We start from the raw sequence: 56,145 nt of genomic DNA, 5'->3' as shown, positions 1-56,145 counted from the left end.
CCGGCGAGAGCTGTGTTGGTTTGGAATTGCGTCGCGTAAGGGTGTCAGACACTATCCCAAAAAAAATCAGCAAAACAAGGCAAAGCGAAGCGAGCCGAAAGGACAAGCGAAGCAACGTCCTCTCCCCTCCCCCTTGGGGGGAGGGTCAGGGAGGGGGCCCACATACCGCCCCTCGGGGCCCGCCACTTGAGGTTCGAGCAAGCAAGCGAAGCGCAGCTCTGCTAGAATCTCAAGTGGCGGGCCCCTTCGCATGGTTCGACGGTGAACCTGGTCAGGTCGGGAACGAAGCAGCCATAGTCGTTTAGGGTCAGTGCCGGAGTAAGGCTCGCCAACCGGATTCTTCAAAACAAAGGGTCATGTCCATCATCATGGCCCTTTGTTTTTCTGAGGGGACGGGGTTATTTTCCAAGGATACGCTCCACGAAAATAAGCCCGTCCCCTTTGCATTTCAGGCCCCGCGAGGCGTGGGCGCCGAGGCCTTCGCGCCGAACCCCAGGAGCTGGACCTGCCTTTTCGAGCCAGCTCCCGAAACAGGCTCTACAATCCACCCATGACTTATCTGGTACTGGCCCGCAAGTGGCGGCCGCGATCGTTCGATACCCTCGTGGGACAGGATCACGTGGTGCGCGCGCTGACGCATGCGCTCGACACGCAACGCCTGCACCACGCCTGGCTGTTCACCGGAACCCGGGGCGTGGGCAAGACCACGCTTTCGCGCATCCTGGCCAAATCTCTCAACTGCGAAACAGGCATCACGTCCAAGCCTTGCGGCGTGTGCCAGGCGTGCACGGAAATCGACGCGGGGCGCTTCGTCGACTACCTCGAACTCGACGCGGCCTCGAACCGCGGCGTCGAGGAGATGACCCAGCTTCTGGAGCAGGCGGTGTACGCGCCGGGCGCTGGGCGCTTCAAGGTCTACATGATCGACGAAGTCCACATGCTGACCGGGCACGCGTTCAACGCCATGCTCAAGACGCTGGAAGAGCCGCCGCCCCACGTCAAGTTCATCCTGGCCACGACCGACCCGCAGAAGATCCCGGTGACGGTGCTGTCGCGCTGCCTCCAGTTCAATCTCAAGCAGATGCCGGCCGATTCCATCGTCGGTCACCTGCAGGCGGTGCTGGGGCAGGAAGACGTGGGCTTCGAAGTGCCGGCCTTGCGGCTGATCGGGCAGGCGGCCTCGGGGTCCATGCGCGACGCCCTGTCGCTGACCGACCAGGCCATCGCCTATAGCGCGGGCAACCTTACCGAAGAGGCCGTGCGCGGCATGCTCGGCACCATCGATCAGCGGCACCTCGTGCGCCTGCTGGACGCGCTGTCCACGGGCGATGCCAAGGGCGTGCTGGCGGTGGCGGACGAGCTCGCGATTCGCGGCCTGTCCTATGCGGGCGCGCTGGCCGACCTGGCCGTGCTGCTGTCGCGCGTGGCCATCGAGCAGCGCGTGATCGGCGTTACGCCGGCCGAGGATCCGCTGGCGGCCGACATCTCCCGCCTGGCGCAGTCCCTGCATCCCGACGCGGTGCAGCTGTTCTATTCCGTGGCGGTGCACAGCCGCGGCGAACTGACGCTGGCTCCCGACGAATATGCCGGCTTCATCATGGCCTGCCTGCGCATGCTGGCGCTCAACGGCGAGGCCGGCCCGCAGACCGCGCTGGAAGCTCCCGCCGCGCCGGCCCGCCAGGTTGCCGATCCGGCGCCCGCCGCCGCATCTGCTCCTGCTCCTCAGGCCGCGCCCGCGTCCGCCGCCGTGCAGGCCGCGCCGGAACCCGAAGCCGCGCCTGTCGTGGCGGCCGAAGCTCCGCAGGCGCCAGCCGTGCCCGAACCAGCCGCCGAACCCGAATCCGCATCCGAGCCGCAAGCCGCCGTGGCGGCAGTCGAAGCCGAAGCCCCCCCTCCCCAGGCAGCCCCGCAGGGCAGCGTGCCGCCCTGGGAAGAACTGCCGGCCGAGCAGGCCGCTCCCGAGGCGCCCAGGGCAGCCGGCTCCGCGGCGCTGGCGGTCACGCCGGCCGCTGCTGCGGTTGCTGCCGCGCCGGCGGCCGCTGCTGCTGCGCTCGATGCCGCCGCGGCCGATGCCTCGGCGGTCGATGCCGGCGGCCCGCCGTCCTGGGTCGACGAGGAAATCCCCTTCGACGCAGAAGGCGGTTTCGCGCCGGACAACGGATTCACCGCGGATCCGGATGACGACGATTTCGAAACCCTGGCGTCCGCGCCGAGCGCCGCTCCGGCTCAGGCCGCGCCCGCCCGCCGCGAAGGCCCGGCGCCTGCCCGCAAGCGTTCGTCGCGCGCGCGCATGGCGGACATGACTCCCGCGGGCTGGCCCGAGCTGGCCGCGCGCCTGCCCGTCACCGGCCTGGCCGCGGAACTGGCGCGCCAGAGCGAATGGGCCGGCGTGCAGGGCGATGCCATCGTCCTGCGCGTGGCCGTCAAGACTCTGGCCGAAAGCGAAAGCCGGGTCCGTCTCCAGACCGTGCTGTGCGAGCATTTCGGCCAGGGCATACGGTTGGACGTGGAGGTCGGCGTCACGGGCGATGCCACGGCGCATGCCGTGGCGCAGGCCGAACGGGCCGCCCGCCAGCAAGCCGCCGAAGACGCGGTTGCCGTCGATCCCTTCGTGCAGGCCCTGGTGGCCGATTTCGGCGGACAGGTCGTTCCCGGCTCCATCCGCCACGTAGACTCCCCGGCCGCCGCCTGAGGCGGCGGCAATCTCTCATTCCCCTCGTTCAAGGAAGCACCGATCATGATGAAAGGACAACTGGCCGGCCTGATGCGCCAGGCGCAGCAAATGCAGGAAAACATGAAGAAGGCGCAGGATGCGCTGGCCGAAATCCAGGTCGAAGGCGCCTCCGGCGGCGGCCTGGTCAAGGTCACCATGACCTGCCGCCACGACGTCAAGCGCGTCGCGATCGACCCGTCTCTGCTGGGCGACGACAAGGACATGCTGGAAGACCTGGTCGCCGCGGCGTTCAACGACGCGCTGCGCAAGGCCGAGGCGACCTCCCAGGAAAAGATGGCGTCCGTCACCGCCGGCATGCCGCTGCCCCCGGGCATGAAGCTGCCGTTCTGAGCGTGGCCTTTTTGCCGCCGGGTCGCTCCAAGGCAAAAAGCGTCCCCTCGGGGGCTGCAAGCCGAAGGCGCAGCGCGCGGGCTTTGATTTTTTAGGCTGCAATGGATCCCTTACTTCCTGAACCCGAACCGCTGGTGTCGCTGATCGAGGCGCTGCGGCGCCTGCCCGGCGTGGGCGTGCGTTCCGCGAGGCGCATGGCCTATCACCTGCTGCAGCATGATCCGCAAGGCGCGGACCTGCTGGGCCGGGCACTGGCGGGCGCGGTGCGGGACCTGAAGCATTGCGCGCGCTGCAACAGCTTTTCGGAAGAAGAGGTCTGCGGCACCTGCAGCAATCCCAAGCGCGACCGCTCGCTGCTGTGCATCGTCGAAACCCCGGCCGATCAGAACATGATCGAGTCCAGCCACGGCTACCGCGGCCTGTACTACGTGCTGATGGGGCGCGTTGCGCCGCTCGAGGGCATCGGCCCCCGCGAGCTGGATTTCGACCGCGTGATCAAGCGCGCCACCGACGGCGAGGTCCAGGAAGTCATCCTGGCGACCAACTTCACTGCCGAAGGCGAGACCACCGCGCACTTCCTGGGCGAGGCCCTGGGCGAGCGCGGCCTGCGCGTCACCCGGCTGGCGCGGGGCGTGCCGGCCGGCAGCGAACTTGAATACGTGGACGCGGGCACGATCGCCTGGGCGTTGATGGAGCGCAAGACCACCTGATTCCGGGCAACGAGCCTTCGGCAACGCATCGAAGGCCGCCAAGAAAAAACCGCGAGGAGACAAACGATGTCAGCGCTGACCGGACTGAAAGTCCTGGAACTCGGCACGCTCATAGCCGGCCCGTTCGCCGCGCGCATCTTCGGAGAATTCGGGGCCGACGTCATCAAGGTGGAAACGCCCCACGGGCCCGACGGCTCGGGCGGCGGCGATCCCATCCGCAGTTGGCGCCACCTGCACGAAGGCAATTCCCTGTGGTGGACCGTGCAGGCCCGCAACAAGCGGTCCATCGCCCTCAACCTGAAAGACCCGCGCGCGCGTGAAATCGCCCGCCAGCTGGCGCTGGACGCCGACGTGGTGGTCGAGAACTACCGGCCGGGCGTGCTCGAGAAGTGGGGGCTGGGCTACGAACAGCTGCGGGCGGTCAATCCGGCGCTCATCATGGTGCGCCTGTCCGGCTACGGACAGACGGGGCCCATGAAGGACCAGCCGGGCTTCGGCGCGATCGGTGAATCCATGGGCGGCCTGCGCTACGTGTCGGGCCATCCGGACCGGCCGCCGCTGCGGGTCGGCATTTCGATCGGGGATTCGATCGCCGCGCTGCACGGCGTGATCGGCGCCATGATGGCGCTGCGCCACCGCGACGCCACGGGCGGGCGCTGGAACGGCAGGCAGGGCGCCGAATGCCAGGCAGGGCAGGGGCAGATGGTGGACGTGGCCCTGTACGAGGCCGTGTTCAACATGATGGAAAGCCTGGTGCCCGAATACGACGTGGCCGGCGTCGTGCGCGAACGCACGGGCGGCGCGCTGCCCGGCATCGTGCCTTCGAACACCTACACCACCCGAGACGGCCAGAACATCGTCATCGCCGGCAACGGCGACGCGATCTTCCACCGCTTGATGCTTGCGATCGGCCGGGACGACCTGGCGTCGGATCCCGCACTGGTGCGCAACGACGGCCGCGCCAGGCGCGTGGAGGAGATCGACGGCGCGATCCAGCAATGGTGCGATGGCCGCGGCATCGAAGAGGCGCTGGACATCCTGAAGAGGGCCGACGTGCCGGTCGGCAAGATCTACAGCGTGGCCGACATGTTCAGCGATCCGCAATTCCTGGCGCGCCGCATGATAGAGCAGCACCGCTTCGCCGACGGCAGTCCGGTGAAGCTGCCAGCGGTCGTGCCGAAGCTGTCGGAAACCCCGGGAGAGACGCGCTGGGTGGGCCCCCGATTAGGGGAACATACCGAGGAAGTCCTGAAATCGCTGGGGTATGATTCAGCGGCTATCGACGAACTGGCGAAGACCGGCGCTATCGGTAGACCCGACAACTAGGAGACAACCACATGTCAGTCACTCGCCGTGATCTGCTCAAGATGGCCGGTGCCGCCGGCGTCATGGGCATGGCGCCCGCCATCGTGCGCGCCCAGAAGCTGGAAAAGACCAAGGTCCAGATCGCAGTCGGCGGCAAGCCGCTGATCTACTATCTCCCCCTGTCCATCGCGGAAGCCCGCGGCTACTTCAAGGACGAAGGGCTGGATGTCAGCATCGCCGACTTCGCGGGCGGCTCCAAGGCCCTGCAGGCCGTGGTGGGCGGCAGCGCCGACATCGTCTCCGGCGCGTTCGAGCACACGCTGTCCATGCAGTCCAAGGGGCAGGCCTACCGCGCTTTCGTGCTGCAGGGCCGCGCTCCGATGATCGGCGTGGGCGTCTCCAAGAAGAACCTTCCCAACTACAAGGGCGCGGCCGACCTGAAGGGCAAGAAGATCGGCGTGACCGCCCCGGGCTCGTCCACCAACATGGTGGTCAGTTTCTTCCTGGCCAAGCACGGCTTGAAGGCTTCCGACGTGTCCATCATCGGCGTGGGCGCGGGCGCCGGCGCGGTGACCGCCTTGCGCAGCGGCCAGATCGACGCCATCTCCAACACCGATCCCGTGGTGTCGATGCTGGAGATGCCTGGTGAAATCCAGATCATCGTGGATACGCGCACGCTCAAGGACACGAAGGAGATCTTTGGCGGCAACATGCCGGCGGGCTGCCTCTACGCGCCCCAGGCCTTCCTCGACGCCAACCCCAACACCGCCCAGGCGCTCGCCAACGCGATGGTGCGCGCCGACAAATGGATCCAGAAGGCCGGTCCGGACGAAATCGCCAAGGTCGTGCCCGAGACCTACCTGCTGGGCGATCCGGCCGTCTACAAGGCCGCCATCGGCAAGAGCCTGGAAGGCCTGTCGCCCGACGGCCTGATCCCCGAGGACGGCGCCGCCACCGCGCTCAAGGCGCTGGCCGCCTACCAGGCCGACTTCGACGGCTCGAAGATCGATCCGTCCAAGGTCTGGACCAATGATTTCGCGCGCCGCGCCAACGAGAAGTACCCCAATGGCTGAAGCCGCGCTTTCGCTGGAGAACATCAGTTGCACCTTCGTCTCGCGTGACGATCGCAGCCAGCGCTACACCGCCGTGGCCGACACTTCCCTGGCCATCGCGCCGGGGGAGTTCGTGTCGGTGGTGGGCCCCACAGGCTGCGGCAAGTCCACCCTGCTCAACGTCAGCGCCGGCCTGCTGGCGCCGTCGTCGGGCCAGGTGAAAGTGTTCGGGCAGCCTCTGTCCGGCATCAACTCGCGGGCGGGCTACATGTTCCAGGGCGAGGCCCTGCTGCCTTGGCGCAGCGCGCTGGACAACGTGGTGGCCGGGCTGGACTTCGCCGGCGTGCCGCGCCCCGAAGCGCTGGAGCGCGGCCGCGAATGGATGCGCCGGGTCGGCCTGGGCGGCTTCGAAGGCCGCTATCCCCACCAGATGTCCGGCGGCATGCGCAAGCGCGCCATGCTCGCCCAGACCCTGATCCGCGATCCCGACATCATCCTGATGGACGAACCGTTTTCCGCGCTGGACATCCAGACGCGGCAGCTCATGGAGAACGAGGTCCTGGACCTGTGGATGGCCAAGCGCAAGGCCGTGCTCTTCATTACGCACGACCTGGACGAAGCCATCGCCATGAGCGACCGCGTGGTGGTGCTGGCGGCCGGCCCCGGCACCCATCCCATCGGCGAATTCGCGATCGACCTGCCGCGCCCGCGCGACGTGGCCGAGGTCCGCACGGATCCGCGGTTCGTTGAACTGCATGCCGCCATCTGGGGCGTGCTGCGCGAAGAAGTGCTGAAGGGCTATGCCCAACAGAAGCGCGTCTAGAGCCCTGGAGGGGTGAGATGTCGAAGTCGTTTATCAAACCCGGTTCGGCCAGCCTGCGCTTCTGGCAATTGCTGCTGCTCATTGCGATCATCCTGGTCTGGCACGCCGCCTCGCGCGATCCGAAGGTTGCCTTCTTCTTCGGCGAGCCGCTGAAGGTCTGGGGCCGCATCTGGGCCTGGTTCGTCACCAATGCGGACATCTACACCCACCTCGGCGTGACGCTGACCGAAACCGTGCTGGCCTTTTTCATCGGCACCATCGCCGGCCTGGGCTTCGGCCTGTGGCTGGGCTTGTCGCCGGGCGCCAGCGCCATCCTGGATCCCTACATCAAGGCCGCCAATTCGATGCCCCGCGTCATCCTGGCTCCCATCTTCGGCATGTGGTTCGGGCTGGGCATCTGGTCCAAGGTGGCGCTGGCGGTGACGCTGGTGTTCTTCATCGTTTTCTTCAACGTCTACCAGGGGGTGCGCGAAGTCAGCCCGACGCTGCTGGACAACGCGAGAATGCTGGGCGCGCGCAAGCGCCAGCTGCTGCGCCACGTGTACCTGCCATCGGCCACGAGCTGGGTGTTCTCCAGCCTCCATACTTCCGTGGGCCTGGCCTTCGTGGGCGCCGTGGTGGGGGAATACCTGGGTTCGGCGAGCGGAGTGGGGTACCTGATCCTGCAGGCCGAAGGCACGTTCGACGTGAATACCGTGTTCGCGGGCATCATCGTTCTGACGGCGTTCGCGCTGGTCCTGGACGGTATCGTCGGCGTGGGCGAAAAGCGCCTGATGAAATGGCAGCCCCGGTCAGGCGAAACTGAAAAAATCTAGGGCCCGGGCAAGGCATCGCATGATGCGAGCCGGCCCTGGTCGTCCCACCTTTCCCACGGAGTTCACATGGCCCGTCTGCCCTATGCCGACCTGACCCATCCTGAAGCGCAACCCTTGGTCGACCGCATCGTCGCCGAGCGCGGCAGCGTGCTGCATCTGTACCAGATGCTGCTGCACAGCCCCGCGGTGGCGGGCGGCTGGCTCAACTACCTGACGTCGATCCGCCAGCTCAGCACCCTGCCTGGCGACCTGCGGGAGCTGGTGATCATGCGGGTGGCGGCCATCAACGGCGCGCCCTACGAGGCCGACCAGCACGCCCCGATCGCCCTCAAGGAGGGCGTGTCGCAGGCGCAGCTGGATGCGCTTGCCTCCTGGGAAGGCTCGAACCTCTTCGGCGAGCGCGAAAAGGCGGTGCTGGCCTACACCGATGCCATGACGCGCCACGTGCAGGTGCCGGAACCGGTGTTCCAGGCGGCCAGGGCTGCGATGGGTTCCGACAAGCTGATGGTCGAGCTGACCGCGACCGTCGCGGCCTACAACATGGTGTCGCGCTTCCTGGAAGCGCTGCAGGTGCATTCGCACGACCACCGGTAGGCCGCGAGCGGCTTCCGGTGGCCCCGGCGCCGGCCGGTTTGTCCCATCAAGCGCGCTGCGCCTCGATCAGCGCGTCCAGCTTGACCGCGTCCGCCACGAACAGGCGGATGCCCTCGGACAGCTTTTCGCTGGCCATCGCGTCTTCATTGAGCAGGGTGCGGAACGTCACTTCGTCCGCGCCGACGCGGGCGATGCCGGCGGGAGCGTCGCCGGCCCGCAATTGCGCCGGAGCGTCGCCCGGGGTGCCGGCCAGCTTGGTCAGCAGGTCGGGGCTGATCGTCAGCAGGTCGCAGCCCGACAGGGCCAGGATCTGCCCCACGTTGCGGAAGCTCGCGCCCATGATTTCGGTGGGAATGCCGAAGTGCTTGTAATAGTGGTAGATCCGGGTGACGGACAACACGCCGGGGTCGCGCGAGCCCGCGTTGTCGGCTTCCACCCAGGAGGCGCCGGCGGATTTCTTGTGCCAGTCGTAGATGCGGCCGACGAAGGGCGAAATGAGCTGCACGTGCGCGTCGGCGCAGGCCACGGCCTGGGGCAGCGAGAACAGCAGGGTCAGGTTGCAGCGCACCCCTTCGGACTGCAGTGCGCGCGCGGCCTGGATGCCTTCCCAGGTCGAGGCGATCTTTATCAGCACGCGCTCGCGCGGCACGCCGGCGGCTTCGTACAGGGCGATCAGGCTGCGGGCGCGCTCGATGGTGGCGCGAGTGTCGAACGACAGGCGGGCGTCCACCTCGGTGGAAACCCGTCCGGGGACGATGTCAAGGATGGCGCGGCCGAAGGCGACCAGCAGGCGGTCCATGAGTTCGGCCGTGGGCGCGCCGCGGTGGTCGCGCGCGGTTTTTTCCAGGAGGGGGCGGTAGGCGTCCTGCTGGACGGCCTTGAGAATAAGGGACGGATTGGTGGTGGCGTCGGTGGGACGCAACGCCTTCATGGCTTCGAAATCACCCGTGTCGGCGACGACGGTGGTGTGGTTGCGCAGGGCGTCAAGTTGGCTGGACATGGACGGTACGGCTCGCAGCTGGCTAGGGTTGAAGGTGTCCTAGCGTATCACTGAGCCCGCAAGGGCGCTGTCGGCCAGACGCGGGAGGGGGGTGGCGGGACGCCCGAAAACAGCCCAAAACCCCGTTTCCGGCCTTATTTGGCGCGGTTCCCCGGGAAAAACGGCCGCTCAAGGTATAATCCGAAGGTTTGATTATCGATTCTAAAACCGGGGTTTACTGTGCTGCCGCAACTTTTTCCCGAGGGGATCAACCGCTTCCCTCCTGCAATTCTGGCTCTGGCGGACGGTACCATTTTTCGAGGCGTGTCGATCGGTGCGCCTGGGCATACCGTTGCCGAAGTGGTGTTCAACACCGCGATGACCGGGTACCAGGAAATTCTCACCGATCCCAGCTACAGCGGCCAGATCGTCACGTTGACCTATCCGCACATCGGCAATACCGGCGTCAACGCCGAGGACGTGGAAGCGAACCGCGTCTATGCCGCTGGCCTGGTGGTCCGCGACTGTCCCGCCCGCGTGTCGAACTTCCGTTCCACGCAATCGTTGCCTGAGTACCTCTCCGAGCAGGGCATCGTCGCCATTTCCGGCGTGGACACCCGCAAGCTCACCCGCATCCTGCGCGAGAAGGGCGCGCAAGGCGCCTGCATTTTCGTCGGCACCGATGCTGACCGCGCCGTCGAACTGGCCCGCGGCTTCGCCGGCATGGCCGGCATGGACCTGGCCCGCGTCGTCTCCATCAAAGACCGCACCGACTGGACCCAGGGCACCTGGCAGCTGGGCTCGGGCTTCTCCACGCCGGAGCAGTCCAAGTTCCACGTCGTCGCCTATGACTTCGGCATCAAGTCCAACATCCTGCGCCTGCTGGCCGACCGCGGCTGCCGCATCACGCTGGTGCCCGCCCAGACCAGCGCCGAGGAAGTCTTCAAGCTCGATCCGGATGGCGTGTTCCTGTCCAACGGCCCCGGCGACCCCGAGCCCTGCGACTACGCCATCGAGGCCACGCGCGCCTTCTTCGACAAGAAGCTGCCGGTGTTCGGCATCTGCCTGGGCCACCAAATCATGGGCCTGGCGCTGGGCGGCAAGACGCTCAAGATGAAGACGGGCCACCACGGCGCGAACCACCCCGTGCAGGACCTCCAGTCCAAGCGCGTGTTCATCACCAGCCAGAACCACGGCTTCGCCGTCGACGCGGCCAGCCTGCCGGCCAATACGCGCGTGACGCACGTCTCGCTGTTCGACGGCACGCTGCAGGGCTTCGAGCTCACCGACCGTCCGGCCTTCTGCTTCCAGGGCCACCCCGAAGCCAGCCCCGGTCCGCACGACATCCTGGAGCTGTTCGACAAGTTCATCAGCCTGATGTCCGGCCAAAAGTAAAGATTGCATCATGCCCAAGCGTACAGACCTAAAAAGCATACTCATCATCGGCGCCGGCCCCATCATCATCGGGCAGGCCTGCGAATTCGACTACTCCGGCGCACAGGCGTGCAAGGCGCTCAAGGCCGAGGGCTACCGCACCATTCTGGTGAACAGCAATCCGGCGACGATCATGACGGACCCGGAAACGGCCGACGTCACCTATATCGAGCCCATCACCTGGCAAGCCGTCGAAAAGATCATCGAGCGTGAAAAGCCCGATGCGCTGCTGCCCACCATGGGCGGCCAGACCGCGCTGAACTGCGCGCTGGACCTCGCCCACCACGGCGTGCTGAAGAAGCACAACGTGGAGCTGATCGGCGCCAACGAGCACGCCATCGAAAAGGCCGAAGACCGCCAGAAGTTCAAGCAGGCCATGACCGACATCGGCCTGGAATCGGCCAAGTCGGGCGTCGCCCACAGCATGGACGAAGCCTGGGAAGTGCAGCGCCGCATCGCGGCCGAAGTCGGCACCTCCGGCTTCCCGGCGGTCATCCGCCCCAGCTTCACGATGGGCGGCTCGGGCGGCGGCATCGCCTACAACGCCGAAGAATTCGAAACCATCTGCCGACGCGGCCTGGAAGCCTCGCCCACCAGCGAGCTGCTGATCGAAGAGTCGCTCCTGGGCTGGAAGGAATTCGAGATGGAAGTGGTCCGCGACAAGGCGGACAACTGCATCATCGTCTGCTCCATCGAGAACCTGGACCCGATGGGCGTGCACACCGGCGACTCGATCACGGTGGCCCCTGCCCAGACGCTGACCGACAAGGAATACCAGATCATGCGTAATGCATCGATCGCGGTGTTGCGCGAGATCGGCGTGGATACGGGCGGCTCGAACGTGCAGTTCGCCGTCAATCCCAAGAACGGCCGCATGATCGTCATCGAGATGAACCCGCGCGTGTCGCGTTCGTCGGCGCTGGCGTCCAAGGCCACCGGCTTCCCCATCGCCAAGGTCGCCGCGCGCCTGGCCGTGGGCTACACGCTGGACGAGCTCAAGAACGAAATCACCGGCGGCGCCACGCCCGCCTCGTTCGAACCCTCGATCGACTACGTCGTCACCAAGGTGCCGCGTTTCGCCTTCGAGAAATTCCCCACCGCCGACGCGCGCCTCACCACCCAGATGAAGTCGGTCGGCGAAGTCATGGCCATCGGCCGCACCTTCCAGGAATCGTTCCAGAAGGCGCTGCGCGGCCTGGAAGTGGGCGTGGACGGCCTGAACCAGAAGACCACCGACCGCGAAAAACTGCAGGTCGAGCTGGGCGAGCCGGGTCCGGAACGCATCTGGTACGTGGGCGACGCCTTCGCGCAGGGCTTCACGCTGGACGAAGTGCACAACATCACGCACATCGACCCGTGGTTCCTGTCGCAGATCAAGGAAATCGTCGACATCGAGCTGGCGCTGGAACAGAAGACGCTGGCCGACCTGGACTACGCCACGCTGTGGGAACTGAAGCGCCGCGGTTTCTCCGACCGCCGCCTGGCTTTCCTGCTGGACACCGTGGAGTCGGAAGTGCGCAAGCTGCGCCACCAACTGAACGTGCGTCCGGTATACAAGCGCGTCGATACCTGCGCCGCCGAATTCGCCACCCGCACCGCCTACATGTACTCCACGTACGAGGAAGAGTGCGAGGCCGCTCCCACCGACCGCAAGAAGATCGTGGTGCTGGGCGGCGGTCCGAACCGCATCGGCCAGGGCATCGAGTTCGACTACTGCTGCGTGCACGCGGCTCTGGCGCTGCGCGATGACGGGTACGAGACCATCATGGTCAACTGCAACCCCGAAACCGTGTCCACCGACTACGACACGTCGGACCGCCTGTACTTCGAACCGCTCACGCTCGAAGACGTGCTGGAAATCGTCCACAAGGAAAATCCCGTAGGCATGATCGTCCAGTACGGCGGCCAGACGCCGCTGAAGCTGGCGCGCGCCCTGGAAGCCAACGGCGTGCCCATCATCGGCACCAGCCCCGAATCCATCGACGTGGCCGAAGACCGCGAGCGCTTCCAGAAGCTGCTCAACAAGCTCGGCCTGCGCCAGCCGCCCAACCGCACCGCGCGCACGGAAGGCGAGGCCCTGGCCCACGCCGCCGAGATCGGCTACCCGCTGGTCGTGCGTCCCAGCTACGTGCTTGGCGGCCGCGCCATGGAAATCGTGCACGAGCAGCAGGACCTCGAACGCTACATGCGCGAGGCCGTGAAGGTCAGCAATGACTCGCCCGTGCTGCTGGACCGCTTCCTGAACAACGCCACCGAAGTGGACGTGGACTGCCTGGCCGACGGGGAAACCGTCTTCATCGGCGGCGTCATGGAACACATCGAACAGGCCGGCGTGCACTCGGGCGACTCGGCTTGCAGCCTGCCCCCGTACTCGCTGTCCGCCGACGTGATCGCCGAGATCAAGCGCCAGACCACGATGATGGCCAAGGCCCTGAACGTCAGCGGCCTGATGAACGTGCAGTTCGCCATCCAGGGCGGCGACGTCTACGTGCTGGAAGTGAACCCGCGCGCCTCGCGCACGGTGCCCTACGTGTCCAAGGCCACCGGCCTGCAGCTGGCCAAGATCGCCGCGCGCGCCATGGCCGGCCAGACGCTGGCGGCCCAGGGCATCACCAAGGAAGTCGTGCCGTCCTACTTCTCGGTCAAGGAAGCCGTGTTCCCGTTCGTGAAGTTCCCGGGCGTGGACACCATCCTGGGCCCCGAAATGAAGTCGACCGGCGAAGTGATGGGCGTGGGCACGAGCTTCGGCGAAGCCTTCGTGAAGTCGCAGCTGGCCGCTGGCGTGCGCCTGCCGGATTCCGGCACGGTGTTCATCAGCGTGAAGAACCAGGACAAGCCCCTCGCCGTGGAAGTGGCGCGCGGCCTGCACAATCTGGGCTTCAAGCTGGTCGCCACGCGTGGTACGGCGGCCGAGATCGAGGCTGCAGGCATTCCCGTGCAGGTGGTGAACAAGGTCACCGAGGGCCGTCCGCACATCGTCGACATGGTGAAGAACGGCGAGATCTCGCTGGTCATCAACACCGTGGAAGAACGCCGCAACGCCATCGCCGACTCGCGCACCATCCGCACCCAGGCGCTGGCCGCGCGCGTGACCTTCTTCACGACGATCGCCGGCGCCCGCGCCGCGGTTGAAGGCATGCAGTATCTGCGCCAGGGGCTGGGCTTGCAGGTCTATCCGCTGCAGGAGCTCCACTCCTCCTTGCACGGTTAAACCGGCAGCCGGGACCAGGGTAGGGCACGCGAGAGCGTGCCCTAATTCTTTGCAACGCGATAAGGGCTACAGGCACATGGACAGAGTCTTCATTACCGGCGCGAGCAGCGGGCTCGGGCGCGCCCTGGCGCAGCAATATGCCGCCACGGGCGCCACGCTGGGCTTGTTGGGCCGGCGCGAGGAGGCGTTGCGCGAACTGGCCGACAGCCTGCCCGGGCAGCACCGCTGCTACGCGGCGGACGTGCGCGACCGCGAGGCCCTGCATGCCGCGGCCCGCGATTTCATCGCGTTCTGCCAGGGCCGGGTCGATGTGGTCGTGGCCAGCGCTGGCATCAGCGCGGGCACGCTGACCGATCATGGCGAGGATTTCGAGGTATTCAAGGCCATCGTCGACACCAATCTGCTGGCGACCGTCTCCACGTTCGAGCCATTCATCGAGCCGATGCGGGCCGCGGGTTCGGGACGCCTGGTGGGCATCGCGAGCGTGGCGGGGGTGAGGGGGCTGCCGGGAGCGGGCGCGTACAGCGCGTCCAAGTCGGCGGTGGTGACCTATTGCGAGAGCCTGCGGCTGGAACTGGCGGCCGAAGGCATCCGCGTGGTGACGATCGCGCCCGGCTACATCAAGACCGCCATGACGGCCCACAACCCGTATTCCATGCCTTTCCTGATGGAAGCGGACGCTTTTGCGCAGAGCGCGCGCACCGCCATCGATCGCGGCGCGTCCTATGTGGTGATTCCGTGGCAGATGGGCGTGGTGGCCAAGCTGATGCGGCTGCTGCCCAACGCCGTCTACGACCGCCTCGCGCGCAACGCCCCGCGCAAACCGCGCAAGCCGCAGTAAAGGCCGGTTGTTCGTGGCACCCCTGCGAGCTGCCCGTGTTCGTGTCTGACACCCCTACGCGCTGCCGGTGTTCGTGTCTGACACCCCTACGCGCCGCCCGCCAGGCTGAAGGGGTGTTCCCGGGTGTCAGACACCTACATCGCTCCCGGGTGTCAGACACCCGCGCCACACCACAGCGCAGCCAAGGCTATCTCCTCGGGTGTCAGACACTCACATCGGCGCCGGGTGTCAGACACCAAGAAGAATCCCTCTTGTGTCCGGCACCAAGAGCGATCTCCCCAGTGTCCTATACCAAGAAGGCTTCCAGTGCCAGCCGCCTTGCAGAATCACGGCACTACGTCATCCCCGACTTCGTCGCTCACGTGGCCGACGTCGCCCCAGTTCAGTACCTGCCATTTGCGGCCTTCCACGCTGACCCGGTTGATGCTGACGTTCAGTAGCGCCGCGTCGCGCGGGGCGTTCAGGGGCACGCCCGAGGCGTGGCGCCAGATGATGTCCAGCACGCCGCCGTGCGTGAACATGAGGATGCGTTCGTCGTCGTGGCGGCTGGCGACGTCGTCCACGGTGGAAATCACGCGGGACTGGAACTGCCCCAGCGTTTCGCCGCTGTCCAGCGGACGCAGCGGATCGCGGCTTTTCCAGGCGGCCGCGGCTTCGGGCGCCTGCACGTCGATATTGTCGTGGTCCAGGCCTTCCAGCACGCCGAAACCGCGTTCACGGATGCCGGGTTCCACGCGGACGCGCAGGCCGAGCTGTTCGGACACGGGCACGGCGGTTGCGTGGGCGCGTTGCAGGTCGCTGCTGTAGATGGCGTGGATGGGCGTGTGCCGGGCTTCTTCGCGCATGCGCGCGGCCAGCAGGCTGGCCTGGTTGACGCCGAATTCGTTCAGGGGGATGTCTTGCCAGCCTTGCAGGCGCCGCTGGCGGTTCCAGTCGGTTTCGCCATGGCGGATGAACCAGATTTCAGTCATTACGATATTGATGCGGGGGAATAAGGCCTATATCTGGCCGGACGCGATGGGCGCGCGCGGCTTCCAGATGGTTTGAATGATCGAGCTTAACGCGACCAGCGCGGGTTCGCTAGCGCGCTCGTGCGGCAGGATGAACGCCAGCACAGCATCGACGCGCGCCTGGCCCCAGACGATGAAATCGTTGGAGGCCGCGCCCGCCAGCGCATTTTCCTCGCGCAGCAGCGCGCAGCCCGCGCCGGCGCGCACCAGCGCGTCCAGGTTGGCCTGGTCGTCGTTCTGCATCACGACGCGCGGCGACAGGCCGTGGCGTTCGAACATGTCGCGCAACAGCAGGTGGGTGTGGCTGCCGGAAGGGCCGTCCAGCCATGGCAACTGCGCCACTTCCTTCCAGCCGCCGCGCTTGAGCACGGCGGCGTGTTCCTTGGGCAGGGCGATACGGTAGCGCACGCTGCGCAGCGGCTGCCACAGCACACCTCGCGGCGGGTTGGAGGCGATGGTCAGCGCGGCCTGCAAGCGGCCCGTGCTGACCTGCTCCGCCAGGGTGGCGGCGGGCAGCGTCTGGGTCTTCAGTTCGACCAGGGGCAGGCGTTGCGTGACGGCCGACGCCAGTTCGCCCAGCCGCAGGAAGTCGGGCTTTTCGCTGGGCACGCCCAGCTCCACCGCGCCGTGCAGGCTGCCCTGCAATTGCTGCGCCTCCGACTTGAATTGTGCGCCCAGTACCAGCAGCGATTCAGCGGTGGGCAGCAGTACTTCGCCGGCCTTGGTCAGCGCCAGCCTGCCGCCGCTGCGGTCGAACAACGCCACGCCCAGGCTTTGCTCCAGCGCCTTGATCTGCGCGGTCACGGCAGGCTGGGTCAGGGACAGGGCCTCGGCCGCCTTCGTCAGATTGCCCAGCCGGGCGACCGTGACGAAGGCTCGGATCTGATAGATTTCCATGGCGCGGCGGGTTCAGGCCGCCAGCAAACGCACCTGGGTGGGCTCCAGCCCTATCGACACGGGCGCGCCCACCGGGAAGGCGGACAGCCCGGCCAGGTGCGACTGGTCGGCCGTCAGGCGCTGTTCGCCGATCTGCACCTGGTAGCGCGTGAACTCGCCCAGGAATTCGCTGCTTTCCACGGTGCCCGGCAGCCAGACGTAGCGCGCGTCGCCCAGTCCGTCCGCCATTTCGATCTGCACCGTGTGCGGACGGAAGCTGGCCGCCAGCCGGGACGCCGCCGGCGCTTCGCCGGAGAGAGGCAGATGCAGATCGCCCACGCCTTCCACCGCCAGCACCACGCTGCCGCTGGTGCGCTCCCGCACCTCGCCTTCCAGCACGTTCATGGTCCCCACGAAGTTGGCCACGAATCGGTTCACCGGGTAGTCGAACAACGTGCTGGGCGCGCCGATCTGCTGCACCACGCCGTGGTCCAGCACCGCCATGCGGTCGGCGGTGGTCATGGCTTCTTCCTGGTCGTGCGTGACGAAAATGGTCGTGATGCCGAGCCGGCGCTGCAGGCTGAGCAGGTCCTGACGCATCTGCACGCGCAGTTTCTTGTCCAGGTTGGAGAGAGGCTCGTCCAGCAGCAGCACCTGAGGTTCGATGACGATGGTACGGGCCAGCGCCACGCGCTGCTGCTGGCCGCCCGAAAGCTGGTTGGGGCGGCGCTTGGCATACTGGGACAGGCCCACCAGGTCCAGCGCCGCCTCCACTTTGGATCGGATCTCGGCGCGCGGCAGCTTGCGCTCCACCAGGCCGAAAGCCACGTTGTCCCAGACCGTCATGTGAGGCCACAGCGCATAATTCTGGAACACCATGCCGATGTTGCGGTTCCAGGGCGGCGTGCCGCTGATGTCCTTGCCATCGACCAGAAGCTGCCCCGCGCTATGGCGGTTGAAGCCGGCGATGAGGCGCAGCAGGGTGGATTTCCCGGATCCCGACGGGCCCAGCAGGGCGAAGAACTCGCCCGGCTCGATGCTGATGTTCACGTCCTTCAGCACTTCCGTCTTGCCATAGGACAGCCGGATATTGCGGCATTCGACGCTGACCTTCTTCATTCCGTTTCCCCTTCGTGGCGCGCCGGCCGCTGGCGCGTCTGTGCGCGCTCCACCAGCAGGTGCGATATATACGTGCCGACGGCGACCGCCGCCACCGCCAGGACGCCGAGCGCGGCGCCGGGACCGCGGCCCGCGGCGCTTTGCATGTACAGGTAGATGCCGTAGCTCATGGGCGCCTGGCTGTCCTTCGTGACGAGCATGATAGTGGCGGACAGTTCGACGGCGGCGGTCACGAAGCTGGTGACGAAGCCCGCCAGCATGCCTCCCGCCATCAATGGCACCACCACGCGGCGTATCGTGCTCATGCGCGTCGCGCCCAGCGATTGCGCGGCTTCTTCCAGCGATATGTTTATCTGCTGCAGCGACGCTACGCAAGAGCGCAGGGCGTATGGCAGCCGGCGGACCGAATACGCGATCATGATGATGATCCACGACGAGGTCAGCAGCGTGCCGGTTCCGGGCAGTTCGATGCCGCGGAACGTGCGCAGAAAGCCGATGGCCAGCACGATGCCCGGTATCGCGAGCGCGGCCGACGCCAGGAAGTCCAGCCACTGGCGGGCCGGCAGCCGGGTCCGCAGCATCAGGTAGGCGATGGCCGTCCCCAGGATCACGTCCACGCCCGCGGCCAGGCCACAATAGAGTAGGGTGTTGGCGATCATGCCCTGGGATTCGGAGAACACGGCGGAATAGTGCGCCAGAGTATATCCATCAGGCAGCGGCGCGAAGCTCCACACGCTGGCCAGGGACAGCAGCAGCACGCCCATGTGCGGCGACAGCACCAGCAGCAGCACCAGGATGATCCAGCCATAGGCCAGCACGCTTTCCATCGGATTCAGCTTGCGCTTGTGGATGGAGCTGCCGCCCTTCTGCAGCGTGGAATAGTCCCTGCCCTTGAGCACGCGCGCCGACAGCCACAGCGCCAGGATCGAGAACGCGACCATGATGACGCTGATGACGTATCCTAGCGGATCCTCAAGCCCCACCTGGGTGATGCGCAGGTAGGCCTGCGGCGCCAGCATGTTGGTAGTGCCCAGGACCAGCGGCGTGCCCAGGTCGTCGAAGACCTTTACGAACACCAGCGACGCGCCCGCCACATAGCCGGGCAGCGCCAGGGGAAAGATGACGCGCCGGAACAGGCGGAACCCGCGCGAGCCCAGGTTGAATGCCGCCTCTTCCATAGCGCCGTCGATGTTGCGCAGCGCCACGACAAGGTTCATCAGAATGAACGGGAAGTAGTGCAGCGCTTCCACGAAAATCACGCCGTTCAGCCCCTCCATGAAGGGCAGCGTGAAGCCGAACCAGTCCTGCAGCAGCAGGTTGACGCTGCCGGAGCGGCCGAAGATCAGCTGCATGGCGACCGCGCCGACGAAGGGCGGCATGATGAGCGGCAGCACGCCCAGCGTCTGGATCAGCAGCGCGCCGCGGAAGTCGAAGCGCACGGTGAAGTAGGCCAGCGGCACCGCGATGAGCGAGGCCAGCAGCGCCGACCAGCCCGCCACGTACAGGCTGTTGAAGAACGCCTCCTGCATCAAGGGCTGGCTGAAGAAAGCCCCGAAATGGCCCATCGTGAGGCTGCCGTCGGCATTCACGAAGGCGGAATAGAACACGGTGCCGACCGGAATGGCCAGGAACAGCAGCAGAAAACCGAAAACCAGGAGCGCCGTCAGCACAGGGCCGGCGTGCAGGCGCGAATGGCCCGAATAATTCATCGAGAATCCCAAGTCGTTGCGAGCGAGCCGTCCCGCTGCCGAGCCCGCGTGCGTTCACGCGGCCGCGTCTGCGGGAGGGAACATCGGAGAGCTGCAGGCGGCAGGCGGATCCCGTCCGTCCGCCGCCCGCGCGGCTTGCCGTTCAGAGCGCCGCTGCCTGCCTGGCCAGCTTCACGGCCTCTTCGTAGTTGGCGCGCGCGCGTCCGTTCCACTCGCCTTCCAGCTGGGTGATCTGCTGGTTCACGGCGGCGTCCTTCTTGTTGCCGGCGAAGATGGCCAGGAAGGCCGGGTCCGCCGCCTTCTTGCCGTCGACCAGGGGCGCCCAGGTCAGCTTGCGGGCCTGTTCCAGGAGTTCCGCCGGCTTGCCGCTCCTGGCCTTGTCGCCCAGCTTGGCTTCGGCGTCGTAGATGGCCTTGGTGGCCGCCTGGAGCTCCTTCAGGCGGAAGGTGACGGTCTGGTCGTACAGGGACTGCACGACGTAGTAGCGCGTCTGCGAGAGGTCTGCGTTGAACTGCACCTTGCTGCGCTTGGCGATTTCGGCCGGATCCGGGTAGCCGGGCGGAATCTTGCCGGCGAGCGCCGAGTAGGGCAGCACCGGCAGGCGCGAGATCTTCGGCTCGAGCAGCAGTTCCTGGCCGGCCTTGCTGAGCGTGAAGGCGATGAACTTCTTGCCTTCCTCGGTATTCTTCGCGCCCTCGATCAACGCGATGTTGGCGGGCACGATGGCGGTTTCCGACGGATAGACGAAGTCGACCGGGAACTTGGAATACTTGCTGGACAGGCCGAAGAAATCGATGACCGGGCCGGCGCCGAACTGGCCGTTGTTCACGCCGTCCGGCACGCCGAAGGAGCGCTCGGTGACCGCGCTGCTGTTGCCCGACATGCGCAGCAGCGTGCGCCAGCCTTCGTCCCAGCCTTCGCCTTGCAGAATGGTCTCGACGGTCAGGTGCATGGTGCCCGAGCGCGACGGCGACGTGATGCCGATGTGGCCGAACCACTGCGGCGCCAGCAGATCCTTCCATTCCACCGGCGCGGGCAGCTTGTGGGCGGCGATGTAGCGCGTGTTGTAGATGATGCCGTAGCCGGCCAGCGCCTGCCCGAGGTACATGCCGCTGGGGTCGTTGATGGGGTAGTTGCCGATCTTGTCCGGCACGTCCTTGTTCGCTACGTCGGACGACTTGGCCAGCAGCTTGTCGCGGCCCAGCACCTCGAACGCATCCGGCGCGCTGGCCCAGAACACCTCGGGACGCTGGCCGGCGGGCGTTTCGCGCACATAGGCGATGCCCGACACGGTGTTCTTGTTCAGGATTTCCAGCGTGATGCCGGGATTGGCCTTTTCGAACGCGGCCTTGTAGGCCTGGGTCAGGTCCTTGGGGAACGACGTGATCACCGTGACCGTGCCGGCCAGGGCCGGCGCGGCGCAAACGGCCAGCAGCGCCCCTGCGAGGGCTGTGCGCATTGCGTGCATGGTTTGTCTCCGTGGTTTTAGATTTGTCCGGAGACAGTAATGTCTGGTCCGCAAAGCGTCCAATCAGAAATTTTGATGCGCGCCATCAATGCGGGCGCCCTGGCCGCGCGGGGGCCAGGCCTTGCGCACTAGGCCCTGGCGGATACGCCGCCTCCCATGGCACGGGCCTGCTGGTCCATCACTTCAGTGATCTGCCTCTGGATCTGCATCGCCTGAGCATTGAGCGCCATCAGTTGCTGCGCCTTCATTTCGGCCGGCATGGCGCTGGCCTGGGCCTTGGCGATCTGGTCCATCACGCGCTTGAGCTGCTTCTGCAGTTCCTTGATCTGGCGCGTGTATGCGTCGTCGTTGCTGGAGTCCTCGGTCTCCTTGGCTGCCTGCGTGTTGCCCACTTTCAGGCCGCCGGGGTTGTCGACGCGGATCTTGCCGTCCGCGGACACCGTGCTTGCTTCCATACCCGAAGCGCTTCTGGCTTCCTTGTTGGCCTGGATCTTCTGGGCCCACAGGTCCGCGAGGCTGTTGACGCGGGAATTGCCGCTGATGGGGTCGATCGCCATGATTGCTCCTGCCGCCTGTGAGGATTTCGGGGTTTTCACTAGTACGGCATTCAGGTGGCGAACTTAAGCATTGCCCCCCGTTTGCGGCCCCCTTTACACTGGCGCCCGCTCACACCCAACACCTACTTTGGGATATCCATGTCCAATTCCTACTTTCCGCGCTGGCGCCTGGCGGACGATTCCGAGCCCGGCGTCATCATCGCGCCCGACGAAAGGCTGTCCTGGCCCAAGAACGTGGCCATGGGCGCCCAGCACGTCGTCGCCATGTTCGGCTCCACCGTGCTGGCCCCGCTGCTCATGGGCTTCGATCCCAACGTCGCCATCCTGATGTCGGGGATCGGCACCCTGATCTTCTTCTTGTTCGTGGGGGGGCGGGTTCCGAGCTATCTGGGCTCCAGCTTCGCTTTCATCGGCGGCGTGATCGCGGTAACCGGCTATGCGGGCGCGGGCCCGAACGCCAATATCGGCGTGGCGCTGGGCGCCATCATCGCCTGCGGCCTGGCCTATACGCTGATCGGCCTGGTGGTCTGGTTCGTCAATGCCCGGGCAGGCGGGGGCGCCAACTGGATCGACACGCTGATGCCGCCCGTCGTCACGGGTGCGGTGGGGGCCGTGATCGGCCTTAACCTGGCGCCCATCGCCGCCAAAGGCGCCATGGGGGCGTCGGGCTTCGACAGCGTGATGGCGATGGTGACGATTCTTTGCGTGGGCGGCATCGCCGTGTTCACCAAGGGCATGGTTCAGCGCCTGCTGATCCTGGTGGGGATGATCCTGGCCTGCGTGGTGTATGGCATCTTCGCCAATGGCCTGGGCCTGGGCAAGCCCATCGACTTCTCCGCGGTCTCGGCGGCCGCGTGGTTCGGCCTGCCACATTTCGCCGCTCCGGTGTTCAAGGCCGAAGCCATGGGCCTGATCGTGCCCGTCGCGATCATCCTGGTGGCCGAGAACCTGGGCCACGTGAAGGCCGTCAGCGCCATGACCGGGCAGGACCTGGACCGCTACCTGGGCCGCGCCTTCGTGGGCGACGGGGTCGCCACCATGGTGTCCGGCGCAGTGGGCGGCACGGGCGTCACCACCTATGCCGAGAACATCGGCGTGATGGCCGTGACGCGCATCTATTCCACGCTGGTGTTCGTCGTGGCCGCCGTGATCGCCATTGTCCTGGGCTTCTCGCCCAAGTTCGGCGCCCTGATCCAGACGATACCCGCGCCCGTGCTGGGGGGCATGTCGGTCGTCGTGTTCGGCTTGATAGCCATTGCCGGGGCGCGCATCTGGGTGGTCAACCAGGTGGATTTCAGCGACAACCGCAACCTGATCGTGGCTGCCGTCACGCTGGTGCTCGGGGCGGGCGACTTCACCGTCAAGCTGGGCACGTTCACCCTGGGGGGCATCGGCACCGCCACCTTCGGCGCCATCATCCTGTACGCCTTGCTGCGCCGCAGGAAATAAACCGCGCGCCCGAGGGGGCGCCGATGCGTTCCCCCGGGCGGCTGGCCTACGAGTGGGTCAGCCGGGTCGCCTGGGCAACGTGGCCCAACGGGGCGGGCGCCGCCTCGATGACCTGCCCCGACTGGGTCTTGAACACCGCGGTGGCCTCCGCCAGGCGCCGCGCCTGTTCCTCCATCGCCGACGCGGCGGCGGACGCTTCCTCCACCAGCGCCGCGTTCTGCTGCGTGACCTCGTCCATCTGCGTGATCGCCAGGCTGACCTGGTCGATGCCGCCGGCCTGCTGGGCCGACGCCGCCGAAATCTCGCCCATGATGTCGGCCACGCGCTGCACCGAAGTCACGATCTCCTGCATGGTCTGGCCGGCGGCCGCGACCTGCGCCGAGCCGGCCGCGACGGTATCCACCGAGACCTCGATCAGCGCCTTGATCTCCTTGGCCGCCTGCGCGGCCCGTTGGGCCAGGGTGCGGACCTCGCCTGCGACCACCGCGAAGCCCTTGCCCTGTTCGCCCGCCCTGGCAGCCTCCACGGCGGCGTTCAGCGCCAGGATGTTGGTCTGGAAGGCGATGCCGTCGATCACCGACACGATGTCCGCGATCCGCCGCGAACTGTCCGAGATGCCATGCATGGTGGCCACCACCTGGTCTACGTTCTGGCCGCCGCGCTGCGCCACGTCCATGCTGACGGCCGCGAGCTGATTGGCCTGGGCGGCGTTCTCCGCATTCTGCTTGACGGTGACGGCAAGCTCTTCCATGGTCGAGGCGGTCTCTTCCAGCGCCGCGGCCTGCTCCTCGGTGCGCACCGACAGGTTTGCATTGCCTGCCGCGATCTCCGCCGCGCCGACGTTGATTTCCTCGACGCCGTGGCGCACGGACGTCACCGTTCGGGTCAGCCCTTCCTGCATGCGCTTGAGCGCGGCGAAGAGCGTGCCGATCTCATTGTCCGAACGGCTTTCCACCCGCGCGGTCAGGTCGCCCGCCGCGATGCGGTCGAAATGCCTGCCTGCTTCCTGCAGCGGCTGCAGCACTCCGCGCCGGATGAACGTCCAGCACAACACAGTCAACAGCAGCGCGGCCGATACCAGGGCGACGGCGGAGATCCGCGCGGTGGAATAGGTCTGTTCGGAACTGGCCAGTACGCCGTTGCTGCGTTCCTCCACCCGGGCCAGGAAGGCCTGCATGTCCTTGATGAAGTTTGCGTCCGCCTGGCGCACACGGCCTTCGTCCTGCTGGTACTGGGCGGGCGAGCGCTCCTTCACGGCCGAGGCCAGCGCTTCAAGAATCGCGCCGTACTCCGTGAAGCGCCCATGCAGCGCCTGGGCCAGGACCTGGCCCCGCTCGGTCTTGGGCACGGCCATGTAGCGGGCAAACCGCTCGCGGGCCAGCGTCAGCTGGCTGGCGGCTTCCTGCCCGGCCTGCGCGGCCTGGTCCATGGCGCCCGCCTGCACGGCCGCCATGCCGGCGCCCAGCGCCAGCCGTGTCCGCAATAAGGCGGCGTTGGCTTCATACAAGGGATCGACTTGATGGACCGCGACGTTATTCAGGTCCTTGATCTCGGTGACGCTTCGTTCGGCATTCATCCAGCCCAATCCGCTTGCCAGGGCCAGGGCTATTACGAAGCAGCCCAGGACCAGCAGCATTCCCGTACGGACTTTCAATTTTTCCAGCATGAGCATTTCTCCTTCCTCAACGCTCTCCGCCGCGCGTGGGGCCACGCCCGCCGCGCGCTGGAGCGGCGGGCGTCGCGCCGGATGGTTGTGCGATGCACCCGCCAAAACTGCCAACCATCAGTGCCCCGTCCCGCGGCGCAAGCCCGGATTGGGCCGCTAGCCTGGGCCGGGAAGTCATTTGCATTAATTATTTGTATTAAATTGTCATTAAATGACTATTTTGTTTTTATACTGGTTTTGGCGGTTTTCTCCAGCGCTTTCCAGCCCGTCCGCGCGCCTGCTGGGATAAAGGTTATCCCCGAGTAGTTTTGACGCAACAAAAGGCGGAGCCGCGACCGCCTGGACGTAGGAAATGCCGCCGCATCTTGCGTGAAAGCAAGGACAGTTGAGGAAAATGACTGGTTTTAGCGTGTTACAGCGGCGAAATCCGCCGAAAACGACGTTTTCTCCAGCGGCTTGCAATTCCCGTGGACTTTGCCCACAATATGACTTTGATTGCCCCGGTTCCGACCCGAGCCGGGGTTTTGTTTTGGTCGTCCGCGCCGCATCGTCATTATTGAAGTACCGGCGGCATGCGCGCGCGAGCTCACGACCTTCACCGAGAACGCTCCGTCTGGGGGCGTTTTCTACTTTTGTTTGGGAAACGACATGTCTGCCATTCCTTTGACCGTGCGCGGGGCCGAGCGCTTGCAAGAAGAGCTCCAGCGGCTGAAAACCGTGGAACGTCCCGCCGTGATTAACGCCATCGCTGAGGCGCGCGCGCAGGGCGATCTGTCGGAAAACGCCGAGTACGATGCTGCTCGCGAGCGCCAAGGCTTTATCGAGGGCCGGATTGCTGAGCTTGAAGGCACGCTTTCCAATGCCCACCTGATCGACCCAGCCGCCCTCGAGGCCGAAGGTCGCGCCGTATTCGGCGCAACCGTCGAAATCGAAGACCTGGATTCGGGCGATCGCGTGACGTACCAGATCGTCGGCGACGTTGAAGCCGACATCAAGTCGAACCTGATTTCCGTGTCGAGCCCGGTGGCCCGCGCGCTGATCGGCAAGAGTGAAGGCGACGTCGTCGAGGTCATGGCCCCGGCGGGTGTTCGCGAGTATGAAGTGTTGGGCGTGCGTTACATCTGACGCCGTAGTAGTTAGCTGGAAACTGTCAAAACACCATAGTCCGAGCCGTGCGTTCGCATGGATTCCGCGGTTTAATGCGGACAGCTATGGTGGGCCGGGCGCGTAAAGCGCCCGTTTTTGTGCCTAGCGTTTACCGTTTACTTTACTATTGCCGCCGGGCCGCCCCAAGGCAATAGCGGCCCCCTTTGGGGGCAGCAAGCCGAAGGCGCAGCGTGGGGGCTTTATTGCCGCCGGGCCGCCCCAAGGCAATAGCGGCCCCCTTGGGGGGCAGCAAGCGCGCGGAGCGCGCAGCAGCGTGGGGGCCTGATTTTTATTTCGACCGGCGGCTGGTGCCGCTGCGGGCTCCGGCCCGCAGGCTGAGCGCGCTGCCGGCGCGGCGAGGGATGCCGTGGCCGCTGGCGGACGCCTTCTTGGTGCTGGGGCGCATGGGCTTGCCGTTCTTGTTGAGCTGGTCCGCGGGAACGTAGCGCGTCTTGGGCTTCGGCTCTTCGGTTTCGCTGCGGCGCGGGCGCTTGGCGAGCGTCTTGCCTTCGGCGGCCAGCTTCTTGGGCGTATGGGGCTCGGAGGCGCGGCGCTTGGCAGGACGGTCGGGGTCCTGGGCGGCCAGCGGGGCAGGTTTGATGTTGCCGGCCAGCGGGCGGAACAGGATCAGGATCTTGCCCAAGTGGTGGACCGGGGCGCACGAGAGCGTGTCGCAGATGGTCGACAGCATGGCCTCGCGGGCCTCACGGTCGTCGCCGCCGGCGCGCACCTTGATGAGGCCGTGCGACGTCAGTGCAAGATCGATTTCCTTGAGCACGGCGTCGGTCAGGCCATTGTCGCCGATCAGGACGACGGGGCGCAGAGGGTGAGCGGCGGACCGAAGGTCGCTACGCTCACGAGAGGTAAGTTCTAATATAGGCATGCGTGGAATTGTACGGTAATGGCCAAAAATAAATTCTCCAAAGACTGGATTCACCAGCACATCAATGACCCCTATGTGAAGCTGGCGCAACAGAAGGGCTATCGGGCCCGCGCCGCCTTCAAGCTCATCGAGATCCTGGAAACCGAGAAGCTGATGCGCCGGGGCGACCTGGTCGTGGACCTGGGCTCGGCCCCGGGAAGCTGGTCCCAGGTGGCGCGCGAGCGGCTGGCGGGGCCGGGCGGCGTCGTGGACGGCCGCATCATCGCCCTGGACCTGTTGCCCATGGAGCCGGTGGCGGGCGTCGAATTCATCCAGGGCGACTTCCGCGAAGATGAAGTTTTGAAACAATTGGAAGACATGGTCGGATCCCGCGCGGTCGACCTTGTTATTTCAGACATGGCCCCCAACTTGTCAGGCGTGGGTAGCGCCGATTCGGCGCGTATCCAGCACGTGTGCGAACTGGCGATGGAATTCGCCTGCGCGCACTTGAAGCCCAATGGGGCGCTGATCGTCAAGGCTTTCCACGGCAGCGGCTTTTCGCAGATCGTGCAGTCCTACAAGCAGCGCTTCAAGCGGGTGGTCGAACGCAAGCCGAAGGCGTCTCGGGACAAATCCTCCGAAACCTTTTTGGTTGCGCGCGATCTGAAATAGCCCGGGTCCTCCGGGCCGAGAAAAACCTATCGCCTGCCGAGATAACGACCAGAAAACTTACGTATCAGACGAAACTTAGAGGGGCCCAGGGATCCCAGGACGCAATCTGGCCTGACAGGGTAGAATGGGCTATTGACATACTTGTGACTGTGCCATATGCGGGTGCGCAGTCGCCGGTCGGAATCGAAAGCAGGAGATCGACCTTGAATAATTCATTTTCGAAAGTCGCTGTCTGGATGGTGATAGCCCTCGTGCTGTTCACCGTCTTCAAACAGTTCGACGGACGCGCCCAGACACAGGATGGCGTGACCTATACCCAGTTCATGGACGACGCCAAGGCGGGACGCATCCGCAAGGTCGACGTCCAGGGCGACGTGCTGTATGTCACGCCCGACGCGGGCCGTGCCTACACGCTGACTTCCCCGGGCGACCTCTGGATGGTTTCCGACCTGCTGAAGTACGGCGTCCAGGTGTCGGGCAAGCCGCGCGAAGAGCAGTCGCTGCTGATGAGCATCTTCGTGTCGTGGTTCCCGATGCTGCTCCTGATCGGCGTCTGGGTGTTCTTCATGCGGCAGATGCAGGGCGGCGGCAGGGGCGGAGCGTTCAGCTTCGGCAAGTCGCGCGCCCGCATGCTCGATGAAAACACCAACCAGATCACCTTCGCCGACGTCGCCGGTTGCGATGAGGCCAAGGAAGACGTCCAGGAGCTGGTCGATTTCCTGCGTGACCCCAGCAAGTTCCAGAAGCTGGGCGGACGCATCCCGCGCGGCGTGCTGATGGTCGGTTCCCCCGGTACCGGCAAGACGCTGCTGGCCAAGGCCATCGCGGGCGAAGCCAAGGTTCCTTTCTTCAGCATCTCCGGTTCGGATTTCGTTGAAATGTTCGTCGGCGTGGGCGCGGCCCGCGTGCGCGACATGTTCGAAAACGCCAAGAAGCACGCTCCCTGCATCATCTTCATCGATGAAATCGACGCGGTGGGCCGCCAGCGCGGCGCCGGCCTGGGCGGCGGCAACGATGAACGCGAACAGACGCTGAACCAGATGCTGGTGGAAATGGACGGTTTCGAATCCGGCCAGGGCGTGATCGTGATCGCCGCCACCAACCGTCCCGACGTGCTGGATCCGGCGCTGCTGCGCCCGGGCCGCTTCGACCGCCAGGTCGTGGTGCCTCTGCCCGATATCCGCGGCCGCGAGCAGATCCTGAAGGTCCACATGCGCAAGGTCCCGCTGTCGCCCAACGTCGACGCGACCGTCCTCGCGCGCGGCACTCCGGGCTTCTCGGGCGCCGACCTGGCCAACCTGGTCAACGAAGCCGCGCTGTTCGCCGCCCGTCGCAACGGCCGCACCGTGGATATGTCCGACTTCGAAAAGGCCAAGGACAAGATCATCATGGGCGCCGAGCGCCGCTCCATCGTCATGCCTGAAGAGGAGCGCAAGAACACGGCCTACCACGAGTCCGGCCACGCGATCGTCGCGCGCATGCTGCCCAAGACCGACCCTGTCCACAAGGTCACCATCATCCCGCGCGGCCGTGCGCTGGGCGTGACGATGCAGTTGCCCGAGACCGACCGCTACAGCATGGACAAGGGCCGCCTGCTGTCCACCATCGCCGTGCTGTTCGGCGGCCGCATCGCCGAAGAACTGTTCATGGACCAGATGACGACGGGCGCCTCGAACGACTTCGAACGCGCCACCGCCATCGCCCGCGACATCGTCACGCGCTACGGCATGACCGACGAGCTGGGCCCCATGGTCTATGCCGAGAACGAAGGCGAAGTGTTCCTGGGCCGCAGCGTCACCAAGACGACCCACATGTCCGAAGCCACCATGCAGAAGGTGGACACCGAGATCCGCCGCATCATCGACGAGCAGTACGGCGTTGCGCGCAAGATCCTGGAAGACAACCGCGACAAGGTCGAAGCAATGACCGCCGCGCTGCTGGAATGGGAAACCATCGACGCCGACCAGATCAACGACATCATCGAGGGCCGCCCGCCGCGGCCCCCGAAGACCCCCTCGGGGCCGTCGGACACTTCCGACACGCCCCCGACCGGCCTGGCCGCGGGCGGCAATACGGCTGCCGCAGTCTGAGGGCTCTCGTCCTGAGTTATGGCAAATAACTTTCTTTGCGGGCGCTTCGAGTTTGATCTCGAGCGCCCGCTTGTCATGGGTATCGTCAACGTCACGCCGGATTCCTTTTCCGACGGCGGCCAGCATGACGATACGGATTCCGCGGTGGCGCATGCGCGCCAGTTGATCGAAGAGGGCGTCCAGATCCTGGACCTGGGCGGCGAGTCCACGAGGCCCGGCGCGGACCCGGTTTCCGTGGCGGATGAACTGGCCCGGCTGCTGCCGGTGATCGAGGCGTTGCGCGATTGTGGCGTGCCCCTGTCCATCGACACCTTCAAGCCCGAAGTCATGCGGGCCGTGCTGGATGCGGGCGCGGACATGATCAACGACATCTACGGCTTCCGCCAGCCCGGCGCCGTCGAGGCAGTGGCGCAGTCGCGCTGCGGGCTGTGCGTGATGCACATGAAGGGCGAGCCCCGCACCATGCAGGCCACCCCGCCCGAGTACACCGACCTGATCGGTGAAATCGGAATTTTCCTGGGAGCCCGCGCGCACAAGCTGCGCGCGGCCTGGGTCGATCCTCGCCGCATCGTGCTCGATCCGGGCTTCGGCTTCGGCAAGACCGGCGACCAGAATTTCCAATTGCTGCGCCGGCTGTCGGGCCTGCGCAGCATCGGCTATCCATTGCTGATCGGCCTGTCGCGCAAAACCATGATCGGCCAGGCCACTGGCCGGCCGGTGAGCGACAGGTTGCCCGGCAGCATCGCCGCGGCGCTAGCCTGCGTGGCGCGTGGCGCTTCCATCGTGCGTGTGCATGATGTGGCGGCCACGGTTGACGCGCTCAAGGTATGGCACGCGGCAGAACAAGGAGCAATCACTTCATGATTCGACGCAAATATTTCGGCACCGACGGCGTGCGCGGCGAGGTTGGCGGTCCGGTGATCAACGCCGAGTTCGCCCTGCGCCTGGGTTACGCGGCCGGCCGCGTGCTGGCGCGCGAACACGCCGAGCGCGGGGGCAGCCGCCCGCAGGTCGTGATCGGCAAGGACACCCGGATTTCTGGCTATATGCTGGAGTCCGCGCTGGAAGCCGGCCTGTCGGCAGCGGGTATCGACGTGCTGCTGGCCGGACCGGTTCCGACGCCTGCCGTCGCCTACCTGACGCGGGCCCTGCGCCTTGTGGCGGGCATCGTCATCAGCGCTTCGCACAATCCGTACCACGATAACGGCATCAAGTTCTTCTCGGCGCAGGGCATGAAGCTGCCCGACGACATCGAGGCGAGCATCGAGGCCGCGCTGGACGAGCCGCTGGGTTGCGTCAGTTCGGAAGGCCTGGGCCGCGCCCGCCGCATGGGCGACGCGCAGGGGCGCTACATCGAATTCTGCAAGAGCACCTTCCCCAACGATCTGGACCTCAACGGGATGACGATCGTGGTGGACGCCGCCCATGGCGCCGCCTACAACATCGCGCCCCATGTCTTCCGCGAGCTGGGCGCCGAGGTGCATGCCATCGGCGTGCACCCCGACGGCTTCAACATCAACAAGGGCGTGGGCGCGCTGCACCCCGAGCTGCTGGCCAAGGAAGTCAGCGCGCGCGGGGCCCAGCTGGGGATCGCGCTCGACGGCGATGCCGACCGGCTCCAGATGGTGGACGGCGACGGCCGCATCTATAACGGCGACGAACTCATGTACGCCATCGTCCGCGAGCGCATGCAACGCGGCAAGGTGGACGGCGTCGTAGGCACGCTGATGACCAATTTCGGCTTCGAGCGCGAAATGCAGCGCCTGGGCGTGGGCTTCGAGCGCGCCAACGTGGGCGACCGCTATGTGCTGGAGCAGATGCAGGCGCGCGGCTGGCTGTACGGCGGCGAGAGCTCCGGCCACCTGCTGTGCCTGGATTGCCATTCGACCGGCGACGGCATCGTCGCCGCGCTGCAGGTCCTGACCGCGCTGCGCCGCAATTCGGTCGGCTTGTCGGAGTGGGTGAGCGACCTGCGCATGTATCCGCAGAAGATGATCAACGTGCCGCTGGCGCCGGGCCAGGACTGGAAGACCCATGCCGGCCTGAGCGCCGCGCGCAAGGCCGTCGAAGCGGAACTGAACGGCCGCGGCCGCATTCTGATCCGCGCGTCGGGCACCGAGCCGAAACTGCGGCTGATGGTGGAAGCCGAGGACGAAGCGCTTGCCGTGTCCAGCGCGGAGAAACTGGCTGCCAGTTTGGGATAAACGGGCGCTTTCTTGATGTTCGGCAAAGGCCACCCGGCGCGTGATGGGTGGCCTTTTGCCTGTAAGCAGTTAGCATTGGTTTGTAAAGAATTGTCGATATCTGGACAAAATGAATGGATCTGCGCCGAACTAAACTTCATAGTCACGTAACATATTGGTCAAGTCTTTGACATACAGGGCGTCCACACTGACTGGACTCTCTAGGAGCTTCGCGCAATGCTGGAATTAGCACGCATCAATCCAAGCCGTAATGCCGCGGAACCTTGGACCGGCGCCGCCGCCAAGGTACTGGTGGTGGGCTTGGCGCGCACCGCTGAAGAAATCGAGCAGATTCAACGCCTGCGCTACGAGGTTTTCACCCAGGATATGGGCGCGGTGTTTCCCGATGCCCAGGACGGCGTGGAGCACGACCGCTTCGACCCGTTCTGCGAACATTTGATGGTCCGCGAGCTGGATACCGGCCGCGTCGTAGGCACGTACCGCATCCTGACGCCCGAAAAGGCGCGCGAGGCGGGCGGATATTATTCGGAGTCCGAATTCGACCTGTCCGGCCTCGGGCCGATCCGGGACGAGCTGGTGGAAGTCGGCCGTTCCTGCACGCACGCCGATTACCGCGGCGGCGGCGTCATCATGCTGTTGTGGTCCGGCCTGGCGGAATACCTGCGCCGCGGCGGATACGAGTACGTGCTGGGCTGCGCCAGCGTGAGCCTGCGCGACGACGGCGTCACCGCCGCCGAAGTGTGGCGCACCATCTCCAAGCACCTGCCGCAGGGCGACGAGCCCCGCGTGGCTCCGCTGCACCGCTATCCGGTGGAAAAGCTGAACAGCACCCTGCCGGCCCGCGTGCCGCCTCTGATCAAGGGCTACCTGAAGCTGGGCGCCAAGGTCTGCGGCGAGCCCGCCTGGGACCCGGACTTCAATGCCGCGGATTTCCCGGTGCTGCTCAAGATGGAGCGCATGGACGAGCGCTACCGTCGCCATTTCGGGCTGGATCAGCCGGCCGCCGCGAATACCCAGCGCTGAGACCGCCATGCGCCGCCTGCTCCGCCGCATGAAGATCAGACTGATACGGCGGGCGACGCGGCCCCTGCGCATGGAACTGAAGCGGCTCGACCGCGAAACGGACCTGTCGCCGTTCTAGCGCCGTTTTGCAACGGGCGCAGCCCCGGCGCCAGCCGCGCCCGGGGCTAGAACTCCAGCAGTTCGAACGAAAACCCCACCTTGTTCCACTCGGCTTCTTCCGCGCGCAGCGTGAAGTCGCTCAGGGGGTGCTGGGCCAGCCAGTCGCGGTTGATGCGCACGACGATGGAGCTGTCGCGCACCGATGCCGTCAGCGGCAGCGGCTCGATCTCGTTGCGGCGGCGGAACAGCAGCACGGCCAGGCGCAGGCTGAGGATGGCCTTCCATTGGGCGCGGGAGCGCACGAGCGGTTCCAGCTTGGTCAGCTTACCCTGGTGGCCCAGGGCCAATAGCGCGAGCAACTGCTGGTCGGCCCGCGAGAAGCCCGGCATGTCCGCGTTTTCGAGCACGTAGGCGGTGTGCTTGTGATAGGCGTTGTGGGCGATCGACAGGCCAACTTCGTGCAGGTCGGCCGCCCAGCCCAGCGCCGGGCGCAGCTCGGCGCGCTCGGGGCCGTCGGGGAACATCGTGTCGAACAGGGTCAGGGCCGCGTGGCGTACGCGCCGGGCCTGGTTGAGGTCGACGTGGTAGCGCTTCATGAACTGGCGCACCGATTCGTCGCGCTTGTCGTGTTCGTCGTCGCGGCCGAGCAGGTCGTAGAGCACGCCCAGGCGCAGCGCGCCGTCGCCGGTGTGCATGACCTCGATACCGAGTTCATCGAAGAGGGCGCTCATGATGGCGAGGCCGCCCGGCAGCACGTCCGCGCGTTCGATCTTGATGCCTGGCAGCTCGGATGGGATCACGCGCCCCGAACGCACGATGCGGTCTTTGAGCTTGGTCAGGCCGGCGCGCGTGATGCCGCGATCCGAAAAGCGGCTTTCGGTCAGGATGGCGAACAGGGCCTTGGCCGTGCCCGACGAGCCGTAGGCCTCTTTCCAGCCCATTTTGCGGTACTGCTTGGCGATGACTTCGATTTCGCGCCGGGCGGCCAGTTCCGCCTGCTTCATCTGGTGCGCGTCGACGACGCCGTCCGAGAAAAACTGGCGGCTGTAGCTGACGCAGCCCATGTACAGCGAGGACATCAGAGTGGGCTCGTGCCCTTTGCCGATGATGACCTCGGTGGATCCGCCGCCGATGTCGATGACCAGCCGCTTGTTGGGCGAGGGGGGCAGCGTGTGGACCACCCCCGAGAAGATCAGGCGGGCCTCTTCGCGGCCGGCGATGACCTCGATGGGAAAGCCCAGCGCTGCTTCGGCCCGCGGCAGGAAGTCCCGGGTGTTGCGCGCAACGCGGAAGGTGTTGGTGGCGACGGCGCGCACGCGGTTGGGGTGGAAGCTGCGCAGGCGGTCGCCGAAGCGCTCGAGCACGGCGATGGCACGGTCGATGGCGTCGTCGCCGAGCTTCTTGTCGGAGTCCAGGCCGGCCGCGAGCCGGACGGTTTCCTTGAGGCGATCGATCTGGTAGATCTGGGGCGTACCGTCCTGTTGAACGATGCGTCCGATGGAGAGGCGGAAGCTGTTGGACCCGAGGTCCACCGCGGCCAGAAGTTGATCCATGCGGCTCGTGAAATATTGGCTGTGAGGTGGCCTGATTATAGAGACCCCATGTGACAGCGCCCCGCGCGGCGGGTTTTTTCTTATGGAACAGGGGCTTGGGAAGATATATCCACGGCTATACGTCCCGGTTTTGGCGTACGCTACGAACTTGGCGTCGTGTCATGGAACCGTCACTTTTTTGCAGTAAAACACCACGCTCCCCCTACGTATGGAATCCGGTATGCCCTCACGCCCTCCCGCCGAGCCCTTGCTCATGAACCGCGAGTTGTCGCTGCTGAAATTCAACGAACGCGTGCTGGCGATGGCGGAGGATCCGAAAACGCCCCTGCTCGAACGATTGCGCTATGTGTGCATCGTCAGTTCCAACCTCGACGAGTTCTTCGAGATCCGGATTTCCAGCCTGAAAGAGCAGCAGCGCCAGTCGCCGAACCTGGTGGGGCCGGACGGCACGACGCCGGACCAGGCCTTCGAGAACGTGCAGCAGGCGGTTCATGAGCTGGTCGGCCGCCAATACAACCTGCTCAACGACGAGATCCTGCCCGCCATGCACGCGGAGGGCATCACCCTGCACCACGCGTCCGAATGGAATCCGCAGCAGCAGGAATGGGCGCGGGATGTCTTCAACCGCGACGTCATGCCGCTGCTGACGCCCATCGGGCTGGATCCGGCGCATCCGTTTCCGCGCGTCTACAACAAGAGCCTGAATTTCATCGTGTCGCTGTCGGGGGCGGACGCCTTCGGCCGCCAGGCCTCCATTGCCGTGGTGCAGGCGCCGCGGGCGCTGCCTCGCCTGATCAAGATGCCGCAGGAGCTGTCGGGCTATCCCGAAGGCTACATCCTGCTCACTTCGCTGCTGCGCGCATTCGTCGGCGAGCTCTTCCCCGGCCTGGAAATGCTGGGCTGCTATCAGTGGCGGGTGACCCGCAACAGCGACCTGTTCGTGGACGAGGAAGAAGTCACCAACCTGCGCCACGCCCTGCAGGGCGAACTGTCGCAGCGCAATTTCGGGGCAGCCGTCCGCCTTGAGATCGACAAGCTGACCCCGGTCGAGCTGGAAACCTTTCTGCAGCGCGAGTTCTCGCTCAAGCCCGAGGACACCTACCGGGTGCCGGGCCCCGTGAACCTGTCGCGCCTGATGCAGCTGTGCAACTCGGATTCGCGGCCGGACCTGCTGTTTCCCGACTACCGCGCGCCCGTGCCGGCGCCGTTCGACAAGGTGGGCGACAAGCCCGCCGAACTGTTCGAGGCCGTGGCCCAGCAGGACAGGCTGCTGCACCATCCGTACCAGTCGTTCCAGCCCGTGATCGATTTCCTGACCGCCGCCGCGCTCGATCCCGACGTGATGGCCATCAAGCAGACCATCTACCGCACCGGCGAGGATTCCGAGCTGATGAAGATCCTGCTGGCCGCCGCGCGCGCCGGCAAGGAGGTGACGGTGGTGGTGGAGCTGATGGCCCGCTTCGACGAGCAGACCAACATCAACTGGGCTTCCAAGCTGGAAGAGGTGGGAGCCCATGTGGTGTACGGCGTGGTGGCGCACAAGACGCATGCCAAGATGGCGGTGGTGCTGCGCCGCGAGAAAGGGCGCTTGCGCCGTTATGCCCACCTGGGCACCGGCAACTACCATCCGCGCACGGCGCGCCTGTACACCGATTTCGGCCTGTTGACGGCCGATCCGAGGCTGTGCGAGGACATGGACAAGGTCTTCGCGCAACTGACCGGGCTGGGCGCGCGCCGCTCCCTCAAGGCGCTGATGCAATCGCCGTTCACCATGCATGACGGCATGGTGGCGCTGATCCGCGCCGAGGCCCGCGCGGCCAAGGCGGGCAAGCGGTCCCGCATCATGGCCAAGATGAATTCGCTGCTGGAAGAGCAGATCATTGAAGAGCTCTACAAGGCGGGCCAGGCCGGCGTGAAGATCGATTTGATCGTCCGCGGCGTGTGCGCCCTGCGCGCCGGTGTGCCGGGCCTGTCCGAAAACATCCGCGTGCGTTCCATCGTCGGCCGGTTCCTGGAGCATTCCCGGGTCTTCTACTTCTACGCCGATGGCGAGGAAACCGTCTACCTTTCGTCGGCCGACTGGATGGACCGCAATTTCTTCCGCCGCGTGGAGATCGCGTTCCCAATCTACGACAAGACGCTGAAGAAGCGCGTGATCGACGAAGCCTTCACCTACGCCCTGCGCGACAACCAGCTGGCCTGGCAGCAACAGGCCGACGGCGACTACGCCCGTGTCAAGAGCCGCCGCGAGCCTTTCAATGTCCACCAGTACCTGATGCAGAAGCTGGGCGTGTAACGCTCCGCCGCCCGAAAGGGCGGCATTTCGACGCAGCCCCGGCCCACACCAGCGGATCCGTCCCCATCAATCCGCTTCCCGGTGCCGCACTCCCCGGGGCGGGGCTTCGAGTTCCACCCGGTCACTCTTGCCCTTTCTCCTGGCCGTCATCCGAGGCAAGGCACTCCCAAGCCAGGCCGCGCGGATCCGGCTCCGCCGGTCCGCTTCCCGGTGCCGCACTCCCCGGGGCGGGGCTTCGAGTTCCACCCGGCCACTCTTGCCCTTTCTCCTGGTCGTCATCCGAGGCAAGGCGCTCCCAAGCCAGGCCGCGCGGATCCGGCTCCGCCGGTCCGCCACCGGCGCCCCCCTGGGGGGGAAGGCGCGCAGCGCCTGCGGGGGGGATCATGACTGTCACTATCCTGTCATCTTGGACTTCTAAGATGCGAGGGTCGCTGAAAGACAGGCAGTACCAAAGCCTGCCAAGACTCCTCCAACGAGCACAGAAGGAACCCAGATGTTCAAACGTGTCTTCAAACAAGTTTCCCTGGGCGTCGCGCTGAGCGCCGCCGTCTTCGCCGTCCAGGCCGCCGACGTGACCGGCGCCGGCGCATCGTTCCCGTATCCGATCTACGCCAAGTGGGCGTCGGACTACAAGGCTGCCACCAACAACGCCGTGAACTACCAGTCGATCGGTTCGGGCGGCGGCCAGCAGCAGATCATCGCCAAGACCGTAGACTTCGGCGCGTCGGACGATCCGATGAAGGCGGCCGATCTGGAAAAGAACGGCCTGCTGCAGTTCCCGGCCGTGATCGGCGGCACCGTTGCCGTGGTCAACATCGACGGCATCGAGCCGGGCAAGCTGAAGCTGTCGGGCAAGGTCCTGGCCGACATTTTCCTGGGCAAGGTCAAGAAGTGGGACGATGCCGCCATCAAGGCGCTGAACCCCGACCTCAAGCTGCCGTCGGCCGACATCATCGTCGTGCACCGTTCGGACGGCTCGGGCACCACCTTCGGCTGGACGAACTACCTGTCCAAGGTGTCGCCTGACTGGAAGGCTCAGGTCGGCGAAGGCAAGGCCGTCAAGTGGCCCACCGGCCAGGGCGGCAAGGGCAACGAAGGCGTCGCCGCCTACGTTGGCCAGCTGAAGAACTCGATCGGCTACGTCGAATACGCCTACGCCAAGCAGAACAAGCTGGCCTGGACGCAACTGCAGAACAAGGACGGCAAGTTCGTCCAGCCCGAGCAAAAGGCCTTCGCCGCCGCGGCCGCCAACGCCGACTGGAAGAGCGCGCCGGGCATGGGCGTGGTCCTGACCGACGAACCGGGCGCCGATTCGTGGCCCGTCACCGCCGCCACCTTCATCCTGGTCCACAAGTCGCAAGACAAGCCGGCGCAGGGCAAGGCCGTGCTGGAGTTCTTCGACTGGGCCTTCAAGAACGGCGCCAAGTCCGCCGAGGCGATGGACTACGTGCCGCTGCCGGAAGCCGTGACCAAGGAAATCCGCGCCGCCTGGGGCGAGGTCAAGGCCGCCGACGGCAAGGCCGTCTGGAAGTAGGATGGGTGCAGCGCGGCAAAGGCTCGGCATGAATGCTGGCTCGGAGCGTGCGCAACCCATCACGACCGCCCTGGCCTTCCCTCCAAGGAAGCCAGGGCCGGCCCGCCCCAACCCCCCCGAAGTCTCTCCCTCAGATTTTCCAAGGAAAGTCCATCCATGAGCGCGGTAATGGATAATAGTGTGCCGCTTCCGCCCAGCGTGGCGGACTCCGTGACTACCGGCACGCCTTCGCCTATGAAGCAAAACAACAACGCGCTGATGGATGCGCTATTCAAGAACCTGACGCGCCTGTTCGCCTTCCTGGTGTTCATCCTCCTGGCGGCGATCCTGGTCTCCCTGATCTACGGCAGCCGGGAATCGCTGGCCAAGTACGGCCTGTCGTTCCTGTGGTTGAACGATTGGGATCCCGTCAACCAGAACTATGGCGCCGTCGTGCCGATCATCGGCACGCTCCTGACCTCGGCCATCGCGCTGATCATCGCCGTGCCGGTGTCGTTCGGCATCGCCATCTTCCTGACCGAACTGTCGCCTACCTGGCTGCGCCGTCCGCTGGGCACCGCGGTTGAAATGCTGGCGGCCATCCCGTCCATCATCTACGGCATGTGGGGCCTGTTCGTCTTCGTCCCCGTATTCCAGCAATACGTGCAGCCCTTCCTGATCGCCACGCTGGGCAGCGTGCCCGTGATCGGCGGCATCTTCGCGGGGCCTCCCTTCGGCATCGGTATCTTCACGGCCGGCCTGATCCTCTCGATCATGATCATTCCGTTCATCGCGGCGGTCATGCGCGACGTGTTCGAACTGGTGCCCACGATGCTGAAGGAATCGGCGTACGGCCTGGGCAGCACGACCTGGGAAGTGATGTGGCGCGTGGTCCTGCCCTTCACGAAGTCCGGCGTCATCGGCGGCATCATGCTCGGCCTGGGGCGCGCCCTGGGCGAAACCATGGCCGTGACCTTCGTCATCGGCAACGCCTTCAAGTGGTCCGGCTCGCTGTTCTCGCCGGGCAACTCGATCGCCTCCGCGCTGGCCAATGAATTCAACGAGGCGGGCGGCATCCAGAAAGCGGCGCTGCTGGAACTGGGCCTGATCCTGTTCCTGATCACGACCATCGTGCTGGCCCTGGCCAAGATGCTGCTGGTTCGCCTGTCCGCCAACGAAGGCAAGAAAACCTGACGAGCCGCGAGCACAAGGAAAAGATCATGGCTGTATCCGTACTCAACATGCAGAACGGCATCTACCGCCGGCGCCGCGTGGTCAACCGCATCATGCTGACCGTTTCGCTGGGCACGCTGACGTTCGGGCTGTTCTGGCTGTTCTGGATCATTCTGACCCTGTTGACCAAGGGCGCGCCTGCCCTGTCGCTGACCCTGTTCACCGAGATCACCCCGCCGCCCGGACAGGCCGGCGGCCTGATCAACGCCATCTTCGGCAGCGTGGTCATGGCCGGCGTAGGCACGCTGATCGGCACGCCCGTCGGCATCCTCGCCGGCACGTACCTGGCCGAGTATGGCCAGCGCGGCTGGCTGGCCCCGGCGACGCGTTTCCTGAACGACGTGCTGCTGTCGGCGCCGTCCATCATCATCGGCCTCTTCATCTACGCCGTGTACGTGGCGCAGGTGGGGCACTACTCGGGCTGGGCGGGCGCGATTGCGCTGTCCATCCTGGTGATCCCGGTGGTGGTCCGCACGACCGACAACATGCTGCTGCTGGTGCCCAACAGCCTGCGCGAAGCGGCTGCCGCCCTGGGTTGCCCCAAGTGGCGCATGATCACCCTGGTGTGCTATCGCGCCGCCAAGACCGGCATCATCACCGGCGTGCTGCTGGCCATCGCCCGGATCTCGGGCGAGACCGCGCCGCTGCTGTTCACCGCGCTGTCCAACCAGTTCATGTCCTTCAACATGAACGCGCCGATGGCCAACCTGCCGGTCGTGATCTACCAATACGCCGCCAGCCCCTTCAAGGACTGGAACAACCTGGCCTGGGCCGGGGCCACGCTGATTACGCTGCTGGTGCTGGGCATCAACATCATCGCCCGCAACATGTTCCGCAAATAAAGATCGCTTTGCCGGCGCGCCAGGCGCGCCGGAGCCAAGGGAAACCAAATGGAAAACACCGCTACCGCCGTCAAGAACAAGATCGAGGTCAAGAACTTGAACTTCTACTACGGCAAGTTCCATGCGATCCGCAATGTGAACATGTCGATCCAGGAGAAGAAGGTCACGGCCTTCATCGGCCCGTCGGGCTGCGGCAAGTCCACGCTGCTGCGCACCTTCAACCGCATGTTCGAGCTCTACCCCGGCCAGCGTGCCGAGGGAGAGATCATCCTGGACGGCGAAAACCTGCTCACCGCCAAGACCGACATCTCGCTGATCCGCGCCAAGGTCGGCATGGTGTTCCAGAAGCCCACGCCGTTCCCCATGAGCATCTACGACAACATCGCCTTCGGCGTGCGCCTGTTCGAGCGCCTGTCCAAGGGCGAAATGGACGAGCGCGTCGAATGGGCGCTGAGCAAGGCGGCTCTGTGGAACGAAGTGAAGGACAAGCTGCACCAGAACGGCAACAGCCTGTCGGGTGGTCAACAACAGCGCCTGTGCATTGCGCGCGGCGTGGCCATCAAGCCCGAGGTGCTGCTGCTGGACGAGCCGTGTTCGGCGCTGGACCCGATTTCCACCGCCAAGATCGAAGAGCTGATCGCCGAACTGAAGAACGACTACACCGTCGTCATCGTGACGCACAACATGCAGCAGGCGGCCCGCTGCTCGGACTTCACCGCCTACATGTATCTGGGCGAACTGATGGAATTCGGCCAGACCGACCAGATCTTCGTGAAGCCGTCGCGCAAGGAAACGGAAGACTACATCACGGGCCGTTTCGGCTGATCCGGAAGGCCGCCCGTATCGTCAGCGCTGGCCCAGCTCCCTGAAGTTCATCCAATGGGAGGTGGCCAGCCAGCCGGCATCGACAGGGATGCTGGCGCCCGTGACCGCGCTGGAATCATCGCTCATCAGAAAGCTGATGACGGATGCAATTTCTTCCACTTCAACCAGCCGGCCCATCGCGGTGTGCGCTTCGATGGCCGAGGCGCTGCGCTTGCCCGAGTCCAGTTTGTCGCGAAAGATCGGCGTCAGGGTGAAGCCTGGCGCGACAGCGTTGACCCGCACACCCTTGGGGCCAAACTCTCCTGCGGTCAGTTGCGTCAGGGCGCCCAGGGCGACCTTGGACGGCGCATAGGCGTGCAGCGGCAACGAGCGCAGCTCATTGATGGATGTCACGTTTACGATCGATCCTGCCCCGGCGTCGATCATGAGCGGCGCGAAGGCCTGGATGCATTGCTGCGCGCCGAAGTAGTTGACGTCCCAGATCCGGCGCTGTTCGGCGTCGGTCATATCGAGGAATGGCTTGACGTCCGGGAGCCCGCCCGCCACATTCGCCAGGCCCGCGATTCCCGCTGCGTCCTTGCGCAAACTGTCCGCCATGAGGTCGATGCTGGACCTATCGCTCACATCCATGGCCACGCATCGCAGCATGGGATCGCCGTGTCGCCGCAGGTTTTCCAGCGAGGCGTCGCTGCGATCGGTTGCGATGACCTGCCATCCGTCCTGCCGCAGCCGGTGCGCGACGGCCTGGCCTATGCCTCCTCCAGCGCCAGTGACCAGCACGGCGGCGCCGGCAGCGCGCCTGTCGGCAAGTATGCCTCTACGGCGTTGCGAAATAGGTTGCGGCACTCCGTCCTCCGTCGATGTCCACCCGTGATCGGGTGGTGTTTTATTTCTGAACTATTAGTTCAGTAAATCAGGAGGGCCGGCGGAGTGTCAAGCTTTTTTGCGCGCGCGCGCAGGCTTGGCGCCTGGCGTCGTCGACAGGCCGTTCATGACGAGGTCCACATGCTGGCGCACGAATTCCGCGCTTAGCGGTTGGTGTCCGACCAGCAGCCGGTAATAGAGCGGCGCATACAACACATCCAGCACGACCTCCGGGTCCGCATCCCGGATCAGGCCTTTCGCGATCGCGGCCTTGACGATTTCCACGCCTTGCCGCCGGCGGGCGGAAATGTAGCCGTCGCGGAAGGCCTGGGCGATTTCCGGATCGGCCTGGCCTTCGGCGATCAGCGCGCTGATCATGGTTCCGATCGGACCGTGGAATTCTTCGGCCATTTGAAGCAGGCGCGCGAAGACGCTGTCCAGGCGCACTTCGTCGGGATAGGGCAGGGCTTTGCCGGCTTCCCGCAGAAACGCGCTCATGATGACCGCGGCCCGGTTCGGCCACCACTTGTAAATCGTCGCCTTGCTGACGCCGGCCTGCGCCGCAATCGCATCCACCGTCGTCGCCTGCAAACCGTCCTTGAGCAGTACTTGATAGGCCGCGTCCAGCACGGCGGTTTCAGCCTGCACGCTACGCTTGCGCCCGCGCTGGGCGGGGGCCGGGGGGGCGACGGGAACGGAAGTGCTTGACATTCAAAAGTCCTTATTAAATACTAAACTAAACGTTTAGTTTATAAATAAGCGCGGCATGGAAGACCGCTGCGATCCTCACAAAGGAAGCCTGGAATGCTGAAGTCTGACACAACTTTTTCCTCGTTCGAGTTGCCGATGGAGCGGATTGGCGACGACTCGGGGCTCAGCGCGCCGGAGCAGGCCATCCGGACGGATCTGGCCGCGGCGTATCGCCTGTGCGCGCTCTGGGGCTGGGACGACCTTATCTACACCCATCTATCGGCGCGGGTGCCGGGGCCTGAACATCATTTCCTGGTTAACCCTCTGGGCCTCGGGTTCGAGGAGATTACGGCGTCGAATCTGGTGAAAATCGATCTGGAGGGCCGCGTGGTGGGCGACTCGCCCTACCGTCCGAATGCCGCCGGCTTCGTGATACACGGGGGGATTCACGAGGCGCGCGCCGACGCAGGTTGCGTCATGCATCTGCATACCGAGGCGGGCATGGCGCTGTCCGTCCTGGAAGAGGGGTTGCTGCCGCTGACCCAGCACGCGATGCGTTTCTTCGGACGTATCGGCTATCACGATTACGAGGGTATCGCCCTGACCCTTGGCGAGCGCGAGCGCCTGGTGGCCGACCTGGGCAGCCATGCGGCGCTGGTGCTGCGCAATCATGGGACCTTGACGGTTGGCAGAAGCGTGGGGCACGCCTTCGTCGAAATGTTCTATCTCGAAAAGGCTGCGCGGACACAGCTGCAGGCCATGGCTTCGAACCGCTCGCTGCGGGTTCCTGATGAGGCCCTCGCCGCGTTGACGGCGGCGCAATGGATCAATGACCTGAAATCATCCGGAGACCGCGAATGGCCCGCCATGCTGCGCAAGCTCGACCGCCTGGATCCTTCCTACAAGGACTAATGCCATCGCCCGGAAGCGCCCATAGTTCCCTATCGAAATCAAACAAAGAACATAACAAGTACGGAGACAATACATGAATGCCACGACACAAGGCACGCAGCGCGTTGCCGATGAAACCGTGCGCCGGCTGCTATGGCGCATTCTGCCCTTTTTGGTGCTTTGCTACATCGTCGCCTTTCTGGATCGGGTGAACGTGGGTTTTGCCGCATTGCACATGAACGGCGACCTGGGCTTCAGCGCAACGGTCTACGGACTGGGCGCCGGCATCTTTTCCATCGGGTATTTCATTTTCGAAGTTCCCAGCAACCTGATCCTGAACCGGGTCGGCGCACGTATCTGGATAGCTCGGATCATGGTGAGCTGGGGCCTCATATCGGCGGGCTTTGCCTTCGTGCAAGGCGAGTATTCGTTCTACGTCATGCGGTTCCTGTTGGGCGTGGCGGAAGCCGGCTTCTTTCCAGGCATCGTGCTGTATCTGAGCACCTGGTTTCCCGCCAGGACGCTGGGAGGGGCGACCGCAATCTTCATTCTTGGCCTGCCCATCGCAGTGCTGATCGGCGCGCCCATGTCGACTGGCATTCTCGTGGCCATGGATGGTTTCGTCGGCCTGGCGGGCTGGCAATGGATGTTCCTGGTGGAAGGAGGCATGGCCGTCGTCGTGGGCGTTTTCGCCTTTTTCCTGCTCTCCAATGGCCCTGGGAACGCGACGTGGCTGAAACCCGAGCAACGGGATTGGCTGGTGCGCACGCTTGAGCAGGAACGGCGCGCCAAGGAATGCGTGCGGCGCTATGGCGTATGGGAAGCCCTGATGAACGGCAAGGTGCTGCTGCTGTGCTTTGCGATTTTCTGCAATATCACTGCTCTCTTCGGCATCACACTGTGGATGCCCCAGATCATCAAGGGGTTCGGCGGCCTGAGCAACACGCAGGCGGGCCTGCTCACTGCGGTTCCCTATTTGTGCGCGGGCATTGCGATGGTTTTCAACGCGCGGCACTCGGATCGCACCGGCGAGCGGCGCCTGCACGTGCTGGTGCCCGCCTGCCTGGGGGCGATCGGCCTGGTGACGGCCGGCCTGGCCGCCTCGCCGGTGCTGGCCATGGTGGGAATATGCGTAAGCGCCGCCGGCATATTGTCTTCCAATATCCTGTTCTGGCCATTGCCTTCCATGTTCCTGACCGGAGCCGCAGCCGCGGCCGGCATTGCCCTGGTCAACTCCGTGGGCAATCTTGGGGGTTTTGTGGGCCCCTACCTGACCGGTTGGACCAAGGACTACTTCGGCAATTATGCTGCCAGCATGTGCGTGCTGGCAGCCATGGTGACTTTGTACGGCGTCATCATCTACGCGTTCGTGACGGTGATGGCCCGGCGCAGCGAGCCGGGCCATACGCCCGCCGGAGAACTGGCGACCGTTACCAAGTGATCGGAATAAAGAGACAGTTATGCATCTAAGTCGGCTTTTTCAGCGCAGCGTCCGGATGTTCGGCGCGCGCCCCGCGCTGGCGCAGGGCAAGGCGCCAGCGCTTACCTACCTGGAACTCGACAGGCGCGTGCGGGCCCTGGCGCATTGGCTGCAGGCCGGGCTTGGCCTGCGGCCAGGCGACCGCGTAGCGCTGGCAATGAAGAACTCGGTTGAGTATGCCGAAGCAATGCTTGCGATCTGGCATGCGAGGCTGTGCGCGGTGCCGATCAATTGCAAGCTGCACCCCACGGAGACCGCCTATGTCCTGGAGGACTCGCAGGCCAGGCTTTGCCTGGTGCAGGGCGACGGGGCGGACGAACTGCGCCAGGCAAGCGCTCGCGGCCGGGACCTGCAGATTGTCGATGTCGGGTCGCAGCAATGGCTGTCCGCAGGCGTGGGCACGCCGGCGCCGGACGCTACGGTCATCGACGGCGGGCATGAACTGGCGTGGCTGTTCTATACCAGCGGCACGACGGGCAAGCCCAAAGGCGTCAAGCTCAGTCATGCCAACCTGGTCGCGATGGCGATGAACTTCCAATGCGACATGCTGGCCATCGACGAAACCGACGTGTTGATCCATGCCGCGCCCATGTCCCACGGCAGCGGTCTGTACGGCGTGCCCTACTGGATGCGCGGCGGCCTGCAGCTTGTTCCGGATAGCGGCGGGTTTGACGAGTCCGAACTTTTTTCCTTGCTTGGCCATTACGAGCGAGCCAGTTTTTTCGCCGCGCCAACCATGATCACACGCATGCTGCAGCACGCCGGCAACGCGGATCCGGCATTGCCGGGATTGCGATGCATTTTCGCGGGTGGCGCTCCGTTCTATGTGGAGGACATCAAGGCCGCCGTGCGGTGCTTCGGCCCCCGCATTGCCCAGATGTATGGCCAGGGCGAGACGCCGATGACGATTTCCGCGTTGCCGGCGCACGTCATCGGTCAGGCCGTCGCGCTGCGCGACGACGATCTGCTGGCTTCGGTAGGCTATGCGCAGACTTCAGTGGATATCGACATCGTGGATGAGCAGGGGCGGCCCTTGCCGCCAGGAGAGGTGGGCGAGGTCACCGTCCGCAGCCCCACCGTCATGCAAGGCTATTGGCGCAATGACGAGGCCAGCGCGCAGGCGCTGGCGGGGGGCGCGTTGCAGACTGGCGATGTCGGCCTGATCGACGATCGCGGGCTGTTGCATTTGAAGGACAGATCCAAAGACGTGATCATCAGCGGCGGCACGAACATATATCCGCGGGAAGTGGAGGAGGTGTTGCTGCGCCATCCGCGAGTGCGGGAAGTATCCGTCATTGGCGCGCCGGACCCCGAATGGGGGGAGTCGGTGGTGGCGGTCGTGGTCGCATTGGAGCCGGTCGGCGCCGACGAACTGAACGCGCTTTGCCTGGCCTGCATGGCGCGCTTCAAGCGACCGAAGCGCTATGTATTCATGGACAGCCTGCCCAAGAACGCTACGGGGAAAGTGCTTAAAGGCGAATTGAAAAAGCGCTGCGCCGTCGAGCCGATGCCGAGCTAGGCCTTTTGCCGGCGGCGTCGAGGGTGGCGCAAAGCGGGCATTTGCGCCACCACGGCAGCGGGTTTCCTCAGATTCCGATGCCTATGGCCGCTGCAAGGCCTGCCTGGAACCAGTTGCAGACGCTTCCTTGCCGCTGGCGTCATAACGGGCGGGAATCAGCAGGACCAGCACCGCCGCCAGCATGGCCGCGCACGAGAAAACGATGAAGTTCCAGGCCAGCGGCAATTGCAGCCCGGCCAGGTATCCGCCCACGATGGGGCCGCTCATCGCGCCGATGCGGGCGAAGGAAAGCGCCCAGCCGGTGGCGGCGCCGCGCGCATGGGCCGGATAATAGCCCGCCAGGTAGCCGGTCAGGATCAGCGACGAGGAAATGCTGCCGATGCCGGCCAGCGCCACCCACAGATAGTTCACCGCCAGCGGGTTGTTGTAGGTCAGGCAATAGATGCCGGCGGCGCCGGCCAGGTAGAACAGCGCTACGATCCTGCGCGGTTCGGTCCTGTCGGCGAACCGGCCCAGCACCAGGCCGCCGATGGCCGAGGCCAGGCTGAACACCAGCAGGAAGGAAATGCTGGATCCCAGGTCGTAGCCGTTCTTGCGCATGATCTGCGGCAGCCAGGTGTTCAGGCCGTATACCAGCATCATGCCCAGGAACAGGGCGCCCCAGAAGCACAAGGTGGCACGCAGGTGGCGCGGGGCGAACACCGCCGCCATCACGTCGCGCCAGGTGGACTTGGCGCCGGCCACCTCGCGCGGCCGGAAAGCGTCCAGCGACGGAATGCCCAGGCGTTGCGCCTGCGCCCGCGCGCCGGCCTCGTCGCCCTTGGCGAGCAGGTATTCCAGCGATTCGGGCAGCAGCCGCGCCAGCAGCGGCACGAGCACCAGGGGCAGGGCGCCCACCGCGATGACCGCGCGCCAGCCCCAGTGGCTGAGCAGGGCCATGGCCACGGCGGCGGCGCACAGGATCCCAAGCGAATATCCCGAATACATCACGCCATAGTTGAAGCCGCGCCTGGCCGGCGGCGAATATTCGATGGTCAGTGCCGCCGCGGCGGGAATCACGCCGCCCAGCCCCAGGCCGCCGATGAAGCGGAACGCGCCGAACCAGCCGGGCGTGGGCGCCCAGGCTGCGCCGATCATCGTCAGCGAGAAGAGGGTGACGCAGGCCAGCAGCATGCGCCGGCGGCCCAGCAGGTCGCTCAGCGTGCCCACGGCGAACGAGCCCACGAACATGCCGGCCAGCGCGTAGCTGCCCAGCACGCCCAGCTGTATCGGGCTGAGGGCCCAGTTCTTGTCTTCGGCTAGCGCGGGCAGCACGGCGCCCATCACGCCGACGTCGTAGCCTTCGAACAGGATGGCCAGCCAGCAGACAAAGAGCACGGTATGGGTGGTCCGCGCTGGCGTGGCCCAGGCGGATGGAGCGGAGGCGTTTGCCATGAGTTTCCCGATGAGTGTTTATTGGGTTGCGCCAGCGGCGCCCGCTGGCGGACTGCAAGACGCTCCGGCGCGCAGACTCAGGGCGATAGGCGTCGCGGCTAGCCCCTGGCGGCAATTCCCCACACCGTCGGAAGGCCGTATTTAATTTAGGCTTGAAATATATAGGTGTCAATCAGGGCTAGACCGGTCCGGCGCGCCGGACCAAATGGGGCGTAGGGCGGGGACGGCCGGCCAGTATCTGGTATAGTTGCCACCCTTCGGGGCGTAGCGCAGCCTGGTAGCGCATCTGCTTTGGGAGCAGAGGGTCGTGAGTTCGAATCCCACCGCCCCGACCAATAAAATCAAGGCCGTTAGTGATAGTGTTCACTAACGGCCTTTGTCATTTTCGACGCTGTGGGGCAACTTATGGGGCAACCGGTCGGCAGGGGTGCAGTTCGAGCAGATTTCACTTCTACACTATGCTCTGTTCGCGTCTCAAGATAGCCGTGAAGACTGCCGGGGCGACACGCTCAAATGGGGGCAGGGTCTAGCCGGATCATCGCTACTGCTGGGAGCGGTCATCCTGCACGGGTGCTAGGACAGGTCGTCTGGGCTGGCACCAGGTTGCGGGATGATGAGGCGGGCAGTGGGTGCGGAACTAAGATCCAAGAAAAAGCCCTAGGGCGCAGGCCCCAGGGCTTCAGACTACTTAATCGAACAAGTTACCTTGTCCGGGGTGCGAGCGGCAATGTTCGCAGACATGTTCCCACCGATCAAATCGGTAGCGAACATACGGACGAACACGAACCGCTTTAGGATACATGCAAATGCGCATGGCGTTCTCCTAAGCAGGTTGAAAACGCCGGCGGCACTTGCCCTTACCTTTCGGTAAAGGTAGACTAACCCCGTCTGGCTAAAGACATGGGTACTCGGCGCGCCGCCGACACCAAGAGAAGCTCTTAGGGATCCAACCCCCTAAGGGCTTTTCGCTTATTTGTACCAACTGAGCATAAACGCCCTCCTTTAGTTTGTTGTTTAGACCTTAAGCCAGGTCGTTGTTGTCGGTTGCAGCAGTCTGGGCCTCCGCCGGGATCTCTTGCTCGGAAGGTTTGTACCGTTCGCGCACGAAGTCGATGCCGCGTTCAGTCAGACGGTACAATCCAAGTGCGGGTGAATCCAACAATCCAAACTTGTTCCGGTAAATGTTGGCAAACGAGCTGATGTCCTTCCGAGTCTGCCGGAGCCCTTGCTCTTCGGAATAGGAGACCACTTCATCAAGGGTCTTTCCTCCTTCCTCCTGCCCGATAAAGGCCAGTATTTTCAAGGAAGCAGTGGAAATTCTTGACGGCAACCGGGGGGATGCCTGCAAGTCGACCGGAGCATTGCCTCCTTGCTGCTCTCGATCATCCGGCGGCGAAATCATGGTCGCAGAACCGGGCGACGCAGCGGACTGATCGGGCGGCGAGTCATTTTCGTCGTCTTCAGCAGCGAGTTCTTCAATGGTTCGGATGCGTTGCTCATGGTGAGCAATACGCCTGCGCAGGGCCTCTATTCGGCTGCGCTCCCGTTCGATCAATTGACTATAAACGATGTTCATTGGCGTTCCTTCGCCCTGGGTGCAGCCTGGGGCTGTTCAGATATCCAGGATTCTACACTGATCTACTGGGGACAATCAATCATCCAAAATAGATCCTAACAGAATGCCACCTCCGGGTGGCTTTTGTTGCTGCTCGCGTCCTCAACCCGGAGCTTCGTAGCCGGCCCGCGCTAGGCGCAGCGTCTCGGGTCGAAGCCTACCAAGCAGCAGAGATTGCCCGAGGATGCCGGTCCCGGTTCGATAGGTCAGCCGTGCGTACTCAATCTCAGTGCCGTACGCGGTCAGCATCGTGTGAATTGAAGCCTTGATCAGTTCCATGGTGGAGTCCTTGTGAATTGCCGGGCGGTCAACGCGACTCGCCCTCCTTGCATTCCACTCCTTCCGCTGCGCAGTGTTCTGCGTTATTGGAAGAGTATGCGCACCCATCCTCCCCATCAGCCCGCCTAGAGCGGGCATTTTTTTGCCCCTACTCGAGTAGCTCCAAATGACCATGTCTATCTACTACTCGGTCAATCAAGACCGGATGTTGGAGCCCTCATGGTTAGGATCATCATCTGGGTGACGGTAGTGCTGGTACAGGCCCTCTGGGTCCAGCCAGCCTACTAGCCTCCTAAAAAAACAAAGCCACCTTCGTAGTGGCCTTTTTGTTGGCACAGAGCGTGAGTGCCCTACGTTGAGCCTCTTGTTCGCGTGATGGTCTGCGAGACCCACTCGTCGATCTCCGATTCAAGCCACACAGATGTGCGCCCGTTCTTGATGCACGCCGGGAATTCGCCAACCTTGATCTGCTCGTAGATCTTGGTCTTGCCCATCCCCACCCGGCTTTTAACCGCGCTCAGAGGCAGAAGAGATTCGCCATGCTCACGCATCTCTACCTCCTTCGTCTTCGAACAGTGCTTCCAAATAGGAGCGGGCCCGGCGCGCTGCAGCTGGATCCCTTCGGCCAAGTGGGCGATTGGCCGTGTGACCGTAGGCCGCTTGAGACGGAGCGACAGGGATGTCGCCGCCCTCCAGTGGGCTGGCTCCCGCGATAACCCGTCGCGCATCGTCCATGGCTGCATTCCATCCTCGCACGTAGACGCGTATCTCTGCGTCCACGTGCTTGGGTAGTAGCAGACTCCACATGACGTCGTCCTGCTTGGTGAGTTGATTGCGCTTCGTGTGAGCGCCGCAGCCTGGCCACTGACGCTCGAGCTCTTGAATCAGAAGTGCGCGGCGCCTTTGGTTGAGGAGTTCGATGATCGTGATCACTTCGTCTCCTCCGTGACGGGGGCGCGCCCCGCAGTGTTCAATAGGTTGCGCGCCGCGTTGGCGCTGGCCTTTAGGTGAGGATCGGCCGAGGCCTCGAGGATGCTGGTGGTGATCTCGAGCGCGCTGGCCAGGGTTGCGCAGCGCTCGCGCATGGCTGCCGCCTCGCCCTTCGCCTGGGACAGCTCGGCCGTGGCCTTGTCGTACAGGCGTACGTAAAGCGCGCGGCCACGCACCGCAGCGGCGAGCTGTTCGGTCGGGTTGCGGGGCTTATGCATGGCGCACCTCCGTCACGATGGACAGATGGTTGGCAAGCTCGCGGGCGCGGGCGCTACCTATCTGCGCCAGAGCATGGAGGGCCACGCCGTCAGCCTTGTCGAGTGGCATAAGCTCGTCCAGCGCGTCGAGCAGGGCCTTGATTTCCCACGCCATCGAAGCTAGATCTTGGGGGGCGGGAATGTTGCTCATGCTGCCTCCCGCAATTCATGGGTGCAGGAACCGGCCCTAAACGCGGGGCGGCCAGTGGTGCCGTTGATAAGCAGCCTCTCAGGCAACTGGTTTGCGGGACGTTCCAGGGCCCTTGCTTCGTAGTCGATTGCTCGCTGCTTCACGCTGGGATTGATGTCAGGCCCGACCCACATATGAGCGTCCTGCCGGCCGAGCATCCGTAGCGGGACAGTCCGATACCGGCCTGGCTCAATGTGGGGCTTCTGCCCTTTCGTGTAGTTCCTGCGCCCGCCTGTCACACCATCGAGGAATGCAAGTTCGGCTTCGATGGCCTCTTCGCCCCGTTGCCCGCATTCGGTTTTGGGCATTGGGCGGTCGCATACCTGGGCCCATGCCCAACGGTCAGCAAGTATCTCGTTCGCTTGCCATATCCGGCGCAACGTTTCGCGGCAGAATTCGGTATCGTCAGCCGCTGGGCTGAACCGGAAAGAGAGTGAGCAGTAGTTGTCCGCGCTATGCCCGATTTCGTGAAACAGCCAAAAGCGATACATCTCAGCGTCGGTAAGCTGCGACACATCACATTCGAAACGGGTCTTGCCGGTACTGCGGATGTGGCTGGTGTCTATCGTTGTGGCAAGCAGCAAAGATGCAACTTCAGTGAGCGATCCAACGACTGCGTCCGAGGTGGCGTCAATAACGCACGCGTCCAGTCCGGACCTAAGCCCGATCACCTGTGCGGGCTGGTCGAACAATCTCAACGCGAGGCCGTGGGCCTTGGCGATTTCCGCGTACTCACGGTACAGGACGGGTGTGATGCTGAGAATCGAGTTGGTGCGCTTGCTCATGCTGCACCTCCCTTACCTAACAACCGGCCGGTCACGATGCGATGCAGCTCAGCGAACCGGTCAACGTACCAATGCGGCTGCGTCTCGCGCGGCGATGCCGGGTTGGTCAGGTTCTTGCCGTACGCGAGGCCTTTCTCAGTAACCGCCCAGAAGTGCTTCGTCTTGGTAGGCGTTGAGCGGCTAGCGCGTGTGCGCTCTTCAATCATGCCAGCGTCACGGAGCAGGGCGTTGTACGCGGCCACGTTTGTCGTGATGCCGTGCTCCTTAAGCAAGGAGGTCAACGATGACGTCGGCATCGAACTACCTGCTGGACCATCGCCCGCAGCGTCCACGACGTAAGCGGGCAAGAACGACGTGTCCAGGGCGTGGCGTTTGCCGATGTACTGCAGCATCGCTACTTGCGACGACGGGGCCGGGCGCAAGAGGCGGGTGAAGCACTCCATGATGGCCAGCTCGCCGACCAGCCGGGGAGCTGCTTCGGGGGCGCGAGGATGGCCGGTTTGATCGTGCAGCCGACGCTCGCATTCGATGAAGTACTGTCGCGCCTGCTTGCCCTTGGCGTTGCGCTCGACCATGGATAGTTCCTTGGCCATGTCGAGGGTCAGGACATATTCCTTGATCGGGCGGCCGCCGCGGAGGTTTTCCCCGATTTCGGTGAAAACCTCGAAGTCCTGATGTTCAACGAACGCATACTGGTCGATGCGGTCTTTGATCCAAGTCGAGAAGTCTTTGCCGACCTCTAGGAAGGAGTGCAGGTCGCGTGCATTGGCTGTCGGGACGGCTTGTCCACCGATCTGGCAGGTGCCTACGGGAATGAGGTGGTTCATTGCGACACCCCTTCGGCGAGAGCGGCGATTTCGCGCGCGAGATCTTTAGCTTGGTGGACGTAGGCGTCTTGAAGCGAATCGCTCAGGGTTTGAAAGCTCTGGCGTTCGAGACCCATGAATTGAAGAAGCGCGTGGAGAGACTGCGCTTTGATGGCAATGGCGTTCAAGCCCTCGGCGGCAGGCGGGCATTCTCCAGTTGGTATCACATGTGTGGGTGCGCTACTATTGCTCGAGAGCAACGATTTGGTTTGGGGCATGGCGTGACTCCTGTGCCTTAGGTTTTTGGTGGCGACTGTGTCGCCGGTTGCTCGCATGGCCCCTTCCTGGCTGCAATCCAGGTCGGGGCCAAACTTTTTGGTACGTCTAGTACCAACGAAAGTTAGATGTATCTTACGTTTGGCATTTTATATCGTCAACTGCGCCTTACAATTTTGACGGCAGTTGTGCTACGCCTGCGGACTGTTGCGTATAGGTCAGGGCTTAGCGCCCGTCGTCTTTCTGGTACGCGGCGCGCCAGGGGCGATCAGCTAGGGCCGCGCATCGTCCACGAGTCATGCTCTGGACGCGAGGATAGTTTGCGACGGGCTCGGGGGAACGGTCTTGCGCAATCCAGATCTGAATCGTGGACTTGGCTACACCGTGGACTGCCGATACGACCGACAGACGCATACGGCCCGTGGCAGCCAGTGCGGCGCTATGGGTTTTAGCGGTATGTACCGATTTGCTATACGGGGCGGTGCGACCCGATTTGAGAATGGCGGCTTGCATCGCTGCTGCACTCCTGCGAGGTGAATACAGGTGCAGTCTGGCGATCGAGGGAGCGTTCTGGGCCTAACTCGGGTTGGGCAAAACCTAATTCGGGTGCTGATCTATGATTTTTCAGCTTTTTTTGGAAGATACTCCGCGGCTTCCTGTAGCCGCTTGCGTATTGTGTCTTCTTTCACATCATCTATGCCTACGGTCTGGAAATCCCGCAGCAATTCTGCAACCGTGGCCGTCCTTTTCTCGCCTGTATAGGACTTGTAGTTCGCCGCCGTGAGTCCTGCGATGATCTTTAGGAGGGTGTTTTTCTCGCGTGTAGATAGTTGATCATCCTCTTTCGCCTTTGGGGCGGAAGTCAATGATTGCTCAAGGCCTCGCAATGCTGTCGTTCGTACCGCGAGCTCAATGTCCTCCGTCAGACAGTCGTCATACGATTCAATCTGCCAGAGATCGCCGCTATCTTCCTGAATGAGCAACCTACCTGTATCGTATTGGGCAGATTCCGAAGGCCTGCTAAATTCGTCCAGGCATTGCAATAGGAACACGCGTGAATAGCGAGTAGCGGGCAGGTCCGCTATTTCACGTCCCGGCTGGTCTCGGGCGTAGCCAATTGCGCTCATTCCCAATTGCAGCATCTCTCCCTCCCCGCAAAACTCGGGAAGGTGTATTACCTCACCATCCACCGGCTCCCGCCTCGTAAACACGGATTGTCCCGTGGAAGCCCCTTCATTCAGTTGGTATTCGACTTCTTCATATTCGATTTCACTTGCCGGTTTTTTGTACCAACGGCGTGCGTATAAGTAGCTTGCCAGCAGGCGAATCGATAGCCGTAGATGACCGTCCAGGGCCAATTGAATTACGTCGGCTTCGGTGACGTGCTCACCAAAGGATACGGAAAGGTACTTGGCAGCGTCGGCCAGTGTCACCCATTGCTTCAAGGTGAACAGCTTGCTCATGCTCTCTTCCTAGTCGCTAAGGCATCTGGGATCTGACCTAAGACCTTTCGCACCGTGTCATCCGAAACTGGTGCTCCGATATCGTCTGTCCGTTGCGCGACATTGGTGGTCGCGCCTCGTTCGTTGAGGTCGATTTCAGAATACTTGCAGAGTGCGGCGATGATGATGAGTAGAGTATTCCTCTCGGTTGTCGCCAATTGGGAGGTGTTCTTTTTCAAGGCTTCTAGCTCCTTGATCGCAGGTGCGGCCTGTTCCTTCCACGCTGTTTCAGCTTTTTCAATCCGTGCCTTCAGTGCATCACGTTCGGCCTGCAGCGCCCTAAAGCTGTCCGCGTTGATAGCCGTATGAGTCGTGCGCTCGATTTCATCAAACAAGAACTTTGGCTTGTCGGCTGGGAATTCTCGCGAAATCCATTCCTTCAAGTCATTGCGGGAGACATGGCGACGTTCTGGGGCAACGTGCTGCGTTGAGCCGTCGAAGGCTTTGCCGCTTTCCCTGCTTACCAACAGAATGCCTTGTTCAATAGCTTCGTGGATCGCTCGGCACCTCGGCTCGAGACAAGGAATGTAGGGGTGTCTGAAGACTGCGCGATGGACCTGTTCTGCAATTTGTAGATGTTCCTGCACTTCGCCGGCAGGAATGCCGCACCACAATGCCGCAGCAGTTGGCACCGGATACACCGTGTAGTAAGACTGGACTTGCTCACAGCTATCATTGGCCCAAGCTTGACTCTTCATTGCGCTGTCCTATGCGCCGCCCAAGGAATAGGAGCCAGCACCAGGCCGATGGGCGTTTCGGCATAGACCCGTCGGGTTAGGTGCTGGCAACAAAAACCCGATCAAGCAGCCTTCGGCTTTTTGGCCGTGCTCACGCGTGCAGATGCCTCCCACTCGTCAATTAATGCGAGGGCGCGTCCCTCAATCATTCTTTTGACGGCGTCTGGCAACTGGGCGTACCGCGCAGGGTCGATCGCTTGAAACGGCCACTCTCCTGACGTCCGAGCGCCTGCATCTCTTTGATCCAGATCACCTTGGCGCGGCTCGCCGCGGCCGGTTGCCACCCAAATCGCGTCCACATTGCAAGCAGCGGCCAATCTGGACGCGACTTCCGCTGTCAACGTCTTGACGCTGCCATTTCGCCAATCGGAGACGGCCGCGCGACTTACGCCAGCCTGTCTGGCTAGCTCAGCGGCGCTCCAGTGATTCTCGGAGAGCAGGAAGTTAATGCGATCGGGGAGAGTGGTCATGGCGTCAATTTATCCTAACAAATGTAAGATGCGGCTTGCATTTTAGTGCAAGATACGTCTAACATTGCGCATGGAAAGAAATTTGACCCCCGAGAGCGACATGCGCCCCGTACTGCGTGCAATCCTCGCCGCAGGAGTTCGGCAGGCAGAGATAGCCCGAAAACTCGGCGTGTCTCGCGCGTGCATATCGGATGCCGCCAAGCCTAGCGATAGACCTTGGATGCCCTCATATGCGACGGGCGTGGCACTGCTGTCCATGCTTCGGGATCAAACATCGTGATCCCGGGGGGGGGCGCCCGCATGTTTAGCGTCGATGCCAC

The 56,145-nt window shown here is 64.3% G+C and carries 50 protein-coding genes, 1 tRNA gene and 1 other RNA gene; 28 read left to right on the top strand and 24 right to left on the bottom strand.

The features are described 5' to 3' along the window. The first annotated feature begins 235 nt into the window (after positions 1 to 235). The 9 genes from ffs (at position 236) to JL37_RS11355 (ending at position 8,363) form a co-directional block, all read left to right on the top strand. An RNA gene (ffs, locus tag JL37_RS30065) (signal recognition particle sRNA small type) lies at positions 236 to 333 on the top strand. A 217-nt stretch (positions 334 to 550) separates the two neighbouring features. Next, positions 551 to 2,692 (top strand): DNA polymerase III subunit gamma/tau, encoded by a 2,142-nt coding sequence (locus tag JL37_RS11390; protein WP_043544131.1) that lies wholly within the window; start codon positions 551 to 553, stop codon positions 2,690 to 2,692. 45 nt (positions 2,693 to 2,737) lie between these two features. Next, positions 2,738 to 3,064, top strand: a complete 327-nt coding sequence (locus tag JL37_RS11385) for a YbaB/EbfC family nucleoid-associated protein (RefSeq protein ID WP_042794716.1) — start codon at positions 2,738 to 2,740, stop codon at positions 3,062 to 3,064. 101 nt (positions 3,065 to 3,165) lie between these two features. Continuing rightward, complete coding sequence (gene recR, locus JL37_RS11380; RefSeq protein WP_043544126.1) at positions 3,166 to 3,774, top strand: recombination mediator RecR; 609 nt, start codon at positions 3,166 to 3,168, stop codon at positions 3,772 to 3,774. A gap of 66 nt (positions 3,775 to 3,840) precedes the next feature. Beyond that, positions 3,841 to 5,100: a CaiB/BaiF CoA-transferase family protein gene (locus JL37_RS11375; protein WP_043544125.1), complete on the top strand. Its 1,260-nt coding sequence runs from the start codon at positions 3,841 to 3,843 to the stop codon at positions 5,098 to 5,100. A gap of 11 nt (positions 5,101 to 5,111) precedes the next feature. Further along, positions 5,112 to 6,152 carry an ABC transporter substrate-binding protein gene (locus JL37_RS11370; RefSeq protein WP_043544124.1) on the top strand — a complete coding sequence of 347 codons (1,041 nt, stop codon included), beginning with the start codon at positions 5,112 to 5,114 and terminating at the stop codon, positions 6,150 to 6,152. Next, positions 6,145 to 6,954, top strand: coding sequence for an ABC transporter ATP-binding protein (locus JL37_RS11365; RefSeq protein WP_043544122.1), 810 nt, complete (start codon positions 6,145 to 6,147; stop codon positions 6,952 to 6,954). The genes JL37_RS11370 and JL37_RS11365 overlap by 8 nt, the downstream gene beginning before the upstream one ends. 17 nt (positions 6,955 to 6,971) lie before the next feature. Next, positions 6,972 to 7,769 carry an ABC transporter permease gene (locus tag JL37_RS11360; RefSeq protein ID WP_043544121.1) on the top strand — a complete coding sequence of 266 codons (798 nt, stop codon included), beginning with the start codon at positions 6,972 to 6,974 and terminating at the stop codon, positions 7,767 to 7,769. A gap of 66 nt (positions 7,770 to 7,835) precedes the next feature. After that, the gene (locus JL37_RS11355; RefSeq protein WP_043544119.1) at positions 7,836 to 8,363 is read left to right on the top strand and encodes a carboxymuconolactone decarboxylase family protein; all 528 of its coding nucleotides are present in this window, start codon (positions 7,836 to 7,838) and stop codon (positions 8,361 to 8,363) included. A 46-nt stretch (positions 8,364 to 8,409) separates the two neighbouring features. Here the strand turns inward: JL37_RS11355 and tal are convergent, their stop codons facing one another. Next, positions 8,410 to 9,363, bottom strand: a complete 954-nt coding sequence (tal, locus tag JL37_RS11350; protein ID WP_043544117.1) for a transaldolase — start codon at positions 9,361 to 9,363, stop codon at positions 8,410 to 8,412. A 219-nt stretch (positions 9,364 to 9,582) separates the two neighbouring features. Between tal and carA the strand changes: the two genes are divergently transcribed. The 3 genes from carA to JL37_RS11335 all read left to right on the top strand — a co-directional run bounded on the left by carA (position 9,583) and on the right by JL37_RS11335 (position 14,828). After that, positions 9,583 to 10,737 carry a glutamine-hydrolyzing carbamoyl-phosphate synthase small subunit gene (gene carA / locus JL37_RS11345; protein ID WP_043544116.1) on the top strand — a complete coding sequence of 385 codons (1,155 nt, stop codon included), beginning with the start codon at positions 9,583 to 9,585 and terminating at the stop codon, positions 10,735 to 10,737. A gap of 10 nt (positions 10,738 to 10,747) precedes the next feature. Beyond that, positions 10,748 to 13,987, top strand: a complete 3,240-nt coding sequence (gene carB / locus JL37_RS11340) for a carbamoyl-phosphate synthase large subunit (protein WP_043544115.1) — start codon at positions 10,748 to 10,750, stop codon at positions 13,985 to 13,987. Positions 13,988 to 14,063: 76 nt separating this feature from the next. After that, positions 14,064 to 14,828 carry an SDR family oxidoreductase gene (locus JL37_RS11335; protein ID WP_043544114.1) on the top strand — a complete coding sequence of 255 codons (765 nt, stop codon included), beginning with the start codon at positions 14,064 to 14,066 and terminating at the stop codon, positions 14,826 to 14,828. A 326-nt stretch (positions 14,829 to 15,154) separates the two neighbouring features. On the opposite strand, the gene JL37_RS11330 is transcribed toward JL37_RS11335, so the two are convergent. The 6 genes from JL37_RS11330 to JL37_RS11305 all read right to left on the bottom strand — a co-directional run bounded on the left by JL37_RS11330 (position 15,155) and on the right by JL37_RS11305 (position 21,567). Next, positions 15,155 to 15,799, bottom strand: coding sequence for a histidine phosphatase family protein (locus JL37_RS11330; protein WP_043544113.1), 645 nt, complete (start codon positions 15,797 to 15,799; stop codon positions 15,155 to 15,157). A 27-nt stretch (positions 15,800 to 15,826) separates the two neighbouring features. Beyond that, positions 15,827 to 16,735 carry a LysR family transcriptional regulator gene (locus JL37_RS11325; protein ID WP_043544112.1) on the bottom strand — a complete coding sequence of 303 codons (909 nt, stop codon included), beginning with the start codon at positions 16,733 to 16,735 and terminating at the stop codon, positions 15,827 to 15,829. Between the two features lie 12 nt (positions 16,736 to 16,747). Beyond that, complete coding sequence (locus JL37_RS11320; RefSeq protein WP_043544111.1) at positions 16,748 to 17,833, bottom strand: ABC transporter ATP-binding protein; 1,086 nt, start codon at positions 17,831 to 17,833, stop codon at positions 16,748 to 16,750. After that, positions 17,830 to 19,542, bottom strand: coding sequence for an iron ABC transporter permease (locus JL37_RS11315; RefSeq protein WP_043544109.1), 1,713 nt, complete (start codon positions 19,540 to 19,542; stop codon positions 17,830 to 17,832). The genes JL37_RS11320 and JL37_RS11315 overlap by 4 nt, the downstream gene beginning before the upstream one ends. Positions 19,543 to 19,684: 142 nt before the next feature. Further along, complete coding sequence (locus tag JL37_RS11310) at positions 19,685 to 21,010, bottom strand: ABC transporter substrate-binding protein (RefSeq protein ID WP_043544107.1); 1,326 nt, start codon at positions 21,008 to 21,010, stop codon at positions 19,685 to 19,687. A 128-nt stretch (positions 21,011 to 21,138) separates the two neighbouring features. Then, on the bottom strand, positions 21,139 to 21,567 hold the full coding sequence (locus JL37_RS11305) for a hypothetical protein (protein ID WP_043544106.1): 429 nt from the start codon (positions 21,565 to 21,567) through the stop codon (positions 21,139 to 21,141). Positions 21,568 to 21,705: 138 nt separating this feature from the next. Between JL37_RS11305 and JL37_RS11300 the strand changes: the two genes are divergently transcribed. Next, positions 21,706 to 23,016 carry a solute carrier family 23 protein gene (locus JL37_RS11300; RefSeq protein ID WP_043544105.1) on the top strand — a complete coding sequence of 437 codons (1,311 nt, stop codon included), beginning with the start codon at positions 21,706 to 21,708 and terminating at the stop codon, positions 23,014 to 23,016. Positions 23,017 to 23,062: 46 nt separating this feature from the next. On the opposite strand, the gene JL37_RS11295 is transcribed toward JL37_RS11300, so the two are convergent. Continuing rightward, complete coding sequence (locus tag JL37_RS11295) at positions 23,063 to 24,682, bottom strand: methyl-accepting chemotaxis protein (protein WP_043544169.1); 1,620 nt, start codon at positions 24,680 to 24,682, stop codon at positions 23,063 to 23,065. A gap of 648 nt (positions 24,683 to 25,330) precedes the next feature. Between JL37_RS11295 and greA the strand changes: the two genes are divergently transcribed. Then, positions 25,331 to 25,807 (top strand): transcription elongation factor GreA, encoded by a 477-nt coding sequence (gene greA, locus JL37_RS11290; RefSeq protein ID WP_043544104.1) that lies wholly within the window; start codon positions 25,331 to 25,333, stop codon positions 25,805 to 25,807. A gap of 310 nt (positions 25,808 to 26,117) precedes the next feature. On the opposite strand, the gene JL37_RS11285 is transcribed toward greA, so the two are convergent. After that, positions 26,118 to 26,711 carry a YhbY family RNA-binding protein gene (locus JL37_RS11285; RefSeq protein WP_043544102.1) on the bottom strand — a complete coding sequence of 198 codons (594 nt, stop codon included), beginning with the start codon at positions 26,709 to 26,711 and terminating at the stop codon, positions 26,118 to 26,120. A gap of 18 nt (positions 26,712 to 26,729) precedes the next feature. On the opposite strand from JL37_RS11285, the gene JL37_RS11280 reads away from it, so the two are divergent. The 5 genes from JL37_RS11280 to JL37_RS11260 all read left to right on the top strand — a co-directional run bounded on the left by JL37_RS11280 (position 26,730) and on the right by JL37_RS11260 (position 32,679). Then, positions 26,730 to 27,362 (top strand): RlmE family RNA methyltransferase, encoded by a 633-nt coding sequence (locus JL37_RS11280; protein WP_043544100.1) that lies wholly within the window; start codon positions 26,730 to 26,732, stop codon positions 27,360 to 27,362. 203 nt (positions 27,363 to 27,565) lie between these two features. Then, entirely contained in the window at positions 27,566 to 29,452 is a 1,887-nt protein-coding gene (gene ftsH / locus JL37_RS11275; protein ID WP_043544097.1) for an ATP-dependent zinc metalloprotease FtsH, read from the top strand. 18 nt (positions 29,453 to 29,470) lie between these two features. After that, positions 29,471 to 30,316 carry a dihydropteroate synthase gene (gene folP, locus JL37_RS11270; protein ID WP_043544095.1) on the top strand — a complete coding sequence of 282 codons (846 nt, stop codon included), beginning with the start codon at positions 29,471 to 29,473 and terminating at the stop codon, positions 30,314 to 30,316. After that, positions 30,313 to 31,656 (top strand): phosphoglucosamine mutase, encoded by a 1,344-nt coding sequence (glmM, locus tag JL37_RS11265; RefSeq protein WP_043544093.1) that lies wholly within the window; start codon positions 30,313 to 30,315, stop codon positions 31,654 to 31,656. Before folP ends, glmM begins: the two co-directional genes overlap by 4 nt. A gap of 216 nt (positions 31,657 to 31,872) precedes the next feature. Further along, complete coding sequence (locus JL37_RS11260) at positions 31,873 to 32,679, top strand: GNAT family N-acetyltransferase (protein ID WP_043544091.1); 807 nt, start codon at positions 31,873 to 31,875, stop codon at positions 32,677 to 32,679. A gap of 164 nt (positions 32,680 to 32,843) precedes the next feature. Here JL37_RS11260 and ppx read toward each other — a convergent pair whose 3' ends face one another. Beyond that, entirely contained in the window at positions 32,844 to 34,331 is a 1,488-nt protein-coding gene (gene ppx, locus JL37_RS11255; RefSeq protein ID WP_043544088.1) for an exopolyphosphatase, read from the bottom strand. Positions 34,332 to 34,551: 220 nt separating this feature from the next. Here ppx and ppk1 point away from each other — a divergent pair, with 220 nt between their 5' ends. The 5 genes from ppk1 to pstB all read left to right on the top strand — a co-directional run bounded on the left by ppk1 (position 34,552) and on the right by pstB (position 41,040). Continuing rightward, positions 34,552 to 36,627 (top strand): polyphosphate kinase 1, encoded by a 2,076-nt coding sequence (gene ppk1, locus JL37_RS11250; RefSeq protein WP_043544086.1) that lies wholly within the window; start codon positions 34,552 to 34,554, stop codon positions 36,625 to 36,627. A gap of 493 nt (positions 36,628 to 37,120) precedes the next feature. Further along, positions 37,121 to 38,161 carry a phosphate ABC transporter substrate-binding protein PstS gene (gene pstS, locus JL37_RS11245; RefSeq protein ID WP_043544084.1) on the top strand — a complete coding sequence of 347 codons (1,041 nt, stop codon included), beginning with the start codon at positions 37,121 to 37,123 and terminating at the stop codon, positions 38,159 to 38,161. Positions 38,162 to 38,317: 156 nt separating this feature from the next. Further along, positions 38,318 to 39,334, top strand: a complete 1,017-nt coding sequence (gene pstC, locus JL37_RS11240) for a phosphate ABC transporter permease subunit PstC (protein ID WP_043544083.1) — start codon at positions 38,318 to 38,320, stop codon at positions 39,332 to 39,334. A gap of 26 nt (positions 39,335 to 39,360) precedes the next feature. Then, complete coding sequence (gene pstA, locus JL37_RS11235) at positions 39,361 to 40,215, top strand: phosphate ABC transporter permease PstA (protein WP_043544081.1); 855 nt, start codon at positions 39,361 to 39,363, stop codon at positions 40,213 to 40,215. A gap of 48 nt (positions 40,216 to 40,263) precedes the next feature. After that, positions 40,264 to 41,040: a phosphate ABC transporter ATP-binding protein PstB gene (gene pstB, locus JL37_RS11230; protein WP_043544079.1), complete on the top strand. Its 777-nt coding sequence runs from the start codon at positions 40,264 to 40,266 to the stop codon at positions 41,038 to 41,040. 21 nt (positions 41,041 to 41,061) lie between these two features. Here pstB and JL37_RS11225 read toward each other — a convergent pair whose 3' ends face one another. Next, positions 41,062 to 41,820, bottom strand: coding sequence for an SDR family NAD(P)-dependent oxidoreductase (locus JL37_RS11225; protein WP_052097103.1), 759 nt, complete (start codon positions 41,818 to 41,820; stop codon positions 41,062 to 41,064). A gap of 153 nt (positions 41,821 to 41,973) precedes the next feature. Next, complete coding sequence (locus tag JL37_RS11220) at positions 41,974 to 42,534, bottom strand: TetR/AcrR family transcriptional regulator (protein ID WP_052097101.1); 561 nt, start codon at positions 42,532 to 42,534, stop codon at positions 41,974 to 41,976. A gap of 174 nt (positions 42,535 to 42,708) precedes the next feature. Between JL37_RS11220 and JL37_RS11215 the strand changes: the two genes are divergently transcribed. From JL37_RS11215 to JL37_RS11205, 3 genes are all read left to right on the top strand, one after another. Beyond that, positions 42,709 to 43,506 carry a class II aldolase/adducin family protein gene (locus tag JL37_RS11215; RefSeq protein WP_369798541.1) on the top strand — a complete coding sequence of 266 codons (798 nt, stop codon included), beginning with the start codon at positions 42,709 to 42,711 and terminating at the stop codon, positions 43,504 to 43,506. Between the two features lie 73 nt (positions 43,507 to 43,579). Further along, positions 43,580 to 44,926: an MFS transporter gene (locus tag JL37_RS11210; RefSeq protein WP_043544077.1), complete on the top strand. Its 1,347-nt coding sequence runs from the start codon at positions 43,580 to 43,582 to the stop codon at positions 44,924 to 44,926. Positions 44,927 to 44,945: 19 nt separating this feature from the next. After that, positions 44,946 to 46,484, top strand: a complete 1,539-nt coding sequence (locus JL37_RS11205) for an AMP-binding protein (protein ID WP_043544076.1) — start codon at positions 44,946 to 44,948, stop codon at positions 46,482 to 46,484. A gap of 81 nt (positions 46,485 to 46,565) precedes the next feature. Here JL37_RS11205 and JL37_RS11200 read toward each other — a convergent pair whose 3' ends face one another. Next, a complete protein-coding gene (locus JL37_RS11200; protein ID WP_043544074.1) occupies positions 46,566 to 47,918 on the bottom strand; it encodes an aromatic acid/H+ symport family MFS transporter in 1,353 nt (450 codons plus the stop codon). A gap of 258 nt (positions 47,919 to 48,176) precedes the next feature. Here JL37_RS11200 and JL37_RS11195 point away from each other — a divergent pair. After that, a tRNA-Pro gene (locus JL37_RS11195) sits at positions 48,177 to 48,253 on the top strand. Positions 48,254 to 48,939: 686 nt separating this feature from the next. Here the strand turns inward: JL37_RS11195 and JL37_RS11190 are convergent. The 11 genes from JL37_RS11190 to JL37_RS30055 all read right to left on the bottom strand — a co-directional run bounded on the left by JL37_RS11190 (position 48,940) and on the right by JL37_RS30055 (position 55,825). Then, positions 48,940 to 49,494 carry a hypothetical protein gene (locus JL37_RS11190; protein ID WP_043544072.1) on the bottom strand — a complete coding sequence of 185 codons (555 nt, stop codon included), beginning with the start codon at positions 49,492 to 49,494 and terminating at the stop codon, positions 48,940 to 48,942. A 141-nt stretch (positions 49,495 to 49,635) separates the two neighbouring features. Further along, complete coding sequence (locus JL37_RS30440; RefSeq protein ID WP_156124281.1) at positions 49,636 to 49,812, bottom strand: hypothetical protein; 177 nt, start codon at positions 49,810 to 49,812, stop codon at positions 49,636 to 49,638. A gap of 350 nt (positions 49,813 to 50,162) precedes the next feature. Then, the gene (locus JL37_RS30435; protein ID WP_043544164.1) at positions 50,163 to 50,363 is read right to left on the bottom strand and encodes an AlpA family transcriptional regulator; all 201 of its coding nucleotides are present in this window, start codon (positions 50,361 to 50,363) and stop codon (positions 50,163 to 50,165) included. Positions 50,364 to 50,741: 378 nt separating this feature from the next. Beyond that, on the bottom strand, positions 50,742 to 51,020 hold the full coding sequence (locus JL37_RS11175) for a hypothetical protein (protein ID WP_043544070.1): 279 nt from the start codon (positions 51,018 to 51,020) through the stop codon (positions 50,742 to 50,744). Further along, positions 51,013 to 51,210, bottom strand: coding sequence for a hypothetical protein (locus tag JL37_RS11170; protein ID WP_043544069.1), 198 nt, complete (start codon positions 51,208 to 51,210; stop codon positions 51,013 to 51,015). The genes JL37_RS11175 and JL37_RS11170 overlap by 8 nt, the downstream gene beginning before the upstream one ends. Next, a complete protein-coding gene (locus tag JL37_RS11165) occupies positions 51,207 to 52,034 on the bottom strand; it encodes a hypothetical protein (RefSeq protein ID WP_043544067.1) in 828 nt (275 codons plus the stop codon). The genes JL37_RS11170 and JL37_RS11165 overlap by 4 nt, the downstream gene beginning before the upstream one ends. Then, complete coding sequence (locus tag JL37_RS29705; RefSeq protein WP_052097091.1) at positions 52,031 to 52,861, bottom strand: antA/AntB antirepressor family protein; 831 nt, start codon at positions 52,859 to 52,861, stop codon at positions 52,031 to 52,033. Before JL37_RS29705 ends, JL37_RS11165 begins: the two co-directional genes overlap by 4 nt. After that, a complete protein-coding gene (locus tag JL37_RS30430) occupies positions 52,858 to 53,118 on the bottom strand; it encodes a hypothetical protein (protein ID WP_129528813.1) in 261 nt (86 codons plus the stop codon). Before JL37_RS30430 ends, JL37_RS29705 begins: the two co-directional genes overlap by 4 nt. A 612-nt stretch (positions 53,119 to 53,730) precedes the next feature. Further along, positions 53,731 to 54,579, bottom strand: a complete 849-nt coding sequence (locus tag JL37_RS11150) for a hypothetical protein (RefSeq protein WP_043544065.1) — start codon at positions 54,577 to 54,579, stop codon at positions 53,731 to 53,733. After that, a complete protein-coding gene (locus JL37_RS30425) occupies positions 54,576 to 55,316 on the bottom strand; it encodes a hypothetical protein (RefSeq protein WP_129528814.1) in 741 nt (246 codons plus the stop codon). The genes JL37_RS11150 and JL37_RS30425 overlap by 4 nt, the downstream gene beginning before the upstream one ends. Positions 55,317 to 55,417: 101 nt before the next feature. Continuing rightward, entirely contained in the window at positions 55,418 to 55,825 is a 408-nt protein-coding gene (locus JL37_RS30055; protein ID WP_081955037.1) for a helix-turn-helix transcriptional regulator, read from the bottom strand. Between the last annotated feature and the right edge of the window lie 320 nt (positions 55,826 to 56,145).

The organism is Achromobacter sp. RTa (genome assembly GCF_000757485.1).
Classification (GTDB): domain Bacteria; phylum Pseudomonadota; class Gammaproteobacteria; order Burkholderiales; family Burkholderiaceae_B; genus Achromobacter.
This window is presented reverse-complemented; position numbering and strand designations above follow the sequence as displayed.

What these genes read in the sequence shown, in the direction of transcription:
- JL37_RS11210 (WP_043544077.1), top strand. Translation starts at nt 43,580, where the DNA reads ATGAATGCCACGACACAAGGCACGCAGCGCGTTGCCGATGAAACCGTG.
- JL37_RS11260 (WP_043544091.1), top strand. Translation starts at nt 31,873, where the DNA reads ATGCTGGAATTAGCACGCATCAATCCAAGCCGTAATGCCGCGGAACCT.
- pstB (WP_043544079.1), top strand. Translation starts at nt 40,264, where the DNA reads ATGGAAAACACCGCTACCGCCGTCAAGAACAAGATCGAGGTCAAGAAC.
- JL37_RS11385 (WP_042794716.1), top strand. Translation starts at nt 2,738, where the DNA reads ATGATGAAAGGACAACTGGCCGGCCTGATGCGCCAGGCGCAGCAAATG.
- JL37_RS11370 (WP_043544124.1), top strand. Translation starts at nt 5,112, where the DNA reads ATGTCAGTCACTCGCCGTGATCTGCTCAAGATGGCCGGTGCCGCCGGC.
- carB (WP_043544115.1), top strand. Translation starts at nt 10,748, where the DNA reads ATGCCCAAGCGTACAGACCTAAAAAGCATACTCATCATCGGCGCCGGC.
- JL37_RS30430 (WP_129528813.1), bottom strand. Translation starts at nt 53,118, where the DNA reads ATGCCCCAAACCAAATCGTTGCTCTCGAGCAATAGTAGCGCACCCACA.
- JL37_RS11300 (WP_043544105.1), top strand. Translation starts at nt 21,706, where the DNA reads ATGTCCAATTCCTACTTTCCGCGCTGGCGCCTGGCGGACGATTCCGAG.
- JL37_RS11190 (WP_043544072.1), bottom strand. Translation starts at nt 49,494, where the DNA reads ATGAACATCGTTTATAGTCAATTGATCGAACGGGAGCGCAGCCGAATA.
- greA (WP_043544104.1), top strand. Translation starts at nt 25,331, where the DNA reads ATGTCTGCCATTCCTTTGACCGTGCGCGGGGCCGAGCGCTTGCAAGAA.
- JL37_RS30440 (WP_156124281.1), bottom strand. Translation starts at nt 49,812, where the DNA reads ATGGAACTGATCAAGGCTTCAATTCACACGATGCTGACCGCGTACGGC.
- JL37_RS11320 (WP_043544111.1), bottom strand. Translation starts at nt 17,833, where the DNA reads ATGAAGAAGGTCAGCGTCGAATGCCGCAATATCCGGCTGTCCTATGGC.
- JL37_RS11285 (WP_043544102.1), bottom strand. Translation starts at nt 26,711, where the DNA reads ATGCCTATATTAGAACTTACCTCTCGTGAGCGTAGCGACCTTCGGTCC.
- JL37_RS11175 (WP_043544070.1), bottom strand. Translation starts at nt 51,020, where the DNA reads ATGCATAAGCCCCGCAACCCGACCGAACAGCTCGCCGCTGCGGTGCGT.
- JL37_RS11150 (WP_043544065.1), bottom strand. Translation starts at nt 54,579, where the DNA reads ATGAGCAAGCTGTTCACCTTGAAGCAATGGGTGACACTGGCCGACGCT.
- JL37_RS30425 (WP_129528814.1), bottom strand. Translation starts at nt 55,316, where the DNA reads ATGAAGAGTCAAGCTTGGGCCAATGATAGCTGTGAGCAAGTCCAGTCT.
- JL37_RS11355 (WP_043544119.1), top strand. Translation starts at nt 7,836, where the DNA reads ATGGCCCGTCTGCCCTATGCCGACCTGACCCATCCTGAAGCGCAACCC.
- ppx (WP_043544088.1), bottom strand. Translation starts at nt 34,331, where the DNA reads ATGGATCAACTTCTGGCCGCGGTGGACCTCGGGTCCAACAGCTTCCGC.
- tal (WP_043544117.1), bottom strand. Translation starts at nt 9,363, where the DNA reads ATGTCCAGCCAACTTGACGCCCTGCGCAACCACACCACCGTCGTCGCC.
- JL37_RS30055 (WP_081955037.1), bottom strand. Translation starts at nt 55,825, where the DNA reads ATGACCACTCTCCCCGATCGCATTAACTTCCTGCTCTCCGAGAATCAC.
- JL37_RS29705 (WP_052097091.1), bottom strand. Translation starts at nt 52,861, where the DNA reads ATGAACCACCTCATTCCCGTAGGCACCTGCCAGATCGGTGGACAAGCC.
- JL37_RS11325 (WP_043544112.1), bottom strand. Translation starts at nt 16,735, where the DNA reads ATGGAAATCTATCAGATCCGAGCCTTCGTCACGGTCGCCCGGCTGGGC.
- folP (WP_043544095.1), top strand. Translation starts at nt 29,471, where the DNA reads ATGGCAAATAACTTTCTTTGCGGGCGCTTCGAGTTTGATCTCGAGCGC.
- ppk1 (WP_043544086.1), top strand. Translation starts at nt 34,552, where the DNA reads ATGCCCTCACGCCCTCCCGCCGAGCCCTTGCTCATGAACCGCGAGTTG.
- JL37_RS30435 (WP_043544164.1), bottom strand. Translation starts at nt 50,363, where the DNA reads ATGCGTGAGCATGGCGAATCTCTTCTGCCTCTGAGCGCGGTTAAAAGC.
- JL37_RS11200 (WP_043544074.1), bottom strand. Translation starts at nt 47,918, where the DNA reads ATGGCAAACGCCTCCGCTCCATCCGCCTGGGCCACGCCAGCGCGGACC.
- pstA (WP_043544081.1), top strand. Translation starts at nt 39,361, where the DNA reads ATGGCTGTATCCGTACTCAACATGCAGAACGGCATCTACCGCCGGCGC.
- JL37_RS11215 (WP_369798541.1), top strand. Translation starts at nt 42,709, where the DNA reads ATGCTGAAGTCTGACACAACTTTTTCCTCGTTCGAGTTGCCGATGGAG.
- JL37_RS11360 (WP_043544121.1), top strand. Translation starts at nt 6,972, where the DNA reads ATGTCGAAGTCGTTTATCAAACCCGGTTCGGCCAGCCTGCGCTTCTGG.
- JL37_RS11365 (WP_043544122.1), top strand. Translation starts at nt 6,145, where the DNA reads ATGGCTGAAGCCGCGCTTTCGCTGGAGAACATCAGTTGCACCTTCGTC.
- JL37_RS11205 (WP_043544076.1), top strand. Translation starts at nt 44,946, where the DNA reads ATGCATCTAAGTCGGCTTTTTCAGCGCAGCGTCCGGATGTTCGGCGCG.
- JL37_RS11375 (WP_043544125.1), top strand. Translation starts at nt 3,841, where the DNA reads ATGTCAGCGCTGACCGGACTGAAAGTCCTGGAACTCGGCACGCTCATA.
- pstS (WP_043544084.1), top strand. Translation starts at nt 37,121, where the DNA reads ATGTTCAAACGTGTCTTCAAACAAGTTTCCCTGGGCGTCGCGCTGAGC.
- JL37_RS11170 (WP_043544069.1), bottom strand. Translation starts at nt 51,210, where the DNA reads ATGAGCAACATTCCCGCCCCCCAAGATCTAGCTTCGATGGCGTGGGAA.
- JL37_RS11315 (WP_043544109.1), bottom strand. Translation starts at nt 19,542, where the DNA reads ATGAATTATTCGGGCCATTCGCGCCTGCACGCCGGCCCTGTGCTGACG.
- JL37_RS11335 (WP_043544114.1), top strand. Translation starts at nt 14,064, where the DNA reads ATGGACAGAGTCTTCATTACCGGCGCGAGCAGCGGGCTCGGGCGCGCC.
- JL37_RS11330 (WP_043544113.1), bottom strand. Translation starts at nt 15,799, where the DNA reads ATGACTGAAATCTGGTTCATCCGCCATGGCGAAACCGACTGGAACCGC.
- glmM (WP_043544093.1), top strand. Translation starts at nt 30,313, where the DNA reads ATGATTCGACGCAAATATTTCGGCACCGACGGCGTGCGCGGCGAGGTT.
- JL37_RS11165 (WP_043544067.1), bottom strand. Translation starts at nt 52,034, where the DNA reads ATGAGCAAGCGCACCAACTCGATTCTCAGCATCACACCCGTCCTGTAC.
- JL37_RS11280 (WP_043544100.1), top strand. Translation starts at nt 26,730, where the DNA reads ATGGCCAAAAATAAATTCTCCAAAGACTGGATTCACCAGCACATCAAT.
- recR (WP_043544126.1), top strand. Translation starts at nt 3,166, where the DNA reads ATGGATCCCTTACTTCCTGAACCCGAACCGCTGGTGTCGCTGATCGAG.
- JL37_RS11390 (WP_043544131.1), top strand. Translation starts at nt 551, where the DNA reads ATGACTTATCTGGTACTGGCCCGCAAGTGGCGGCCGCGATCGTTCGAT.
- JL37_RS11305 (WP_043544106.1), bottom strand. Translation starts at nt 21,567, where the DNA reads ATGGCGATCGACCCCATCAGCGGCAATTCCCGCGTCAACAGCCTCGCG.
- JL37_RS11295 (WP_043544169.1), bottom strand. Translation starts at nt 24,682, where the DNA reads ATGCTGGAAAAATTGAAAGTCCGTACGGGAATGCTGCTGGTCCTGGGC.
- pstC (WP_043544083.1), top strand. Translation starts at nt 38,318, where the DNA reads ATGAGCGCGGTAATGGATAATAGTGTGCCGCTTCCGCCCAGCGTGGCG.
- JL37_RS11310 (WP_043544107.1), bottom strand. Translation starts at nt 21,010, where the DNA reads ATGCACGCAATGCGCACAGCCCTCGCAGGGGCGCTGCTGGCCGTTTGC.